Here is a 57,671-nt window from a genome sequence, read left to right as displayed (position 1 = left end):
ACCTCACCGCCGAACGCTTCCTCGACGACCCCTTCGGGGAGCCCGGCACGCGCATGTACCGCTCCGGCGACCTGGCGCGTCGCCGCGCCGACGGCACCCTCGAATACCTCGGGCGGGCCGACGCGCAGGTGCAGTTGCGCGGCTTCCGCATCGAGCTGGGCGAGATCGAGGCCGTTCTCGCCCGGCACCCGCAGGTCGCGCGGGCCGCCGTCGTCGTCCGCCGCGCCGACAACGGCGCGCGGCAACTCGTCGCCTACACCGTCCCGTCCGGGGACACGGCGCCCCACCCCGGCGACCTCCGCTCGCACGCCGCCGCCCACCTGCCCGAGTACATGGTTCCGGCCGCCTGCGTCCCCGTGCCGGCCCTGCCCCTGACGGCCAACGGAAAGCTCGACGTCAAGGCCCTGCCCGCTCCGGACTTCGCCGCGGCCGCGGCCGGTGCCCGTCCCGCCACACCCCACCAGTCCCTGCTCTGCCGGCTGTTCGAGGACGTCCTGCGGCTGCCCCGGGACACGGTCGGTGCCGACGCCGACTTCTTCGCCCTGGGCGGCGACTCCCTCTCCGCGACCCGGCTGCTGGCCCGGCTGCGCGCGGAGACGGGGATCGAGGTGCCCATCACCGCGGTGTTCGACGGGCCGACGCCGGTCCTGCTCGCCGAGCGGCTCACCGCGCGGGGCGACACCGTCCGTCCGCTGCCCGCGCTCGGCGGCGTCGTCCGGCCGGAGCGCCTGCCGCTCTCCTTCGCGCAGGAACGCATGTGGTTCCTGTCCCGGCTCGACGACGGCGCCGCCACGTACAACATCCCGCTCGTCGTGCCGCTGCGGGCGCCCGTCGACGCGGAGGCGCTGCGGGCGGCCCTCGGTGACGTCACCGACCGGCACGAGGTCCTGCGGACCCTGTTCGCCGAGCACGACGGGGTGCCCCACCAGCGCATCCTGCCGCCGGGGGAGCTGCGGCCCGCTCTGCGGCGGGTGGACTGCCCGGCCGAGGAGATCGGCACCCAGGTCGCCGCCGCCGCGCGGCACCGCTTCGACCTGACCCGCGAAGGCCCGCTCACGGCAGCCCTGTTCGGCGCGGGACCCGAGCGCACCCTGCTGCTCGTCCTGCACCACAGCGCCGCCGACGGCTGGTCCCTGCGGCCCTTCGCCGACGATCTGAGCCTCGCGTACGAGGCCCGCCGCGCGGGCCGGGCGCCCGCCTGGGACGCGTTGCCGGTGCAGTACGCGGACCACGCCGTGTGGCAGCGCGCCCTCCTCGCCCCCGAGCCGGAGGGCCCCGGGCGTCTGGAGCGGCTGACCGCGCACTGGCGCGAGTCGCTCGCGGGCCTGCCGCAGGAGTGCACCCTGCCCGGCGACCGGCCGCGCCCGGCGTCCGCGCGCGGCGGCGGCGCCCACGTCTCGGCGGTGGTGGACGCCGCACTGCACGAGGGTCTGCTGCGGCTCGCGGACCGGCAGAACGCCAGCCTGTTCATGGTCCTGCACGCCGCGGTCAGCGCCCTGCTCGACCGGTGCGGCGCGGGCGAGGACATCGTCGTCGGCACCCCGGTCGCCGGGCGCTCCGAACCCGCCCTCGACGAGGTCATCGGCCTGCTCACCAACACGCTGGTCCTGCGCGCCGACACCGCGGGGGACCCCGCGTTCCGCGACCTCGTCGCCCAGGTGCGCGCGCACGACCTGCGCGCCCTCGACCACCAGGACCTGCCCTTCGACCGGCTGGTGGAGGAGCTGAACCCGCCGCGCCACCCGGCCAGGCACCCGCTCTTCCAGGTCATGCTGGCCCTGCAGAACAACGAGCGGGCCGTCCTGCGCCTCGACGGGCAGGACCTTCCGCTGCGGCCCACCGCCACCGGCACCGCCAAGTTCGACCTCTTCGTCGACGTGCTCGAACGCCACGACGACGCAGGCGCGCCCGACGGCCTCGACCTGCACGTCGAGTACGCGACCGACCTGTACGACACGGCGACGGCCGAGGCGTTCGCGCACGCGCTGCACGAGGTGCTCGCGGCCGTGTGCGCCGACCCGGACGTCCGTGTCCACGCGCTGCCCGCGCCCCCGCCGCGCACCGCGCACCCCGCGACGGACGCAGGCGCTCCGGCCGACGCGCACGAGGCGCTGCGCACGGCCCTGTCCGTCCCCGGCATCCGCGACGCGGTCGCCCTGCCCGCACCGGGGAACGACGGCGGACCCCCGCGCCTGTTCGTCGTGCCGGGTCGGGCGGAAGCGGCCGAGCGCGTCGAACGGCTCCTGGGCGGCGACGGGAGGACCGCGGTCCGGGTCACGGCGGTCGCCGTCCTGCCCCGCACCCCCGACGGTGCCGTCGACGCCGACGCGCTGCACGCCCTGCCGCTCGTCGACCGCACCGCCGCCGACGCCTGGCGCGAGCGCCTCGCCTCCTTCCCCGGCGTCACCGCGGCCGACGTCACGGTCGAGGACGTCCCCGGGGAGCTGGGCCGCCGCCACGTCGGCACCCCGCGCCGCACCGGCCCCGAGGCGACGCACACGCCGGACGGGGACACGTCCCTCGCGTCCCCGGTCCCGGCGTTGAGCGAAGGCCCCGAACTCGCCGGGCCGTCGGTGTCCGGCTGGGCGCAGGCCCTGGTCCGCTCCGCGCAGCGCCCGCACGGCGAGGTCGTGCACGTCCACGCCGACGGCAGCGAGCACCGGCGCGACTACGCGTCGCTGATCACGGAGGCGTCCCGGGTCCTCGGCGGACTGCGCCGGTCCGGGCTGCGTCCCGGTGACCGGGTGATCCTCCAGTGCGACGCGAGCGAGGACTTCCTCGCCGCGCTCTGGGGCTGCATCCTCGGCGGCTTCGTCGCCGTCCCCCTGACCGTGCCCGCCTCGTACGGCGTCCCCTCGGCGGCGCTGGCCAAGCTGGAGGGCATCTGGACGATGCTCGGCCGGCCCTGGATCGTGTGCTCCCCGGACCGGGAGGCGGACCTGCGCGACCTCGCGGCCCGGCGCGACTGGCCCGGTCTGCGGCTGACGACGGCCGACGCCCTGCGCGAGGCGCCGGAGGACCGCGACTGGTACGAGGCCCGCCCCGACGACCTCCTGCTGATGCTGATGACCTCGGGCAGCACCGGCCTGCCCAAGGCCGTCCGCCAGAGCCACCACGCCGTCCTGACCAGGTCGGCCGCGACCGCGCAGCTCAACGGGCTCGACGAGCACGACACCACGCTCAACTGGATCCCGCTCGACCACGTCACCGGCGTGGTCATGTTCCACCTGCGCGACGTCTACCTCGGCTGCCGCCAGATCCACGCGCCGACCTCCTGGATCCTGGAGGACCCGACGCGCTGGATGGACCTCGCCGACCGGCACGCGACCACCGTCACCTGGGCGCCCAACTTCGCCTTCGGTCTCCTCGCCGACCAGGCCGCCCGCTTCCTCGACCGCGCCTGGGACCTGTCGCCGATGCGGCTGGTCATGAACGCCGGTGAGGTCGTCGTGGCGTCCGCCGCGCGCCGCTTCCTGCACGCGCTGAAGCCCTTCGGGCTGCCGCAGGACGTGATGCACCCCGGCTGGGGCATGTCCGAGACCTGCTCGGTCGTCACCGACGCCGTGCTGCCCGGCGAAGCGGACAGCCGCGACGCGTCGTTCGTCAGCTGCGGCCGCCCCTACCCGGGGTTCGCCATGCGCGTCGTCGGCGAGGACGGCACGCTGCTCGACGAGGGCGCCGTCGGCCGGTTCCAGGTCCGCGGCGCCTCCGTGACCAGCGGTTACCACGACAACGCGGAGGCCAACGCCGAAGCCTTCACCGACGACGGCTGGTTCGACACCGGCGACCTGGCGTTCCTGCGGGACGGCGAGCTGTACATCACCGGCCGCGCCAAGGACGTCATCATCGTCAACGGCGTCAACCACTACAGTCACGAGATCGAGGCGTGCGTCGAGGAACTGCCGTGCGTCGTACGCAGCTTCACCGCGGCCGTCGCCGTGCGCGTCGACCCCTCGGCCACCACCGACGAACTCGCGCTCTTCTTCCATCTCGCCCCCGGCCAGGACCCGGCCGCCGCGATGCGCGGCATCGCGGGCAAGGTGACCCGGGAGATCGGCGTCAGCCCCGCCTTCCTCGTCCCGGTCGCCGAGGACGTGATCCCGAAGACCGAGATCGGCAAGATCCAGCGCACCAAGCTGCGCAAGAGCTTCGAGGCGGGCGACCTCGACGAGGCGGTCCGCGCCGCCCAGTTGCTGATGGGCACCGCCGCCACGCTGCCCGACTGGTTCCTGCGCCCGGTGTGGCAGCGGGCCGAGCGGCACCCCTCCCACCCGGGTGCGGCCGGACGGCACACCCTCGTCCTGGCGGAGGACACCGACCCGCCCGCGCTCGACCTCGCGCGGCAGCTCGCCGAGGCCGTGCGGGCGGACGGCGGACTGTGCACCGTGGTCACCCGAGGCGCGGCGTACGAGCGGATCGACGCGGCGCGCTACCGGGTCAGGACCGCGGACGACACCGATCACACGGCGCTGCTGCGGCAGTTGCACGCCGACGGGCGGCCGGTCGACACCGTCGTCCACCTGAGCCGCACGGTGCAGGAGCCCCTGGACGACACCGGCCCCGACTCCCTCCTCGCGCTCGCCCGCGCCCTCGCCGCCCGGCCCGGACAGCAGCGCCCCGTCGGCCTGCTCCACGTGACGGCGGGAGCCCAGGCCGTCGCGCCCGGGGACGACGCCGCCCCGGCGCACGCCATGGCCGGCGCCCTCCTGAAGTCGCTGGGTGAGGAGTTCACCTGGCTGCGCGGAGTGCACCTCGACCTCGACCCGGCCGCCCCGTCGGACCCCGTGGCCGTCCTGCTCGCGGAGACGGCCGGGACGGCGCCCGACGCCGAGGTCGCGTACCGCGGCGGCCTGCGGTACGTACGCCGCCTCGCCCCGCTGCCCGACGAGCCGTCGCGCGCCGAACCGGTCGCGGGCCCCGAGGGGTTCCAGCTCGTCAGCGGGGGCCTCGGCGGCGTCGGCAGCGAGGTCGCCGCGCATCTGCTGAAGACGCCCGGCACCCGCCTGCTGCTGCTGGGCCGCACTCCGCTGCCCGCCGAGGACAGCCGGCCGCGGCATCCGGCCGAGGGCGGCCCCGTGGCCGACCGCGTCGAGGCGCTGCGCCGCCTGCGCGCCCTCGGCGAGGTCCGCTACGCGTGCGCCGACATCACCGACGACGCCCAGGTGCGGGCCGCCGTGGACGAGGCGGCCGCCGCCTGGGGCGCGCCCCTGACCTCGGTGCTGCACCTCGCCGGAGTGCGCGACGAGCGGCCCGTCCGGGACCTCGACCCCGCCTCCTGGCGGCGGGCGCTCGACGCGAAGGTGGCCGGTGCGTGGACCCTGCACCGCGTCGCCGCCGACCACCCGGTGACCTCGTTCCTCACCTTCTCCTCCGTCAACGGCTGGTTCGGCGGCGCCATGAACGCCTCGTACGCCGCCGCCAACGCCTTCCTCGACGCCCTCGCCCTGCACCGCCGCGCCCAAGGCCTGCCCGCGCAGAGCCTGGCGTGGAGCCTGTGGAACGAGCGCGGGATGAGCCGCGGCTACGGTCTCGCCGCGCTCGGCGAGGCCCGCGGCTACCGGGTCCTCGACACTCCCTCCGCGCTGCGCTCCCTCGACCTGGCCCGCACCCTGGACGAGCCGCACCTGCTGATCGGCGCGGACCGCAGCGCCCCCTGGGTGCGCAGCCATGTCGCGGGCGAGGCACGGCAGGTACGCCGCCCGGCCGCGCGGGTCGCCCTGGAGGAGGGCACCGATCTGGGAGCCCTGTACGGCGCGGCGGCCGACGCCGCACGGGCCGCGGGACTCGGCGACGCCTGGGTGCTGCGGTCGGCGGGCAGCGCCGCCCAGCAGGCCGGGCCGGACACGGGGGAGCGGCTGCGGCGCCTGGAGAGCGGGCTGGCCCGGCTCTGGTGCGGCGTCCTCGGCTGCGACCGGGTCGGCCGGGACGAGAACTTCTTCGACCTCGGCGGCAACTCCCTGCTCCTGGTCACGGCCCAGAGCGCGATCACCAAGGAGTTCGGCTGCGAGATCACGGTCGTCGACCTCTTCGCCCACCCCACCGTCCGCGACCTCGCCCGGCACCTGTCGACCCTGACGGAGACCGGGACGGACCCGGCCGACACCGGTGCGGCGGCGCAGGAGCCGGCGGACCGGCACGGGCCCGCGGAGGCCGAGCCGAACGGTCTGGACAAGGCCAAGGAAAAGGCACAGCGGCAGCGCGCGGCACGGGCCCGCCGCACCGCCCGGCACGGGAAGGACCGAGGGAATGCGTGAGACCCCCGTCCCGCAGGAGGGACAGGACGGCTACGACGAGGAGGCGCCCGCCATCGCCGTCATCGGCATGGCGGGACGCTTCCCCGGCGCCGACGACCTGGACGCCTTCTGGGACAACCTGGCGGCGGGCCGCGAGTCGGTACGGCCCGTCACGGACGAGGAGTTCCTCGCCGCGGGCGGCGACCCGGCCGACCTCGACGACCCCTCCCTGATCCGCATGGCGTCGGTCGTCGAGGGCATCGACCGGTTCGACTCCGGGTTCTTCGGCTACAGCCCCGCCGAGGCCGCCGTCGTCGATCCGCAGCAGCGGCTGCTCCTGGAGACGGCCTACCAGGCACTGGAGAACGCCGGATGCCTCGGCCCCGGCGCCGCGGAGGCGGTCGGCACGGTCGGCGTGTACGCGGGCAGCGGCGACAGCCGCTACTACCCGGGCCACGTCCACCCGCGCTTCGCCGGGCAGCCCGGATCGGTGGCGCTCGTGCACGCGGCCACCGCGAACTCCCTCGGCACCCTCGCCACCCGCCTCTCCTACGAGCTGGGGCTCACCGGGCCCAGCGTCTCCCTCCAGACGGCCTGCTCGACCGCGCTCGTCGCCGTGCACACCGCCTGCCAGGAACTCCTCGACTACCGGTGCGACACAGCGCTCGCCGCCGCCGTCTCCCTCAACCCTTCGGCGCGGCTCGGCTACCGGCACGTGCCCGACGGCCCCTTCTCGCCCGACGGCCACTGCCGCGCCTTCGCCGCCGACGCGGCCGGCACCTCCTCGGGCGACGGCGTGGGGGCGGTCGTCCTCAAGCGCCTGGAGGACGCCCTCGCCGACGGCGACCGCGTCCGGGCCGTCATCCGGGGCAGCGCCGTCAACAACGACGGACGCCGCAAGGTCGGCTTCAGCGCGCCCAGTTCGGCCGGGCAGACCGAGGTGATCCTCGCCGCCCAGGCGCAGGCGATGGTCGACGCGGGCAGCATCGGTCTCGTCGAGGCGCACGGCACCGCCACCAAACTCGGCGACCCCATCGAGGTGTCCGCGCTGACCGAGGCGTTCCGGCAGAGCACGGACGACACCGGGTTCTGCGCCCTGGGCTCGGTGAAGACCAACATCGGCCACCTCGGGGCCGCCGCCGGCATCGCCGGGCTGATCAAGGCCGTACTGGCCCTGGAACACCGGCAGATACCGCCGAACCTGCACTTCGACGAGGCCAACCCGCTGATCGACTTCGCCGCCGGGCCGTTCTGGGTGCCCACCGCCCTGGAGGACTGGGCGGCCGGGGACCAGCCGCGCAGGGCCGCCGTCAGCGCCTTCGGCATCGGCGGCACCAACGCGCACGTCGTCCTGGAGGAAGCACCGCCCGCCGCGCCCGCCGCGCCCCGGGCCCCCGAGGACGGCCACCGACTGGTCCTCCCGCTGTCGGCGCGGACCACGGGCGCGCTGCGGGGCCAGGCCGACGCCCTCGCCCGCCACCTCGACCGCCACCCCGGCCTGCGCCTGGACGACGTCGCCCACTCCCTGCGCACACAGCGGCCCGCGCTGCCCCACCGCCTCACCGTGACCGCGGCCTCCCGCGACGAGGCGCTGGCCGCGCTGCGCACCGCCGCGCCCGCCACCCCCGCCCTGACCGGTGAACCCGCCCGGGTGGCCTTCCTGCTGCCGGGCGGCGGCACCCAGTACCCCGGCATGGGCGCGGAGCTGTACCGCGGCCACGCCGTCTACCGCGACATCGTCGACGAGTGCGCGCGCATCCTGCGGCCCGTCCTCGACGCCGACCTGCGCACCACCCTGTTCGACGACCCGGAGCCCGACGGCACCGCCCTGTTCGCGGGCCTAGTGGCGACCGAGTACGCGCTCGCCCGCACCCTCATGGAGGCCGGGGTCCGCCCGGACGCGCTCATCGGGCACTCCCTCGGCGAGTACACCGCCGCCTGCCTCGCCGGGGTCATGGACCTCGACGCCATGCTGCCCCTGGTCACCGAGCGGGTCCGGCTCATCGCCTCGGCGGGCGGGGCGACGGTCGGCGTCGCGGCACCCGCCGAGGAACTGCTGCCGCTCCTCGACGACGACCTGTCCCTCGCCGCGGTCAACGGGCCCGCCGCCTGCACCGTCGCCGGGCACGCCGACGCGGTCGCCCGCTTCGAGGCCGAACTGGCGCGCAGGGACCTCCCGTTCCGGCGGCTGCGCATCCCCGCCGCGGCCCACTCCCACGTCCTGGACCCGGTCCTCGGCACGTTCGAGAGCCACCTGCGCACCCTCACCCTGCGCCCGCCGCGCATCCCGTACGTCACCAACGTCACCGGCACCTGGGTCACCGACGCACAGGCCACCTCGGTCGAGCACTGGCTCGACCACACGCGCCGCACCGTCCGCTTCACCGACGGCGTCACGTCCCTGTGGGAGCGCATGGCCCCGGTCCTCGTGGAGATCGGCCCCGGCGACACCATGACCAAGCTCGCCGCCGCCCAGCTCGCCGAGCACACCCCGGTCACGGTGACGACGATGCGCCACGCCAAGGCCGACGCCCCGGACGACTTCGTCCTCACGGAGGCGCTCGGCCGCCTGTGGAGCGCGGGCGTGGAGAGCGCGCTGCCCCCGGTCCCGGGCACCCCCGGGCGCGTCCCCCTGCCCCCGTACGCCTTCGAACGGCACCGCCACTGGATCGACGCCCCCGGCGCCCGGACGGATCCCGACGCCGCGGACAGCTCCGCCGCGGCGGCGCCGGGCACGGGTCTGGCACCGCGCCCCCGCCTGACGACCGGACACGTGCCGCCGCGCACCGACCGCGAGGAAGCCGTGACCCGGCTCTGGGAGGAGACCCTCGGCATCGGCGGGATCGGCGTCAACGACAACTTCTTCGACCTCGGCGGCGACTCGATGCGCGCCGTCCTCCTCGCCGGACGGCTCCGCAGTGCCGGGGTCCTCGACGTGCCCGCCGCGACCCTGCTCGCCGCGCCCACGGTGGCCGGTGTCCTCGCGACCGCAGAGGACACCGGCGCCGACTCCGCGCCCCCCGGGTCGGCCGCGCTGGGTCCGCTCCTGCCGCTGCGCCCGGAGGGAAGCGCCGCGCCGCTGTTCTGCGTCCACCCCGGCGCGGGCGTCTCCTGGCGCTACACGGGACTGCTGCCGCACCTGGGCGGCGAGCAGCCCGTGTACGGCATCCAGGCCGCCGGGCTCGACGGCACCCGCCCACCGGCGCCGGACGCCGCGGCCATGGTCGCCCACTACGTCGGCCTCGTCCGGGAGGTGCAGCCGGCGGGCCCGTACCGGCTGCTCGGCTGGTCCTACGGCGGTTTCGTCGCCCACGCGATGGCCTGCGCGCTGCAGGAGCAGGGGGAGCGGGTGGAGCTGCTCGCGATGCTCGACGCGCCCCAGCCGCACGGCACCGCCCACGACCCGGACGCCGCGGAACGGCAGGTGGCGGCCCTCCTGACGAGGGTGGCGGGGCTGCCCGCCGGGCAGGGCGCGGACCCGCGCGACGTCGACGCCGTACTCGACCGCATCGACGCGGCGGTCACGGCCGACCGGGCGACCTCCCCCGTGACCCGCGCCGAGGCCGCCGCCATCGCCGAGGTCATGCGCAACAACCTGCGCCTCGCTCCGCAGTTCGCCCCGGGCGTCTACCGGGGGGACGTGCTGTTCTTCAGCGCTGAGGAGGAGACGGACGGGGCCGGGGACCTCGCGGTCATGCCGGGCAAGGCCGACGCCTGGCGCCCCCACGTCGACGGCGCCCTCCACGACCACCGGGTGCCCTGCGGCCACTACGAGATGACCGAGCCCGACCCCATCGCCCGGATCGGCGCCGCCGTCGCCAAGGCGCTGCGGCCGGACGGCACCGCCTGACCCCCCCGCTTCCTCCCCCCCCCGCCACCCGCACCCGTCACGAAGGGCCTCCTGTGCACGCGACCCAGAACCTGTACGAACTCGGCGACGCCCCGCCGCTCGGCACCGCGCCCAAGCAGATGTACGCCTCCCTCATCCGCCAGGAGCGCTACGGGCAGCCCGTCGACGCCTTCCGCACCGAGGTCGTCGACGTCCCGCACGTCGGCCGCGGACAGGTGCTCGTCAAGGTGATGGCGGCCGGCGTCAACTACAACAACGTGTGGGCGGCGCTCGGCGAACCGCTCGACGTCATCGCCGCACGCCAGAAGGCGGGGGCCACCGAGGACTTCCACATCGGCGGCTCCGACCTGTCGGGCGTGGTGTGGGCCGTCGGCGAGGACGTCCGGAGCGTGCGCCTCGGCGACGAGGTCGTCGTCCTCGCCAGCCGCTGGGACGAGGCCGCCGAGGACATCCGCCTCGGCGCCGACCCCGCGTTCTCCACCTCGCAGCGTGTGTGGGGGTACGAGGAGAACTTCGGCTCCTTCGCGCAGTTCGCGGTCGTCGACGACTACATGCTGCACCCCAAGCCGAAGGCCCTGTCCTGGGCCGCGTCCGCCTGCTACATGGCCACCGCAGCGACCGCCTACCGGCAGCTCTTCGGCTGGGACCCGCACACGGTCAGGCCCGGCGACCCCGTGCTGATCTGGGGCGGCGCGGGCGGCCTCGGCTGCATCGCCATCCAGCTCGTGAAGCACGTCGGCGGCATCCCGGTCGCGGTCGTCTCCAGCGAGGAGCGCGGCGAGTACTGCGTGCGGCTCGGCGCCAAGGGCTGGATCGACCGACGCGAGTTCGACCACTGGGGCCGCCTCCCCGACACCTCCGACGAGGAGGCGATGGGCCGCTGGCTGAAGGGGGCGCGCGCGTTCGGGCGACGCTTCTGGGAGGTGCTCGGCGAGCGCCGGGCCCCGCGCATCGTCCTCGAACACTCGGGCGCCGACACCGTCCCCACGTCCATGTACATGTGCGACAACGGGGGCATGGTCGTCATCTGCGGCGGCACCACCGGCTACAACGGCGACGTGGACCTGCGCTTCCTGTGGATGCGGCAGAAGCGCCTGCAGGGCTCCCACGTCGCGAGCGCCCGCGAGGCCCGCGAGATCACCCGCCTCATCGACCAGGGCGTCGTCGACCCGTGCCTGTCCCGCACGTTCGCCTTCGACGAGATCGGCCTGGCCCACCAGCTCATCCACGAGAACCGGCATCCGGCGGGGAACATGGCGGTGCTGGTCGGGGCGCGGTGACCGGCACGGGTGCGCCGTCCGCACCCGCACGGTGACCGGCGGGAGGGGGCGTCAGCCGCGCCCCCTCCGGCCACCCCCGCGGCGCCGGGTGGCGGCCGCGATCACTCCAGCACGCAGCTGAAGACGCCCGGCCCGACCGGGATCACGCACACCCGCACGGCACGGTGCGGGGCCGTGCGCAGCGCGACGCGCAGGGCGTCGCCGCACGACTCGGCCCGCAGGTCACGCAGGCTCCTCGCCCCCGTCCCGCCGGAGCCGGACAGCGCCTTCCACGCGGCCTCCTTGGCCGAGAACAGCGCCGTCACCGGCCACCCGCCGCCCCGCAGCAGCTCCCCCTCGTCCGCGCGGAGCACCAGCCGCGCCGCGCCGTCGGGCAGCGGACGCAGCTCCAGGTCGCAGCCGAGCGGGGTGCCCCGGCCCGGCGCGCGGGCCACGGCGACCGCGACGCCCGCGCTGTGCGAGATCGACGCCGCCCTCCCGGGCGGGAACAGCGGCAGGCGGCCCGCCCGCGGAATCTCGCCGCAGTCGAGCCCCACCGCGCGCAGCGCACGCCGGGCGGCCAGCCGGCCCGCCAGGAACTCGCGGCGCCGGTGCGCCGGCATCTCCGCCGCGGCCGTCTCCTCGGCGGGTCCCGCGGGGACCGCCAGCGGGTCCGCGGTGAGGGCGACACCGAGACCGAGCCCGGCAGCGGCGCACAGGGGCCGCAGCCGGTCGAGCCGCGCGAGGAGCTGGGGCCGCGTACACGGGTCCGGGTGGGCCGTCGACGGCGACGGCCCACCCGGACCCGTGTACGCGGCCACGGCCTCAGGCCCGCAGCAGCTTCTTGATGATCTTCCCGGCGGGGTTGCGCGGCACCTGCTCGATGAACTCGATGCGCCGCGGCCGCTTGTAGGGCGCGAGCAACGTCGAGGTGTGGCGCAGCAGTTCGGGCGCCCCGGCCTCGGTCCCGCTCTCCAGCACGACGTACGCCAGCGGCACCTCGCCGTAGTCCGCGTCGGGCATACCGACGACCGCGGCGTCACGGACGGCCGGATGGGCCATCAGGGCGCGTTCGATCTCCGAGGGGTAGACGTTCTGCCCGGCCCGGATGATGAGGTCCTTGCTGCGGTCCACGAGGTGGATGCGGCCCTCCTCGTCCATGAAGCCGAGGTCACCGGTCCTGACCCAGCCGTCGAGGCGGATCTCCTCGGTGGCCGCCGGATCGTTCCAGTACCCCTGCATGAGGCCGGGCCCGCGCACGACCATCTCGCCGATCTCCCCGCGCGGCAGTTCCCGTCCGGCCCCGTCCACCGCGCGGGCGGACATGCCGGGCACCACGCGTCCGCAGGGGATGCGCGCGGTGACGTCGCCGGGCAGGGGGTGCTCGTCGGGGCCGAGGGTGACGAACGGACCACCGACCTCCGTCATGCCGTAGACCTGGCGGAAGCCGCAGCCGAGCCGCTCCACCGCCTCCGCGTACACGTCGAGGGGCATCGGGGCGGCACCGTAGAGGATCTCCCGCAGCGAGGACAGGTCCGTCCTGTGCGAGCTCTTCGCCTGGAGCATGAACCGCAGCATCTGCGGGACCAGCCACATGTGCGTGGCGCTGTGCTCCTCCACCGCGGCGAGGGCCCGCTGCGGGGTGAACCCCGGCGTCAGCACCACCGTGGCACCGGCGGCCAGGTAGGTCAGGGAGACGACCATGCTGCCGTGGTACAGCGGGCAGCAGTTGACCATGACGATGTCGTCGGTGGGGCGGGCCATGACCAGCCAGCCGAGCGCGATGGCCCGGAACGAGCCGGAGTCGACGGTGACGCCCTTGGCCTGCCCCGTGGTGGCCGAGGTGTGCAGCACGGCGATCGGGTCGGTGTCGGCCACGGCGGGCAGCTCCCGCTCGGCCGCGACCGTGCCGAGCGCCTCGAACCCGGGCTTGTCGAGGGCCAGTCGGATGCGCACCGACGCCGGGAGCGTCGTGTGCCGGTCGAGCAGCTCCGACTCGCCGATGACGGCGACCGCGCCGACCCGCTCGACGATCCCGGCCACCTCGGGAACCGTCAGGCTGTGGTTCAGGGGCACGAACAGCGCGCCGAGCCGGGCGAGCGCGAAGTAGCTCTCCAGGACCTCGATCCGGTCCTTGGACAGCACGGCGACCCGGTCACCGTGCTCGATCCCCGACTCCGCCAGACCGCGCGCGAGTTCGGCCGTACGGTCATGGAACTCGGCCCAGGTGACGCTGCGTTCCTCGTCGACCAGCGCGGTCCGCTCCGGGAAGCACTGGCGGTTGCGTTCGAGCAGCTGGGTCAGCCACATCACGCACCGCCGCCGGCGCCGGCGGTGGACCGCCCGGCGACGAACCGCTCGTAGTCGGCGATCGACCGCAGCTCCTCCATGTCCTCGGCGCCGATCTCGACCCCGAGCCGCTGCTCGACGAGCAGGACCAGACGCACCAGGTCACCGGAGTCGATACCGCTCGCGGCGAGGTCGACGTCGTCACCGATGGCGCCGGGGTCGGCGTACTCGGCGGTACCGGTGAGTTCGACCAGCAACTCCCTGATGGTGCTCATGAGATCCCCTTTCGCTGCGGCACGCCTGCCGCCCTGCGGGCCTGATGTGTCACCCGAAGCAGAGGAGCGCGGGGCGCGTCACACTCCCTCGGCAGGGCGTGACCTTTGTCACGCGGCCGTTGTGCGGGGGCGGGGATAGCGGGGCCCGCTCCCGTCCTCTTTCCGGATGGAGGTTCCGCCGCGCGGCCCGCTCGTGGTCCGTGGCGGCCTGTGGCCGCCCACGGGGCGGTGTCGACGCTGAAGGAGTGGTGCGAGTGCCCAAGCAGTGCGTACGGGGTCCGGCCGGCCGCCGGCCCGGGACGGCGGCGCGGGCCGGCAGCGGGAGTGCCGCGGGCGGTCCGGTATGAGCACGCCCGGGACCTCGGCGGTCGCCGCACCGCAGCACGCCGCCCGGCAGGACGGGCCGCCCGCCCCCCAGGACGCGTTGCCCGCCCACTTCGACGCCCTCATCGCCGCCGGTGAGACGATCGAGCCGCGCGACTGGATGCCCGACGGCTACCGCCGGATGCTGCTGCGCCAGATCGCCCAGCACGCCCACTCCGAGATCATCGGCATGCAGCCCGAGGGCGCCTGGCTGACCCGGGCGCCGTCCCTGCACCGCAAGTCGGTGCTGATCGCCAAGGTGCAGGACGAGGCGGGCCACGGCCTCTACCTGTACTCGTCCGCCGAGACCCTCGGCGTGGACCGCGCCGAACTCCTCGACGCCCTCCACCGCGGCCAGCAGCGTTTCGCGGCGACCTTCAACCACCCGGCCCTGACCTGGGCGGACACCGGCGCCATCGCCTGGCTGACGGACGGCGCCGCCGTCATCAACCAGGCCCCCCTGTGCCGGACCTCCTACGGCCCGTACGCCCGCGCGATGCGCCGCGTCTGCCAGGAGGAGGCCTTCCACGTACGGCAGGGGTACGACCTGATGCGCGCGCTGTGCGAGGGGACGCCCGAGCAGAAGCGGATGGCGCAGGACGCGGTGGACCGCTGGTGGCTGCCCGCCGTGGCGCTGATGTTCGGCCCGCCGGACACCGAGGCGGGCGGGGCCGACGCCCGCACCGCCGCGCTCGGCGCCGCCGTCTCCCGCCGCGCCATCGCCTGGGGCATCAAGCGCCACACCAACGACGAACTGCGCGCGCGCTTCGTCGACAGCGTCGTCCCGCAGGCCGAGCGGCTCGGGCTGACCCTGCCCGACCCGGCGATCCGCTGGAACGAGGAGCGCGGCCACTACGACTTCACCCCCGTCGACTGGGAGACCTACCGCGACGCGCTCGGCGACGACACGCACTGGGCCCGGCAGCGGATCGCGCACCGGCGCGCCGCGCACGAGGACGGCGCGTGGGTGCGGGAGGCGTCGGCCGCGTACGCCGCCCGGGAGGACGCCGACGGCCGCACGGAGGAGCCCGCATGAGCAGCACACCCACCGGCACGGAGCGGGAGGGCGCGCCCGCGTCCTGGGAGGTCTTCCTGCGGCCCCGCCGGGGCCTGTCGCACCAGCACATGGGATCGGTCCGGGCGGACGACGCCGACATGGCCCTCGGCCGCGCCCGCGACCTCTACGTCCGCCGGGGCGACCCGCTGTCCCTGTGGGTGGTCCGCTCGGACGCCGTGCACGCGGTCTCCCCGGCCGAGCGCGACCCCTACTTCGGCAACGCCCGGCACAAGCCGTACCGGTACCCGGAGCAGTACGCCCCGCTGACCGGACCGGACGAGAGGGGGTCCGACGGTGACCACGACCAGTGACACGGCCGCGGAGACCGCCCGCACCGGCCAGGACCCCGATCTCGCCGCGCACCTGCTGCGCCTCGGCGACGACGCGCTCGTCCTCGGCCAGCGGCTGTGCCAGTGGATCACCCGGGCGCCGACGATCGAGGAGGACCTGGCCCTCTCGAACATCGCCCTCGACCTGGTCGGCCACGCCCGGACCCTGTACACCCGGGCCGGCGGGCTCGACGGGACCGGCCGCACCGAGGACGACTACGCCTTCGCCCGCGCGGACCGCGAGTTCACCAACGCCCTCGTGACGGAACTGCCGAACGGGGACTTCGCGGTGACCGTCGCCCGTCAGCTCGTCTACACGCACTACGCGGTCCTGTACTACCGGGCGCTGGCCGACGGCCCGGACCCCGACCTCGCCGGGTTCGGGGCGCGGGCCGCGACCGAGGTCGCCTTCCACCGGCGGCACGCCGACGACTGGACGCGGCGCCTCGGCCTCGGCACCCCGGAGAGCGCCCGGCGCATGCAGGCGGGCCTGGACCGGGTGTGGCCCTACACCGCCGAACTCTTCGAGGAGGACGACCTGGTGTCCCGCCTCGCCGCCGCCGGAACCGTGCCGGGGCCCGCCTCGGTGCGCCCGTCGTGGGAGCGGGAGGTCGGCGAGGTCGTCGCGGGCGCCGGTCTCACCGTCCCGGCGCCCCGCTGGCAGGCCCGCGGCGGACGCGACGGTCTGCACCTGGAGGAGTTCGGCGTGCTCGTCGCCGAACTCCAGTCGGTGCGGCGCCAGTTCCCGGGAGGCACCTGGTGAGCGCGTACCGCCGCTCCACCGAGGAGGTCCGGGCCCGGGTCGAGAGCGTGCCCGACCCCGAGCTGCCGATGATCGGCCTCGGCGACCTCGGCGTCGTCCACTCCGTGGCGCCGGACGCGGACGGCGTGCTGGAGGTGCAGATCACCCCGACGTTCCTGGGCTGCCCCGCCCTGCCCGCCATCACCTCCGCCGTCGAGGAGGTCCTCGCCGCCTGCGGCCACCCCGACGGGCGCGTACGGCAGGTGCTCGCACCAGCGTGGACGACGGAGCGCATCACCCCGGCCGGGCGGCGGAAGCTGGCGGCGCACGGCATCGCGCCGCCCGTCCCCGCCGACGCCACCGGGCCGGGCGGACCCGTCACGGTCGCACTGGGCAGCGTCCCCTGCCCGCACTGCGGATCGCGGGCCACCCGGCCGCACAGCGCCTTCGGCGCCACCCGCTGCCAGTCGGTGCTGCGGTGCACGGCGTGCCGGGAGACGTTCCCGCACATGAGCACGGTATGAGGCTTCCCTTGGACGACTTCGCCCCTCCGGACACGGACGCCCCCGCTCCCGGCCCCCGGGCGCCGCGGCCCCGGCGCACGGGCTGGCACCGGCTGACCGTCACCGGCGTGCGCAGGCTGACCGAGGAGGCGGTCGCGGTCACCCTGCGCGTCCCCGACGACCTGCGGGACACCTTCGCCCACCGGCCCGGCGACCACGTCGTCGTCCGGCACCGCCGCCCCGGACACGAACTGCGCCGCAGCTACTCGGTGTGCCCGCCGCCCGGCGACCCGGACGCCTTCCGGCTGGTCATCAAGCGGGGCGCCCCCGACGGCTACGGCGCGTACGCCACGACCACCCTGGCCACCGGGGACACCCTCGAACTCGGCCCGCCCGGCGGCACCTTCGCCCTGCCGGAGCTGCCCGGCGCGCACCACGTGCTCATCGCGGGCGGCTCCGGCATCACCCCGCTGATCACGATGGCGGCGGCGGTGCTGCGCGAGGACCCCGCCTGCCGGGTCTCCCTGGTCCACGCGGTCCCCACCACCGCGACGGCCCTGCTGGCGGACGAACTCGCCGAGCTGAAGGACGCGTTCGTCGACCGGTTCACCGCGCTGCACGTCCTCACCCGCGAGGACCGCGGCAGCGAACTGGTCAGCGGACGCGTCGACACCGCGAAACTGCCACGGCTGCTCGCCGCGCTGGACGCCCGCCCCGGTCCCGGCACGGCGTTCGCGCTGTGCGGTCCGGACGGGCTGATCACGGAGACGCGACAGGCGCTGCTCGATCAGGGCGCCGACCCGGCGGCCGTCCGCTCGGAGACCTTCACCGCGCCGTCCGGGACGCCCCGGACTCCGGAGCGGGAGGGCACGCCCCCTCCGACGCCGGCGCCCGGCGCCCGGATCACCGCCCTCTTCGGCGGTCGCCGTGCCGCCGTCACCACGGAGCCGCGCGAGGACGTCCTCCTCGACGCGCTGCTGCGGGCGCACCCCGACGTGCCGTACGCCTGCCGCGAAGGGGTGTGCGGCACGTGCCGCGCCAAGGTCCTGACCGGCCAAGTGGACCTCGCGGGCGGGCAGTACGCCCTCGACACCGAGGAACTGGCGGCGGGCTACACGCTCGTCTGCCGCGCCCGGCCCCGCACCGCCGAGGTCACGCTCGACTTCGACGCGTGACCGCCCCCGGAACCGACACACCCGTACGTGACAGGAGACTGAGTTGACCACCGACATGCGGCACGAGGGCAGGACCGCCCTGGTCACCGGCGGCAGCCGCGGCATCGGGCGGGCCATCAGCCGCCGCCTGGCCCGCGAGGGCGCCCTGGTCGCGGTCCACTACGGACACGACGAGACGGCGGCCGAGCGGACGGTCGGGGAGATCACCGCCGAGGGCGGCCGCGCGTTCGCCGTCCGGGCCGAGCTGGGCGTGGCCGGCGACGCCGTCACCCTCTGGGAGGCCTTCGACCGCGCCCTGGCCGAGCAGGACGCCGGACCCGGCCAGGGGACGGGGCTCGACATCCTCGTCAACAACGCCGGGATCACCGTCCCGCGCCCCATCGCGCACGTGACCGAGGAGGACTACGACCGGGTCTTCGCGATCAACACGAAGGCGCCGTTCTTCATCATCCAGCACGGTCTCGACCGGCTGCGCGACGGCGGCCGGATCGTGAACATCTCCTCCGTGGCCACCCGGGTCGGCTTCCCCGCGATCGTCTCCTACACCATGACCAAGGCCGCCCTGGACTACCTCACCCTCAGCCTCGCCACGGAGCTGGGCCCGCGCGGCATCACGGTCAACAGCGTCGCGCCCGGCTTCACCGAGACGGAGATCAACCCCACCCTCAGCGTTCCGGAGATCCGGCAGCGCTACTCGGACGCCTCCGTCTTCGGCCGTCTCGGCCAGCCCGCGGACATCGCCGACGTCGTGTCGTTCGTGGCGAGCGACGACGCCCGCTGGGTGACCGGCCAGTGGATGGACGCCTCGGGCGGCGTCCACATCGGCGTCTGAGACCGCGGTCCGCACACCGCACCGCCGCTCAGCCGCACCGCCGCACAAGGAGAGCCATGACCGACAGCCTGTCCGCCGTCGCCGAGCCGGCCGCGGACCCGACCTCGACCGAGCCCCTCGAGGGCCCGAGCCCCTACGACACATACGTGCACGCGTCCGTGCTGAACGCGCTCCAGCAGCCGCTGACCGAAGCGGCGGACGAGATGGGCTTCCTCGTCACCACGCAGGTGATGGAGCTGTGGTTCACGCTCGTCGTGCACGAGTGGCAGGCGGCCGGGGAGGCGTTCGCCAAGGACGACCTCGACGCCGGGACGGACGCGCTCGTCCGCAGCGCCCGCGCCCTGACCGCGCTCAACGCCTCCTGGAAGCCCATCGCCGCGCTGACCCCCATGCAGTTCAACGCGTTCCGGGAGGCGTTCGGCAGGGCCTCGGGTTTCCAGTCGGCCATGTACCGGCGGCTGGAGTTCCTCCTCGGCCAGAAGAACGCGGGCCTGCTGAACAACCACCGCGGCGACCCCCTGGTCCACGAGGCGCTGGCCGAGACGTACCGCGCGGCCTCCCTCTACGACGAGGTGCTGCGCTTCCTGCACCGGCGCGGACTGCCCGTCCCGGAGCACGTCGTGGAACGGGACGTCACCGCCCCGTACGCGTCGGACCCGGGGGTGGTCGCGGCATGGCGCGAGATCTACGCCGCGCCCCGCCACGAACTGCTGGCCCTGGGCGAGCAGCTCACCGACATCGCCGAACTGGTGGCGCGCTGGCGCTTCGACCACATCATGGTCGTCCGCCGTGCCATGGGCGCCAAGCCCGGCAGCGCCGGCTCCTCGGGACTGGCCTGGCTGGAGCGGCGCGCGTCCCTCCCGGTCTTCCCCGAACTGTGGCAGGTGCGCGGTGAGCTCTGAGACGACGGGGACCGGCACGGGGACCGAGAGGACGATCTCCGCGTTCGCGGCCGAGGAGGAGCGGCGGGTCCTGAGCCTGAAACCGGTCCTGGCACCGTCGCACGGCCGCTACGGGGACCACCCCCACCAGGTCTACGACGCGTGGCCGTCCGACGACCCCGACGCCCCGCTGGTGATCCTCCTGCACGGCGGATACTGGCGCTACGACCGGATGCACCTCACCCCGTTCGCGGCCTACCTCTCCCAGCAGGGCTTCGACGTCCTGCTCCCCGGATTCCGCAGGTCGGGCGGCGCGGGTGGCTACCCGGAGACGTTCGACGACATCGCGCGGATCGTGGCGACCCTGCCGAAGGGACGCCCCTACGTCCTCGCCGGCCACTGCTCCGGCGGCCACCTCGCCCTGTGGAGCGCGGCCCGGGGGCTGCTGCCCGCCGACTCGCCCTGGCACACCACAGGCGACCTGCCCACGGGCGTCCTGGCGCTCGCCCCGCTGACCGACCTCGCCGCGACCAGGCGCGACGACCTGAGCAACGGCGCCGCCGTCCAACTCCTGGGCGGCGAGGCACTGTTCGCAGAGCGCCTGGAAGCGGTCGACCCGCTCACCCTGCTGCGCGGGGCGGGCACCACCGGGGTGCCCACCGTGCTCCTGCACGGCGCCGTCGACGAGGAGGTGCCGCTCACCCAGTTCAGCGACTACGCGGCGGTGCACCACGACCTGCGGACGATCACCCTGCCCGGCACCGGCCACTACACGCTCATCGAACCGGGAGCGCCGGGCGCCCGCGCGGTCGCCGACACCCTCCGGGAGATGGCGGCCGCCCACAGGAAAGAGGTCCGACCGTGACGACCGCTGCCGCCACGATCGGCGACGAGGCCGCGAAGCTCGACGCCGACGACCCGCTCGCCCCGCTCCGGGACCGCTTCCTGCTGCCCGGGGGAGTGGTCTACCTCGACGGCAACTCCCTGGGGCCGCTGCCCGCCGCGGTGGCACCGGTCCTCACCGACGTCGTGCACCGCCAGTGGGGAACCGGCCTGATCAGGTCGTGGAACGAGCACGGCTGGTGGGACGCGCCCCTGAGGGTGGGCGACGCCATCGGCCGCCTCATCGGCGCCGCCGCCGGGCAGACGGTCGCGGGCGACTCGACGAGCGTGCAGTTGTTCAGCGCGCTCGGCGCCGCCGCCGCGCTGCGCCCGGACCGCCCGCTCCTCGTCACCGACCCGGGACACTTCCCGACGGACCGCTACCTGGCCGAGGCGGTCGCCGGCCGCGAGAGCCTGGAGGTCAGGCACGTGGCACCGGCCGACCTCGACGGATTCCTCGCGTCCGAGGGGCACCGGGTCGCCGTCGTCAGCTACTCGCCCGTCGACTTCCGCACCGGCGAGCTGTACGACATGCGGGCCCTGACCGACGCCACGCACCGCGCGGGCGCGCTCGTCCTGTGGGACCTGTGCCATGCCGCCGGCGCGCTCCCGGTGGACGTCGACGAGCTGGGCGTCGACCTGGCCGTCGGCTGCGGCTACAAGTTCCTCTCCGGAGGACCGGGCGCCCCCGCCTTCCTGTACGCGGCCCGCCGCCACCACGCGGCACTCACGACGCCGCTGACCGGCTGGACCGGCCACGCCGAACCCTTCGCGATGTCCCCCGACTACGCCCCGGCGCCGGGCATCGCGCGGGCCCGCATCGGCACTCCGCCGATCCTGTCCCTGCTCGCGCTCGAAGCGGCGCTGACGGCGTTCGACGGTGTGGACCTCGCGCAGATCCGCGCGAAGAGCCTCTCCCTGACGGGCTACTTCCTGCGCTGCGCCGAAGAGTTGCTGACCCCTCTGGGCTTCGAGCCGGTGACCCCGTCCGACACGGCGCGCCGGGGCAGCCACGTCTCCCTCCGCCACCCGCACGCCTACGGCCTGGTGCAGGCCCTCGCGGCCCAGGGCGTGATCGCCGACATGCGCGCCCCCGACCTGCTCCGCTTCGGCGTCAACGCTCTGTACACCACCCACCAGGACATGCTCACCGCCGCGGTACGCCTGCGGGACGTCGTACGCGACGACGCCTACGACCCGGCGCCGCAGCCATCGGGCCGGGTGGTCTGAGGGCGTGAGCGCCCGGCACAGTTCGCCTGCGTCAATCGCGCGTCGCGGGGCACCCGGTGTGTTCCACGGCGCATGACGTCGAACGCGGTGTCTACAAGGGGAGTCGCAATGGCGGAGGAGACGTCACTGAAGGCGGTGGGCTGGGTGCGTTCCATTCCCATGGACTGCAGCCTCGCCGAGGCCCGCAAATGGACACGGGATCACCTGGACTCCCTGAAGTGGGCGCACGACGCGCACGATGTGGTGGACTCCGTCCTGCTGACCGTCTCCGAACTGGTCACCAACGCGCACGTCCACGCGCGCAGCGACGCCCAGCTGATCCTGCTGTGGGACGAGCACTGCCTGCACGTGACCGTCCATGACGGTTCGTCCGATCTCCCCGCGCCGCGACAGCCCTCCTCCGACGTTCCGGGGGGCCGCGGACTGCGGATCATCGACACGGTCGCCGACAAGTGGGAGACGTACCGCTGCTCCCGAGGAAAGGACGTCACGGCCTGCTTCCAGCCCCCCGTCCCCGCCAACGGCACCTGAGACGCCCCTGCACAAGGCCGGTCCGTGGCGGCACGGAGCGATGTCGCCGTCGTGTCTGCCCGGGAAGGGCGTCGTTGACCCGGTCATGAACAAGATGATCAAGCGTGGGCTGCTGACGGCCGCGGCCCTGTCGGCCACCGTGGCGGCAGGCACCGCCCCGGCCTTCGCCGACAACGACAGCAACTTCGGAAGCGGCGTGAACGCCGCGAACAACTGGAACTTCACCGCGGCGGCCGTGTGCCTGCAGGAGGTCGCGGTCGTCCCCGTTCTCGGCGACTACGTGAGCGACCACGCCACCGACTGCGCGAACGGCAACGTCATCGACCACAGCGCACGAGCCCTGGCCGGACCCGCGGTGGAGTCGCTGACCGGCCCCTGACACGGGAGCGGCCCGGAAGCCCGCCGTGCCACCCCGCGCGCAGGGTGGCACGGCGGACACGCACCCTCCGGGGAGCGGCGCCCGCACGGCGGTCCGAGGCCCCTCCGGACCTCGGCGACCGCATTCCGCGCCCCGCGCACAAGGGCGCGCGGAACCCTCCCCGCCCCCGCCCCCGGCCCTCCCGGCCACAGAGCCTCGCGGTATCGGTCATTCCGGCGGGCTCTTCCCGTGGGGTCTCCCGCGATGCCGGATTTCTGCCACGCTGGAATCGGTGCGACAGGCCGGTCGACGAGGCGGACGCGGCCCGGTCCCGGCAATCTCAGGCCATGAGCCAGCCATGAGTCAGCCAAGAGTCAGGGGAGCAGCACATGTTCGTGTCAGCGGTGAGGAAGCAGGTCGACGGTTCCCTCGACGAGGTCCGGAACCATCCGCTGGTGGCCTCCGCGGCGGCGGGCACGCTGCCCCGGGACGCCGCGCACCGGTGGGTCTTCTGCGCCGGGCGCGAGTCCCGCAGCTTCCCCTGGATCCTGCGGGAGTTACTGGCCTGGACGGACGACGACAAGGTGCGTCGCATCCTCCAGGAGAACCTCGACGACGAGCTGGGTTCGGGCGATCCCCGGCACGCGCACTTCCTGCACTACCTGCACCTCCTCGACGGGCTCGGGGTGGCGCGCGAGGAATTCGACACCTACGCGGAGCGCGCCGGGATCTCCCTGGCGCTGAGCCTCGCCTTCAACGTGGCGAAGTCCCGCAGCACCGGCCGCGCCATCGGCTACATGCTCGTCAACGAGGCGATGACCCCCGTCACGTACAACGCGGCGCGCCAGGCGCTCACCCGGCACCACCCGGAGCTGCGCACGGACTTCTTCGACCTGCACATCGAGGTCGACGACCAGCACGTCGCTGCCCTGTACGAAGCCGTCGAGGCGCTGCCCGACGACGAGGAGCGGGAGCTTCGGTTCGGCATCGCGCTCGGGCGGCGCGGCATGGAGATCCTGCTGGACGAGGCGTACGGCGTCTTCGACGCGCACGTCGAACCGCTGCGGATCACCGACGAGCGGTGGAATCCGCTGAACGGGCTCCCGAGCGGAGCCCCGGACGGGGAGCAGGCGGAGGAGTAGGCGCCGCCGCCCCTCGCCGTCACATGGTCGAGCAGCGCTCTTCGGCGACCGTTTCCGGACCTCTTCCGACGCTTCCCCGCGGCGGTGCGACCGTCTGGGCCGGAAGGTCCCGCGCGGCCACCGCCAGTGGATACCCTGTTGAACTCATCTGACGGACAAGACAGTTCGGCGAAGGAACCCCGCGTGACCTACGACTACCGCGCCAAGAAGACGGTGCTCGTGCTGGCCTCCCACCTGGAACCCGGTGTGGCGCTGAACGTCGCCGGGCACCTGTCCGTCGCCCTCGGCGCGCACGGCGACGACGGCGACCTCATGGGGCGGGACGTCCTCAAGGACGCCTCCGGCGTCCCGCACACCGGGATCTCCAAGTACCCGGTCATCGTGACCAGGGCCAAGCAGAACCGGTTGCGGCGGCTCGTCGCGGAGGCCAGGGAGCGCGACGACGTGTTCTGGACCGACTATCCCGAGCAGATGCTCACCACGGGCCACGACGACGAACTCGCGGACGCCGTCGCGGGCACCGCCGAGGAGGACATCGCGTATCTCGGAGTGATGGTCTACGGGCCCCTTGACGCCGTGACCGCCTTGACCGGACGCTTCAGTCTCTGGCAGTAGCCGCGAGCGCCGTGCCGGGAACGGCAGGCGGCGACCGCCCGTGGCGGTGGATCGGGGGAACGTGAGCAGGCAGCGTCTGACACTGTCCGACGGGTCCGTCGTGTGGGTGGACACCGTCCCGGGCGACGTCGAGGAAGAGGTGGCCTTCCGGCGCGGGACCACCCCTTTCTCCGCCGTCATGCCCTCGGTCGTCACCCTCTGCCAGGACCTCGGCAGCGCCCTGAAGGCGGCGGCCCCGCACCGCGCCCAGGTGCAGTTCGGGGTGGCGTTCAAGGCGGAGAGCACCGGCCTGTCGGCGCTGGTCGCCAAGGCCGGTGTCGAGGCCAACTTCCTGATCACCCTGGAGTGGTCGCGCGACGGCCGCCCGGAGTCGGACCTCCTGAGCGGCCCGGACGCCGCGCCGGACTCCGACGCCGGGTGACGGGCGCGCGGGACCAGGGGCGGCGACCGTGTTCCTCAACGGCCACGAACTCGTGAACATCCCCGCGGGCATGTCCTGCCTGGGCAGTTCGGAGCTCGACCCGTACGCGGGCGATCTGGAGTTCCCGATGCGGGAGGTGTACGTCTCGGAGTTCCGTATCGCCCGCCACCCCACCACCCGCCGTCAGATGACGGCGTTCCGGCGGGCGGTCGGCTGGGAACTGCCGTCCGACGGCTGGCAGTCGGAGAGCCGGGCCGTCCCCGGCGGCGACACCGCCCTCGACCTGCCCGCCGTCGGCGTCTCCTGGGAACTGGCCCTGGCCTACTGCGGCTGGCTGGGCGAACGCTCCGGGCTGCGCTTCGCGCTGCCCACCGAAGCCGAGTGGGAGAAGGCGGCCCGCGGCGGCGACGACCGGATCTGGCCGTGGGGCAATGAGTTCAGGCCCGACCGGTGCAACTCCGCCGAGGACGGCAGGAACGCGTTCCGCTCCGTGTACCAGGTCGAGGAGGGCGCCTCGCCCTACGGGTGCCTGCACATGGCGGGGGGCGTGTGGGAGTGGTGCGAGGACTACTACCACAGCCGCGCGCATCAAGAGGCCCAGTTCATCGACCCGTTCGCGGCCCGGCCCGCCTCGCGCCGCGTGGTCAAAGGCGGTTCCGCCTACTGCACCAAGGAGATCGTGCGCCCCGCCTGCCGGGACTGGACGAACTCGTACAACCAGGGAGGTGCCGATGACGGCTTCCGCGTGTGCGTGCGCCCCTGGCGCTGACCACGTCCCGCGGGCATCCGCCGCATCGCGGGCATCCGCCGCATCGCGGGCACGCGCCGCATCGCGGGCACGTGCGGGATCGCGGGCACGTGCGGGATCACGGGTCCCCGCCGGACCGCGCGACCCGTACGGGCAGCGCGTCCTGTACGGGCAGGGCGACCCGTACGGGCAGCGCGTCCCGTACGCGCCGCGCGGGTGCCACCGGCGCCGGTACCGTTCGCGCCGTCTTCGCGGTGCACCGTGAACACCGGCACCAGGAGACCCTCCGACGGCGCGGTCCCCGGGGCGACCGTCGCCGCCGTCGACGCGGCCGTCGTCCGGATCACCCAGGGCCCCGACGCCGTCGGAACCGGCTTCTTCGTCCTGCCCGGCTGGGTGCTGACCTGCGCCCACGTCCACGACCCCGCCGACCCCCGGCCGCTGCGCGTGCACTGGCGGGACCGCGAACTCCCCGTACGGGCCACGGTCGCCCCCGCTCCCGGGGAGCCTCCCGATCTGCTCCTGGTCAACGTCGACCACGACGACCACCCGGTGCTGCCCCTCGGACCCAGCGGATACGGCGTCTTCGGCTTCTACGCGTACGGCCACCAGTGGGAGGACCGGGGCTACCGCGGCTACCCGGCGTCCGGCCGGGTGACCGGTTCCACCACCTACCACGGTCGGCCGGGCCGCCCCGAACCACCGCAGCGGCTCCTGGTGCTGAACGACGCGGCCGTCAGACCCGGGATCAGCGGCGGACCCGTCCACTCGCTCGTCGACGACCGTGTCGTCGGGGTGGTGAAACGTTCGAACCCCGACGGCGGCGGCTACGCGGTCCCCGTCGAGGAGGCCGAGGCACTCCGCCCGGGGCTCCTGGAGGAGAACGCCGCCGCCGTCGACCGGGCGGGCGGCGGCCCTGGCGGCGGACGTCGGTCCGCGGCCGTCAGCGGCTACCTGATGAGCCTCCAGCGCGAGCACTCCTACGTGACATTCGCCAACCTGGAGCGGGACGTGCGCCTGGACGAGGTGTACGTGACGCTGACCCTCGCCGCGGACACCCTGGACGGCGCCGCCTTCTCCCGACGCCCCGGCGGTGGCTTCGAGTTCGCCCCCGAAGGCGCCAACGAGAAACGTGACTCCCGGCGCGACCGGGGCAGCCCGCAGCCGCGCACCCGGCAGCCGAACGCTCCCCTGGGGGAGCTGCTGGCCGCCCCCTGCGCGACGGTCCTCGGCGAACCCGGCGCGGGCAAGACCACACTGCTGCGCCATCTGCTCGTCAGGACCTGCCGGGGCGAGCTGTTCGGCGGCGACCTGCCGGTCTTCGTGCGCATCGCGTCGCTGACCGAGGAACCCGACTGCCTGCGCGCCTACCTGCGCGGCGCGTACCCCGCCGTCGCCGACGAACTGCTCACCGCCTGCGCCACCGGCCGCGCGGTCTTCTTCCTCGACGGTCTCGACGAGGCGCCCGCCCCGCTCCAGCGCAGGGTCGCGGAGGAGATCCGCCGCCTGCTCGCCGCGCAGAACCGCTTCTACGTCTCCTGCCGGACCGTGGCCTTCCCGCGCGGCCTGCTGCCCGGCGCCTTCCGCACCTTCGAGTGCGTCGGCTTCAGCCGCGGCCAGCGGGCGCGCTTCCTCGCCCGCTGGTTCGAGGACCGGCCCGCCGTCGCGCACGACATCGAACGGCAGATCGACGTCAACCCCGCGCTGACCAAGTTCGGGCAGAACCCGCTGATGCTGTCCCTGTTGTCGGCGGCGCAGCGCGACAACGACGAGGTGTACGTCCCCCGGCAGCGCACCGAGCTGTACGCGGTGCTCCTCGACGTCCTGCTGACCGGCAGGGAGTCAGCGGACGGCGACTGCTCGCCGCTCCTCAAGCGCTCCTTCCTCAGCTGGCTCGCCCTGGAACTCATGCACCTGCGGCGGGAGTCGTTCGGCGAGGAGGAGTTCTACGCGCTCTGGGGCCGCTTCGTCGCCGAGCGGCCCGCGGGAGCCGCCCCGGCGACCACCCCCTACCAACTCCTGAGCACGCTCACCGAGCGGGACGCGATCCTGCTGCGCGGTCCCGGTGGCCGCTACGGCTTCCTCCACCTGACCTTCCAGGAGTACTTCGCCGCGCGCGCCCTCGGCGGCCGTCCCGACGGACCCGACCAGGCCCTCGGGAGATGCCACGACCCGCGCTGGGAGGAGGTGGTCAGGCTGTACACCGGCATGCTCGGACCCGATGACGCCGAACGGTTCGTGACGCGGATCGCGTTCGCGCCCGGCGGCGCACCGCGTTCCGTCGAGGCGCTCACCCTCGCCGCCCGCTGCGCCTCGGACGGGCTGGACGAGGCCGCCCCGGTCTGCGACGACCTGGTCGACGCGCTCCTGCCGGTCGCGTTCGGACCCGGATCACCCCTCGCCGTCGAGGCCGCGCACGCGCTCGCCGCCCTCGCCGCCGCCTTCCCCGAGTACGTGGGGACGGTCGCCGACCGTCTCTTCGGCGCGCACCGGCCGCCCCGGCACCTCTTCGTGCGGTACGTGGACTTCCTCGGGCTCGTCGCCGGGGAGGTCGCGGGCGAGGTGCTCGCCGAGATGCTGCGCAGGCTGGCGGAGACGGACCCCACCACCTCCGACCGGCCCGTCGACGCCGCCTTCGACCTGGAGGGCTGGGTCCTGTGCGCCGTCGAGGTCGTCGAGGCGCTCGGCCGGTGCGGGCGCCCGGAGTCGGTGCCCCTGCTCGCCCCGCTGCTCGACCACCCGATGAGCGCGGTCTCCGGCGCCGTCGGCCAGGCCCTCGACGAGATCCCCCTCAGCCCGGAGAGCGGCCCCCTGCTCGCGGGACCCGACGGCACCCTGCTGGGCCGCCTGCGGGCACCGCTGGCCATGCGCGTCACCTCGCCCGCCTTCGTGCGGGAGACGATGCGCGCGCTGTTCGTCGACGCCCCCGACCCGGTCGGCCAGCTCGCGATCCGGCACGCCGTCGACCCCGAGTGGGTGGAAGGCGACAGAGGGTTCCACGCGCGCCTCCTGCACGACGCGACCGACGACCACGCCCGCGCCAACCTGCTCTCCCTGACCTCCCTCGGCGTGTACGCCGAGGACACCGGATCCGTGCTGGAGACGGCCCTGGACGGCGGGGCGCAGGAGCGGCTGCGCGTCGCGGCCCTCGCCTTCCTGCTGCGCTGCCGGCCCGCCCTCACCCGGCCGCTGGTCACCGGCCTGCTCGACGAGGGCGACCCCACCCTGGTCAGAGCGGCCTTCTCCGCGCTCGGCCGCACCGGCAACACCCAGGCGCACGCCCTCCTCCTGAAGCGCTCTCTGCGGCGCGACCACGACTGGCTGATCGACCTGTGCCTGCGCCTGTTCTGCCAGGTGCCCGCCCCCGTCTGCCGCGGCTGGCTGCGCACCGTCCGCACCTCGCACTGCGGCCCGGACGACGGCGAACGGCTCCGTCTCGCGCTGCTCTGCTCGTCGGCGCTGCGCGACCCGTCCGTGCTGCCCTCGCTCGCGGCCCTGCTGCGGACGCCGGGACCCGCCGGCCTCGTCGACCGGGTCACCGCCTACCGGGGCCTGGCCAGACTCGAACACCCGCGGGCGGAAGGGCTGCTGCTGCGGGCCCTGTCCGAGGAGGACGACCCCACCGCCACCGTCCAGGGCATCGAGGCGCTCGGCGCGCTGCGCACCCCGGGGGCCGAGGAGGCGCTGCTCAGCTACCTGGACCCGGCCACCTGGCCGCCGAACTGGCCCGCCCGCAGCCCCGACCCGGGCCAGGGCGAACAACGCCCGTCCGACCAACGGGTGCTGGCCGCCGCCGTCGCGCTGGCCCGCACCGGCACCCCGCGCGCGATCGGCCCGCTCGAAGGGCTCAGCGGGCGCCGGACGGAGAACGCCGGGCTGCGCCGGGTGGCCTACGAGGCGGTGCGCACCATCCGCTACTCCGCGCAGGAGGAGTAGGGACGGGGGCAGGCCTGGCCGGGGAGCGAGGGCGGCATCGCCCGCGACCAACCCGCGGACAGCGAGATGACGTGCACGGCCGAGGACGCCCGGCGCGGCAGCCCGGTGGTGCTCGGGATCGGCCTCCCGCCCGATGCCGAGGGCGGGCGCTGATCACAGAACGCCGTTTTGCGGCGATATCCGTACGTGTCCGCGGCGCCCGCCCTATGCTTGCTGGACGAGATGTCAACAGGGGTGACGGTCGTCGCTTCACGGGGGTAACTGTGCTCAGTTCGCTCAATCCCGCTGCCCGCTGCAGCTACCTCGTCTACGTGGAACACCTGAAGAACTGCCCCGCGTGCCATCGTCACGGCCGCCGCTGCGAGCAGGCCGAACAGCTGGTCCGCGTCTACCTGGCCGATGCCAACCCGGTGCGTTCCGCCGACGGCGCGCGTGCCCCGGAGCCTGCCGCGGGCGCCGCCCCGGACGCCCCCGAGAGCCAGGGCTGAGCGCACCGGCCGTGCGCGACCGGGGGTGACGGCGTCCGCCGAACGTGGCCGGTGCGGAGCGCTGATCAGGGTGCGCTCGGTGCGCCCGCCGGGTTCGGGGACGCGGCGGGCAGGGCGTGACCCCTGGCGGGCTCGCGGGGTGCCTTGATGGGGAACTTGACGGGGAAAGGGTGCTGGGGCTGCATCTCGCCGTGGGTGCTGTGCCGTCCCGGTCCCGTCATGGTGCTGTGCCGGGAGGGTCCAGCTCGGCCAGTGCGGCGGCGCTGGGGCTGCCGGGGTCCGCGGTGTAGAGGACCAGCCGCAGGCTGGTGCCGGGTACGAGCAGGGTGTGGCGGTCCAGGCGCAGTTCGCCGAGCGCGGGATGGCGCAGGCGTTTGCGCAGTGTCGGCCGGGGGCGCACGTCGTGGCTGAGCCAGCTCGCGGCGAAGTGCGGGCTGTGCGCGGCGTACGCGTCGACCAGCTCGCCCAGCGCGCGGTTCGCCGGGTGGCGGACGGCCGCCGCGCGCAGGTGGGCGGCGGTCTGCCGGGCGAAGGTGTCGTCCGTGCCGGTGGCGGGCGAGCAGAGGGTGCCCGCCAGCCGGACGGCGAGGCGCACGGTGTTGCGCTCGTGGACCGGCAGGTGCGCGAAGTCGGTGATCAGGGTGGCTGCCGCGGAGTTCCAGGCCACGATGTCCTCGATGTCGTTCACCAGATAGGCGGGTACCGGTCCGACCTGGTGCAGCAGCCGGCGTGCGTCGGCGGGCACCGGCGCGGGATCGGTGTCCGTGCTGGGCGGGATCTGCCCGGCGAGCCGGGCGAGATGCTCCCGTTCGCTGTCGGTGAGGCGCAGTGCCGTGCCCAGCGCGGACAGCACCTGCGGCGACGGGCGCGGGGCGCGGGCCTGCTCCAGCCGCTCGTAGTAGCTCGTGGACACCCCGGCCAGGGCGGCCACCTCCTCCCGCCGGAGCCCCGGGGTCCGCCGGGCACGCGGGCCGGGCGGGTGGAGGGCCGTGGACGGCATCTGGGCGGGACGCAGGGCTTCCCGTCGGCGGCGCAGGAAGTCGGCCAGTTCTGCTCTGCTCACCCGGTCAGGCTGGCACAGGGCCGCCCCGCTTATCCACGGACCAGTGGTCCGGGGCTTACCGGTGCGTTCCGCGGTGCCGCCCGCGCGGCCACTCTGGTGCGGTCACCCGTCGCGCAGACCGCTGGAGAACCACCGTGTCACCACGCACGTCCGAAGAGACCTCCCGCCTGCTGCTGGAGCTGCCGCCGGCCGGCACACTGCCCGAACTGCTCGGCTCGCTGAGCGCGCAGGCCACCCGATGACCGGCGTGCTCGTGACCGGCGGCACCGGGAAGACGGGCCGCGTCCTGGCCGCGCTGCTGCGCGAACGCGGCGTGCCGGTCCGGGTGGCCTCCCGCACCCCGCCGGCCGGAGCCCCGGCGGCGGTCCGGTTCGACTGGAACGACCCGGCCACCCATCCCGAAGCGCTGCGCGGGACGGACCGGGTCTACCTGGTGCCTCCCGTGCACACCACGGACCCGATGCCGCTGGTCCGGCCGTTCCTGGCCGAGGCCGAACGCCTCGGCGTGCGCCGGGTGGTGCTGCTCGGCTCCGCCCTCGTGCTGCCCGGTGCCCCCGGCGCTCTGGAACTGGCCGCGCACGTGCGGGCCCGGCCCGGATGGGTGGTGCTGCGTCCCTCCGGGTTCATGCAGAACTTCCTGGCCCCCCACCCGCTGGGTGAACGCATCCGGCGACACGGTGACATCCGCACCGCCGCGACGACCGGGCGGGTGGGCTGGATCGACGCCGGTGACATCGCGGCGGTGGCCGCCGCACTGCTGGCCACGCCCGACGGCCACACCCACGCCCCGCGCGACCACCTGCTCACGGGGCCGGAGGCGCTGAGCTACCAGGACGCGGCGCAGATCATCTCCCACCACACGGGCCGACCGATCCGCGTCGTGCCCGTCAGCGTCGCCGAACAGGCGGACGTCTACCGCGCGTCCGGCATGCCGCACGCCTTCGCGACCGCCCTCGCCTCCGTCGACGCCGGCATCCGGACGGGCCGGGACGACCACATCAGCACCGCGGTGCGGGACCTGACCGGCCGCCCGCCCCGCACTTTCGCCGGGTTCGTCCGGCAGCACGCGGCCCGGTGGTGAGCACCGGGACACCCGGAAATTGTCGCGCCCCGGGCCCGGGGGTGCCGGAGGCGTCATCACCACGGAACAGCCAACAGGACCGCGCCGCCCGAGACCCGTGACAGCACCGCTGCCCGGCCGCACCCGCTCCCGGTCCCGGGCGAGGGCTCGAGTGACGGTCGACGGCTCCGCGACCGGGTGGCTGCCATCCTCGACGGACCGACACGGCGACCGGCGGGAGCGGAAGATGGCCTCGGAACGGTACGGGACGCGGCGCACGGCGGAGACGTCCCGCGACGACGGTGAGCGAGCCGACCGGCCGCGCCACGAGCCCGGGGGTGCGCGCCCGTGAGGCTCCTCGTCACCGGCGGCGCCGGATTCATCGGTTCCCACTACGTCCGCAGCCTCCTCTCCGGCGCCTACCCCGGGCACGACGGGACCCGGCTGACCGTGCTGGACAGCCTCACCTACTCGGGCACCCTCACCAGCCTGCCGCCCGCGCACCCGCGTCTGACGTTCGTGCGCGGCGACATCCGCGACCGCGACCTGCTCCTCGACCTGCTGCCAGGACACGACGCGGTCGTGCACTTCGCCGCCGAGTCGCACGTGGACCGCTCCATCGCGGGCTCCACGCCCTTCGTCACCACCAACGTCGTCGGCACCCACACCCTCCTCGAATGCTGCCGGCGGACCGGCGTGGAGCGCTTCGTGCACATCTCGACCGACGAGGTCTACGGCTCGGTCGAGGACGGCTCGTGGACGGAGGCGTCCCCGCTGGAGGCCAACTCGCCCTACGGCGCCTCGAAAGCCGCCTCCGACCTGTTGGTGCGCGCCTTCCACCGCACCTACGGGATGTGGACCACCGTCACCCGGTGCAGCAACAACTACGGTCCCCACCAGTTCCCCGAGAAGATCATCCCGCTGTTCGTCACCCGCCTCCTCGACGGGCGCAAGGCACCCCTGTACGGAGACGGCCTGCATGTCCGGGAGTGGCTGCACGTCGACGACCACTGCCGGGCCGTCCAGCTCGTCCTGGAGTCGGGCCGGGCCGGGCGGACCTACAACGTCGGCGGCGGCACGGAGCTGACCAACCGCGCGCTGACCGAGCGGGTGCTCGCCGAACTCGGCGTCGGCTGGGACCGGGTGGAGCGGGTCGCGGACCGCCCGGGACACGACCGCCGCTACTCCCTGGACGGCACCCGCATCCGCGAGGAGCTGGGGTTCGCGCCCCGGGTGGACTTCGCCCGCGGGCTCGCCGACACCGTCCGCTGGTACCGGGACCACCGCGACTGGTGGGAGCCGCTCGCCCACCGCGCCGCCGCACTCGACGCCCCGGTCGGCTGATCCGGGGCAGCGCGGCGGGCCCGCGCCGGGGACGACGTCCGGCGCCGGCCCGCGCTCGCCCGCTCAACCCCCTTGTGGCTCAGCGGAGTTCGGCGGCAATGGAGATGACGTACTGGCCGTAGCCCGAGGCGGCCATCCGCGACCCCAGCCGGTGACAGGCGTCGGCGTCGATGAGGCCGAGCCGCAGCGCGATCTCCTCCAGACAGGCGATGCGCACGCCCTGGCGCTCCTCCAGCGTCCGCACGTACTGGCCGGCCTGGAGCAGCGACTCCGGTGTCCCGGTGTCCAGCCAGGCGAAGCCCCGGCCCAGGTCGACCAGCCTGGCCAGACCCCGCTCCAGGTAGACCCGGTTCACATCGGTGATCTCCAGCTCGCCGCGCGCCGAGGGCCGCAGGTTCTTCGCGATGTCGACCACGTCGTTGTCGTACAGGTAGAGGCCGGTGATCGCGCGGTTGGAGCGCGGACGCTCCGGTTTCTCCTGGAGGCCGACGAGGACGCCGTCCGCGTCGGTCTCCCCGACGCCGTAACGCTGCGGGTCGTTGACCGGGTAGCCGAACAGCACACAGCCGCTGACGTCCCTCGCGTTCGCCGCGAGGGTCTCCGAGAAGCTGGTGCCGTGGAAGATGTTGTCGCCGAGGATGAGCGCCACCGGGCCGTCCCCGATGTGCTCGGCGCCGATCAGGATCGCGTCGGCGATGCCCCGCGGGGTGTCCTGCTCCGCGTAGGTGAGCCGCAGCCCGAGGTGGGAGCCGTCACCGAGGAGCGTCGTGAAGCGCGCGGTGTCGGCGGGGTTGGTGATGATCAGGATGTCCCGGACGCCCGCGAGCATGAGCACCGAGAGCGGGTAGTAGATCATCGGCTTGTCGCCCACGGGAAGAAGCTGCTTCGACGTACCGATGGTGATCGGGTGCAGCCGGGTCCCGGTCCCGCCGGCGAGAATGATGCCCTTCATACGCGCGTGCCCCTTCGGACGTCGGGTGCGGGTCGGGACGAGCGGTCCGGCCGGCGGGTCTGCCGCGAGCGGCGGCCCCGCGCGAAGGTCACCGGTCCGTTCCGACGGCCGTGCCGGTCCGTCGAACACCTCGTCACCGGTCCGCACGGAGGAGTCCACCGCACCGCACCTGGCTCGGCTGCCTCTGGAACGGGGCTCGACTCCCGTTGCCCCAGGGGCGGTTCGGCACCGCGGCCGCCCCGGGTGTCGAGGCGGGCTTCACCAGTCCTCTAGGGCACGCTCCGACGATAGGGCTCCGAGGAGGGGCGCCGTCCGGCAGCTCGGCACCGTTCGCGGGCCCGGCGCCCCGGAACTGGCTGCGAGGAGGCCCGAATGACGTCCGGCCCTGCCCGGTTGCTCCGAGACATGGTGCGCATCCGTGTCGTCGAGGAGACACTCGCCGACCACTACCGCGACGAGCAGGAGATGCGCACCCCCACCCACTTCTCGATCGGCCAGGAGGCGACCGCGGTCGGCGTCTGCGCGGCCACCAGGCCGGGCGACTGGGTCTACACCGCCCACCGCTCCCACGCCCCCTACCTCGCCAAGGGAGGCGACCTCACGGCCATGGTCGCCGAGCTGTACGGCCGGCAGTCCGGCTGCGCGCACGGCCGGGGCGGCTCCATCCACCTCGTCGACCGGACGGCGGGCTTCGCGGGCTCCGCGGCCATCCTCGGCGAGATGATCCCCGTGGCGGTCGGCACCGCCTGGGCCTTCGCCCGCCGGGGCGGGACTCGGGTCGCGGTCACCTTCTTCGGCGACGGCGCGACCGAGGAGGGCGTCTTCGCCGAGTCCCTCAACCTCGCGGCGGTGCGGCGCGCCCCGGTCGTCTTCGTCTGCGAGAACAACCTCTACTCCATCTCCTCCCCGCTCGCCGCGAGGCAGCCCGCGGGCCCGACGATCCGCGACCGGGCCGAGGCCGCGGGGGTGACCGCCGTCCAGGTCGACGGCAACGACGTGTTCGCCGTCCACGACGCGGCCCTGACGGCGCTGCGGCACTGCCGCGACGGCGGCGGACCCTACCTGCTCGAACTGGCGACCTACCGCTGGCGCGAACACGTCGGTCCCGGCCACGACCACGGTCACGGCCAGGGATACCGGCCGGTCGAGGAGACCGAGGCGTGGATCGCCCGCTGCCCGATCGCACGGGCGGCCGACGCCCTGCGCGACCGGGACCCCGGCATCGACCGGACCGTCGCCGACTGGCGGGAGCAGTGCCGCGAGGAGATCCGCGACGCGGTCGCCCACGTCCGACAGCAGCCGTTCCCCGACGTCGAGGCCCTGCTCGACGGCGCCTACCAGCCCGTGCCCCGCTGACCGGGTGCACTCGACGAGGAGGACCAGGACCCGTGCGCACTCTCACCTATGGACAGGCGATCAGTGAGGCCACCGTGCAGTGCATGGCGGCGGACGACAGCATCTTCGTCGCGGGAGAGGGCGTCGACGACATCAAGGGCACCTTCGGCACCACGAAGGAGGCGTACGCGCGGTTCGGCGCCGGACGCGTCATCGACGTGCCCAACTCCGAGAACGCCATGGCGGGGTTCGCGATCGGAGCGGCGGCGGCCGGACTGCGCCCGCTGCTGGTGCACACCCGCGCCGACTTCATGTTCCTCGCGCTCGACCCGCTGGTGAACCTGGCCGCCAAGTGGCGCTACATGTACGGCGGCGACAAGGGCGGGGTGCCCGTGGTCACCCGCGGGGTCGTCGGGCGGGGCTGGGGGCAGGGCGCGACGCACTCGCAGAGCCCGCACGCCACCTTCGCCCACTACGCGGGCCTGCACGTGGCGGCGCCCGCGTCACCCGCGGACGCCAAGGGGCTGCTGGTGCGGGCGCTGACCGGGGAGACCCCCGTCGTGCTGGTGGAGAACCGCAACCTGTACCCGCTCACCGGGGAGGTGCCCGAGGAGGCCACCCCGATCGACTTCGGCGTCGGCAGGATCGCCCGCAGGGGCGACGACGTCACCGTGGTCGCGACCTCCCTGATGGTGCACGAGGCGGAACGCGCCGCCGAGCAACTGGCCGGGCGGGGCATCAGCGTGGAGGTCGTCGACGTGCGCACCCTGCGTCCCCTCGACGACCGGATCATCTGCGAGTCGGTGGCCAGGACCGGCCGGCTGGTCGTGGCCGACACCAGCTGGGCCCGCTACGGATTCAGCGCGGAGGTCGCGGCGGTGGTCGCGGAACACATACCGCAGGCCCTGACCGCCCCGGTACGGCGCCTCACCCTGCCGGACAGCCCGGCCCCGGTGTCCTGGCCCCTGGAGGAGGCGTTCCACCCGGGCGCCGCCGGGGTCGTCGAGGCATGCCTGCGCCTGTGCGGCCAGGCCCCGGGCGACCTGCCCGCGCTGGCGGACGTGGCGGCGGGCTTCCAGGGCCCGTACTGACGCGCGCGGCTGACCCGGCCCGCCGGACGCCGGCCGCGGGGGCGGAAGCCCGTGCGGCCGACGTCCGGCGGCGCTGGGGCGGTCGGTGGCGATGGGACGTCCGGGTGTCGAGGCCGCGGCGGTTTCACCGGCGGCTGCATCGGCGTCCGGTGGTCGGCGGTCCGCCGGGCCCGACCGGGCCTGGGCGTCCGTCAGCCGGGTCCGTCGCGCAGGGCGCGGTCCAGGGCGCGCTCCGTCTCGGTGAGCGGTGTGCCGTGCCCGAGCCGTTCCGGGTGGCCGGGTGCCGGGGCGTCGAGCGGGCGGACGGGCGGGACGTACACCCAGATGCCGCCCGCCGCGATCATCGCCCGGGACACGGCGCGCAGGACGCGCGTGATCATCGTCGTCGTCCCGCCGCCGGCAGCGGTCCGCGGGCCTGGGTCCCCGGGCCGCCGCTCCACAGGGTCTCCAGTGCCGCGGTGTCCAGGTCGTGGCCCTCGGTCCACAGCCGGGACACCGCGCCGAGCACGGTCCTGCGGTCCGCCGCCGGGTCGCTCGGGCGGGCCGGAAGCAGCGGGGCCACCGCGCTCGCCCCGCTGCGCACCGCCGGGTGGCGGCGCGCGAACGACGTCAGCGTCTGCCGCGGGCCCGCCTCGACCAGCAGCATGTCCTCCGCGGCGAGCAACTGGTCGAGGGCCGGTCCGAAGTACACCGTGTCGGTGATCTGCCGCGCCCAGAACCGCGGGCTCAGCGCCTCCCGTTCGCCCATCAGCCCGCCCGTGTAGCCGGAGTAGAGCGCGAGGCCGGGGGGCCGGAACCTCATGCCGGCGTACGCGCGCTCGACGGCCGCCGAGGCCGGTGCCATCGCGGGGGAGTGGAAGGGGCTGGTCGCCGGCACCGTCACCACCGTGTACCCGTCGTCCCGCAGCCGTTTCCCGACGGCGGACAGCGGGGCCGCCGGACCGGCCAGCATCGTCTGGAGCCGGGCGTTGACGGCGGCCACGGCCACCTCGCCGACCAGGTAGGGCCGCAACCGCTCTGCCGACGCGGCCACCGCGAGCATCCCCCCGGCGGGCACCGACAGCGCGTGCCGGACACGGGACCGCATCATCGCGACCGCGTCCCCGAGGGACACCACACCGGCGAAGACCGCCGCCACCAGTTCGCCCGCGCTGTGCCCGAGCAGGGCCGTCGGACGGACCCCCCAGCTCATGACCATCGAGCCGAGCGCGTAGTCCACGGCGAACAGCAGCGGCTGCGCCCGCCGGACGTCGTCGACCGGGACGACCGGATCGTGCGGGCTGAGCCAGTCGGCGCGGACCGCCGCGCCCTCGGCGCCCATCAGACCGAGGACCGTGTCGACGGCCTCGGTGAACACCTGGTCCCGCGCGTAGAGCCCGGCCGCCATCGCGGCGTGCTGCGAGCCCTGGCCGGGAAAGAGCAGGGCCACCGGGCGGGGCCGGCCGGCCGTGACCTGCTCGGCGGCGTCGAGGGCGGCGGCCGGGTCCGCGCGTGGGCACAGGGCCGCTCCCCTGACGGCCCCCGCCGCCGGACCGCAGGGCACCACCGCGGGCAGCGCCCGGAACACGTCGTCGGTCAACGCGCGGGCCACCGCACGCATGCGGGCCCGGCTCCCGGCCGCGTCCGCCGGGGTGCGGCCCGACCAGAGCAGCAGCCGCGAGGTGTCGTCGGCCGGTGTCCCGTCCGGCTCCCGATCGCGGGGAGCCCCGCGCCGGGTCACCCGGGTGACCCGGACCGTGCCGGGCGCGCCGGGCAGGCTCACCACCAGCACCAGGTCCTCGGCGCCGTCCGCGAGCGTCCTGTGCGCCAGTGCCAGGGCGCCGAGCAGGGAGTCCGCCGTCCGGACGGGGACCCCGTCGACGGCGGTGCCGCCCGGCGGCGGGGCGTCCCGGGTCACCACCACCACGGCCGCCGCGCGCGTCGGCGCGTCGACGAGGCCGTGGGCGGCCAGCGCGGTGCGGACACCCCGCAGGTCACCCTGCGGACGGTGCGCCCCGACCGTCTCGGGTACCGTCAACTCCTCTGTGGACAGCAACAGTTGAACATGAGCTGTGGAGCGCATCCGGGTCTCCTCCCGTCGCGTGGCGCGGTGCCGCTTCACCCGGCCCCGGGAAGGTCGCCGCCCGCGTTGATCAGCGCCAGCAGGGCGCGCGGGGTGTCCGCGTCGGCGACCGTCTCGTCCGGCAGCCGGACGCCGTACTCGCGCTGGACCTGGCCGATGACCTCGAGCATGGCCAGGGAGTCGTAGCCGAGGTCGTCGAAGGAGACGTCCAGGACGTCCCCGTCCAGGTCGACGCCCTCCTCCTCACCCGCGCTCTCCCGCAGCATCCGGGTGAGATCGGTCAGGGTCACCGTGGCGCCTGTGGACATGCCGTGGTCCTCTCGTCGGTGTCGTACGGTCGGTCGTCGGTTCGGCGCAGCACGAGGGCCGCGTTGAAGCCCCCGTAGCCGCGGGCCAGCACCAGGGCCGACCGGGGCGCGGTGTCCCGGGGTCTGTCGGTCACCAGGTCGAGGCCGTAGTCGGGCGCGGGGTCCGGCACGTTGACGGTCGGCGGGATCACCCCGTCGCGCAGGGCGAGCAGCGCGGTGGCGACGTCGAGAGCGGCGCCGCCCGCCAGGAGCCTGCCGGTCATCGTCTTGGGCACGGTCACCGGCACTCCGCGCGGCCCGAACAGCCCGCTGATCGCATCCGCTTCGGCGCGGTCCAGCGCGAGGACGCCCGCTCCGTCGGCGAAGACCACGTCGATGTCCCGCGGGGTGAGACGGGCGTCGGCGAGGGCGTTCTCGGCCGCCCGCCGCAGCCCGGGGGGCCGGCCACTGCCGGGCGCCGGGTCCATCGTCGCCGCGTATCCGGCGATCTCCCCGTAGACGCGCGGCGCGCCCCGTTCCCGCGCCGAGGCGGCGTCCTCGACGACGATGACGGCACCCCCCTCACCGACGACGTATCCGCGGGCGTCGGCGGAGAACGGCAGGTAGGCGCGGTCCGGGTCGCGGGCGGTGCTCATGAGCCCGGAGGCGATCTGCGGCACCCACCCCCAGGGGCACAGCGCGGCGTCCACCCCGCCCGACACCACGAGCGGGATGCCCTTGCGGATGTGGCGCCGCGCGTGGCCGAGGGCGTCGATGCCCCCGGCCTGTTCGGTGAGCAGGACCCCGCTGGGGCCGCGCATCTTGTGCCGGATGGAGATCTGGCCGGTGTTGACCGCGTAGAACCAGGCGAAGGACTGGTACGCGCTGACGTGTTCCCTGCCCTTGCTCCACAGGTTCTCCAGCTCCCGCTGGCCGAACTCGACGGCCCCGCCCGAGGCCGCGGTGACGACGCCCATCCCGTACTCGGGCAGCCGCCGCAGGTCGGCGCCCGCGTCGCCGATCGCCCAGTCGGCGGCGGCCAGGGCGATACGGGTCATGTGGTCGGTCTGCGGCATCAGACGGCTGGGCACGTGCTCCTCGGCGACGAACCCCTTGATCTCCCCGGCGAGCACGGACGGGTACTGGGTGGCGTCGAAGCGGGTCAGCGGGGCGAGGCCGGTGCGTCCGGCGAGGGTGGCCTTCCAGAACGCCTCCGTGCCGAGGCCGTTGGGCGCGGCGACGCCGAGGCCCGTGACGACGGCGCGGGTCATGACCGCACCTCGGGTCCGGTGAGGAGCATGGCGCTCTGGAACCCGCCGAAGCCGCTGCCGACGCTGAGCACCACGTCGGTCTGCTGCCTGCGCGCGGTCAACGGGATGTAGTCGAGGTCGAGTTCGGGGTCGGGTTCGTGCAGGTTGGCGGTCGGGGGCAGCACCCCGTGCTCGATCGCCAGGGCGCAGGCGACGACCTCCAGGGCGCCGATCGCGCCGAGCGAGTGCCCGATCATCGACTTGATGGAGCTGATCGGCACCGCGTAGGCGTGGTCGCCGAGGCTGCGTTTGAACGCGCCTGTCTCATGGCGGTCGTTCATCCTGGTGCCGGAGCCGTGGGCGTTGACGTAGCCGATGGACTCGGGCGGCAGCCCGGCCTCCTGGAGAGCGGCGTCGATGGCCTCGGCCATCTCGCGTCCGTCCGGCTTGAGGCCCGTCATGTGGTAGGCGTTGCAGCGGGCGGCGAACCCGGCGATCTCGGCGTAGACGTGCGCCCCGCGCCGCCTGGCGCTCTCCCACTCCTCCAGCACCATGACCGCGGCGCCCTCGCCGAGGACCAGTCCGCCGCGGCTGCGGTCGAAGGGCCGGCAGGCGCGCTCCGGTTCGTCGTTGTGCGGGGTGGTGGCGTGGATGGCGTCGAAGCAGGCGGAGGTGATGGGGGAGATGGGGGCCTCGGTGGCGCCCGCCATCATCACGTCGACGCTCCCCTCCCTGATCAGCTCCACGGCGTGCCCGACCGCGTCCAGCCCCGAGGTGCAGCCGGTGGAGATCACGGCGGCCGGACCCTCGGCGCCCGCGACCCAGGCGACCTCGGCGGCCATCGTGTTGGGCACGAAGTGCCGGTACAGCTCGGGCACCGCGTACCGGTGGTCGACGTTCCACGTCCGGCCGCCGTCGCTGACGACGACGTACTCGCGCTCCAGACTCGTGGTGCACCCCACGGCGCTGCCGATCGACGTGCCGATCCGGTCGGGTGCCAGGCGGGCGACGTCGAGACCGCTGTCCGCGAGCGCCTCGCGCGCGCTCACCACGGCGAACTGGGCGGCCCGGTCGAGGCGTCGGATCTCCTGCGGGGTCAGACCCGCGGCCACCGGGTCGAAGTCGCACTCGGCCGCGACCCGGGAGCGGAAGGGCGACGGGTCGAAGAAGCTGATGGTGCGGGTGGCGGACCGGCCGGAGGTGAGGAGTTCCCAGTACTCCTTCACCCCGATGCCTCCGGGGGCCACCGTGCCCAGGCCCGTGACGGCGACTCTGCGCATGGTCCTCACCTCGTTTCCGTGCGGACCGAGCTGCCGCGGGTCCGCGGGCCGGGCGGAGTTGTGCCAGTCACTGTGGAGGTCCCTCTCTCGTCGATCCGGTCCGGTGGGCCAGCGTGCGAGACGCCGCAGGGTCGCTGTCGACGCGTCCCGCCCGCTGAATCGGCCGGCGGCGCGCTCGTGACGGGCCGCCGGTGGCGATCCGGTTCATCGTTCGGCGACCGCCTCGACGGACGCTCGGGCCGGCATGGAGCCCGGCGCGCGGACGGCCGGTCGCGGCGGGGCGACGGCCCTGCTCAGAGGGCCGCGACCTCCAGCTCCAGGGCCGGATCGCCGACCAGGATCGACTGGTGCAGCCGCTGGAGCCTGGCGGACGGTTCGAGCCCCAGCTCCTCGACGAGGGTGGCGCGCAGCTGCTGGAACGCCTGAAGGGCCCGCCAGGCGTTGCCCGACCGGTAGGCGGCCAGCATGAGCAGCGCGCAGAAGTTCTCGTGCATCGGGTGGCGGGCCGTCAGCACGGTCAGCTCGGGCACGAGTTCGCAGTGCCTGGCCAGGCGCAGGTCGGCGCCGACGCGCCGTTCGAGCACCGCGAGGCGGCTCTGGTCGACGCGGAGCACCTCCAGCTCCAGCACCCTCCCGATCCGCACGTCGACCAGCGCGGGACCCCGCCACACGGCCAGGGCGCGGCCGAGCAGGTCGGAGGCCGCGCGGTCGTCGTGGGCGTCGAGGGCGGCCCGGCCGGCCGCGGCGAACCGCTCGTACTCGTGGGCGTCGACCTCGCCCGGGGGTATGTCGAGCAGGTAGCCGCCGTGCCGGGTGACCAGGACGTCCTTGGCGCCGCGCGCCGCGTCCCGCGGGAGCGCCGCGGCGATCCTGCGGCGCAACTGGAGAATGTAGGTCTGCAAGGTGGTCGCGGCACTGCGGGGCACCGCCTCTCCCCAGATCTCCTCCATCAGCGTGGACACCGTGACGACATGGCCCGCCTGGAGGGCGAGCACCGCGAGGATCTGCCGCGGTTTGGCGGCGGTCGGGACCACCGAGATCCCGTTCTCCTGCGCGCTCAGCGGACCCAGCACCTTGATTTCCATCTGCGCTCCCCTCGTACACCGGTACGACAGTGGTGGAGCCTCGCACTTCGGGCCGGGGCGGGCACAGTGAGCCAGACACGAGCGGCGTCGTGAATATGTCATAGCGAATGGGTGAGGTCGGCACTACCAGGAGTCACAGAATCCCATCGAGAATCTGTAGGTGCCGGGGCGCCGCCCGGAGCACCGTCCCACGCGGTCTGTCAAGACAAGGAGCAGCCGTCGGGGCGGTGGCCGAAGGGCGGTCCCGGGCGCCGTCCGGTAGTGGCGCACCGCCGCGAACCAGCCACGTTTCGGATCATGCCGGAGTGGGTGGGTCTGTCCCGCGGCCCGCGGCCGGGCACGCGCCCAGGGCCCCCGGGCATCCACGGGGCAGCGCCGGTGAATTGATCACCGTGTCCGGGGAGGCTGGTTTTGTGCAAGTGTAAATCACGGACGGTGATCACACCGTAGGCACCGGTTGTACCGGAACCACGTCCTGTTATTATCGCTCCGATATGCCGGTGGCTTTTGCAATGTGACCAACAGTGCATTGGATCTCAGGTATACGGGGGACAGGTGGATGCTCTTTGTCGTGGAGATTCTCGCAACGCGAAACGATCGGACCTCACACGAGTGGCTCTCCAGATAGCCCGCTCGCTGATCGTTGCCTTGGTGCTGAGCCATGGTGTGCTGGTTCTGGCCGATGTGGCCCAACGTTCTCGCGGTACGGGCGAGACAGTCGTCTATGGTTTGTGCGCGGTAATACTGTTCGGTTTCCAGGCCGTTCTTCCTTTTCTTTCCTATCAGCGATGGGAGTCGGCGAGCAGAGTTTCTGTCTTCTTTTTCGTCGCGGCCGCCACTTATTTAACGGTGGCGTTCGGCGGAATGAGTTGGAACGGTCTGACCGGCCCGCTGGCCGGTTCGGCACTGCTTCTGCTCACGGGAGTCCGGGCCTGGGGCGCCTTCGCGGTCGTCGTCGCGGTACCGCCCCTGCGCGCCCTGGCCCACGACTCGCCGCTGCTTCCCGCCGTCGGGCTCGCCCTGGTCTCGGGGCTCGGCGGGCTCGTCGTCCTCGGCCTCTGCCGGCTGACCCATCTGGTCTCCGAGGCGTGGGCCTCCCGCGCGGAGGCGGCCCGCAGCGCCGTCGTGAGCGAGCGGCTGCGCTTCTCCATGGACCTGCACGACCTGCTCGGCTTCAGCCTGTCCTCGATAGCGCTGAAGAGTGAGCTGATCTACCGGCTGGTGCCCAACAGACCCGACCAGGCCCGCAAGGAGATCGACGAGATCCTCGGCATCTCCCGGCAGGCCCTGTCCGACGTACGACTGGTCGCCCGCGGCTACCGCGACATGTCCCTGGAGAGCGAGGCGTCCTCGGCGCGGTCCGTCCTGGACTCGCTCGGGGTCGCCGTGCGGGTGGACATCCGGTGCGGCAGCCTGCCCCCGGCCGTGGACGCCGTCCTGGCCACCGCGGTCCGCGAGGGCGTGACCAACGCGCTGCGCCACGCCTGCGTCCGGCACATCACGATCCGGGTGGCCGACGAGCGGGAGAAGGTGCGGCTCGTGGTGGCCAACGACGGAGTGGCCCGCGGACCGGCCGAGCCGTGCCGCTCCGACGGCACCGGTCTGCACAACCTGGCCAGCCGGTTCGACGTCGTCGGAGGCAGCGTCGACGCCGCGTTGGTCGACGACGGCTGGTTCCACCTGGTGTGCGAGGTCCCGCTCGCCGTGTCGCTCGGCTCAGGCCGGCCGCCCTCCTGAGAGGGAGAGAGGAGGTTCACGTTGTCCGTCAGAGTCCTCATCGCCGAAGACGTCTCCATGCTCCGTGAGGCCCTCGTCGCCCTCCTTGAACTGGAGAGCGACCTGGAGGTCGTGGCGGCCGTCGGACGCGGCGACGCCATCGTGCCGACCGCCCTGCGGGCCAGGCCCGACGTCGCCGTCATCGACATCTCGCTGCCCGGCATCGACGGGCTGAGCGCCGCCAAGGAACTCCACAGACAGCTCCCGCACTGCCGGACCATCATGATGACCGGCATGGGCCGCTCGGGGACCCTGCGCCGAGCACTGGACGCCAAGGTCGCCGGATTCCTGCTGAAGGACTCCGACCCGCACCGGCTCGCCCAGGCCATCCGCGCCGTGGCGGCGGGTCAGCGCGCCATCGACCCCGAACTCGCCCTGTCCGCGTGGGACGTCCAGGACACCCCCCTGACCAGACGGGAGCTGGAGGTGCTCAGGCTGGCGGCCCAGGGAGCCGAGGCCGGTGAGATCGCCGGCCGGCTCTACCTCACGAAGGGGACCGTCCGGAACTACCTGACCTCCATCGTCACCAAGCTCAACGCCCGCAACCGGGTCGACGCGGTACGGATCGCGGAGCAGGCGGGCTGGATCCCCTGACCGTGCGGGGAACGGCAGCGGGACGACCGCGCGGGGGCCGGCAGCCGGAAGCGGCCCGGGAACACTCCCCGGGCCGCGCCGGGGGACCGCCCCCCGCCCCGATCCGACTCCCTGTCCCGATCCGCCCCGCCGTCCCGGTCCGACTCCCCGCGTCGATCCGACCCGCCGTCACGATCCGACCCCTCCGATCCCAACGACCCGCCCCGGAGGCCCGCGCCCTCCGACGTCCCGACGTCCCGACGTCCCGGCGTCCCGGCGTCCCGACATCGCGGAGACGCCCCGGTCGCCCGGGGCGTCCGCGGGGTCTCACGCGGGGATCACGCCCGCGTGGTCACGGCGCCGCGGCCTCCACGTGCCGCTTCGCCCTGAGCAGGGTCGCCGCGCTGTTCGCGGTGAGGGACCGCTCGATCATCGCGCGCGCCTCGGCCGGCTCGGTGCCGGGCCCCAGGACCCGGCGCACGCCCTGCGGGTCGACCACCACCGTGTGCCAGGAGGTGACCCGCACCACCCGCGCGCCGGACGCGTCCTTGACGTCCTCCACGACCCACCGCCCGGTGTGTCCGCTCATCACCGGCGGCGGGGTCGTCTGCTTGTAGACGATCAGCCCCCGCTCCGGGAAGCACAGCCGGACCGAGGACGTGGTGTGCGCCGAACCGTCCGGGCCGTAGGTGTCCATCGTCATGTGCTGCACGCCGGGCTCCTCCTCGCGCAGGTCGAGCCGGGCCACGTGCGGAATCCGGCTCGGCCACAGCTCGGCCCTGGCGAGGAAGTCGAAGGCCGCCCGCGGGCCGCCGTGGATGTCCTGCCGGGTGCTGAAGGTGAACCTCGACTGCGCGAACTCCGCGAACCGCTCGGCCGTCGTCCGCAACGCGTGCAGTTCGGCCGTGCTGTTGGCCTCCACCGCGTTCTCGATCAGCCGCACGCCCTCCGGGTCGTCGTCGACGGCTCGGTAGTCGTGCAGCAGCGTCACCCGGCAGCCGCCCGCCGTCTCCTCGATCCGCCAGGTGCCGCCCATCGACGCCACCGGCGGCGCCGACACGACCTGGCGGAACGTCACCGTCCGCGTCTCGGGGTCGAGGACCCGCCGGGACGCCCAGTTGCGCACCCGGCCGTTCGCGAACGCCCAGATCCGCAGCTCCTGTCGGCCCTCCGTCCCGTTCTCCACCTCGCAGTGCACCGTCGGACCGAAGACGTCGGGCCAGCCGGCCGCGTCGGCGACGAGACGGTAGACGTCCGCGGCCGGCGCCGCGATGGCGACCCCGTGCTCCGTGACATGCGTGGGTTCCGCGCTGCTCCGCACCACAGGACACTTCCTCTCGGTAGGGCCGCCGTGGCGGCCTCGGTCTTGTCGGGGCCGGGTCCTGGCGTCAGCCGTCCGCCCAGGCCGGGCGGTCGAGGATGTCGACGACGGCGCAGCCCCAGCTGTACCCCGCGCCCACCGACATCAGGACGCAGCGGTCACCGGGCACCGCCCGGCCGGACACCACGAGCCGGTCGAGGCTCGCGAACTGGTCGCCCGCGCCCAGGTGCCCCACCGTCCTGGTCCACTCCCACGGAGTGCGGTCCGGATCGATGCCGAACGGCCGGTAGTAGATGGACTGGAGCCGGCGGCGGCCGAAGTGCGGGAGGATCACCCACGCGGCGTCGGCCAGCTCCATCCCGGCGTCCGACAGTGCCTCCTTGACGACGCCGTACTGCCCGGCGCCGCTGCGCGCGACGGCGTACGAGATGCCCATCCGCTCGACGAAGGACCGTTTCGCCGCGTCGAAGTCGACGGGCATGCCGTGGGTGAAGGGCGCCGGGGAGAACGGGGTGTCGCCGCGGTGCAGGGGCTCCAGCTCGGAGTCGGCGAACAGGGCGAGCGAGGTGAGCGCCGCGAATCCGCTGTGCCGGGAGAGCACCAGCGCGGTGCCCCCGTCGGCGTACGGCGTGCCGGGGTCGGTGCGCCAGCGGTCGATGCCGGGCTCGCAGAACCGGTCGGCGGTGGTCAGCAGGGCCTGACGGCGGCCCGGCGCCGCCTTCAGATACGCGGCGGCCAGGTCGACGGCGGCCAGGCCGCCGTTGGACATCTGCCGGATCTCCAGCGCGGGGCAGGAGTTGCGCAGCGTCTCGCGCTGGATGTACGACGCCACCGGCCAGAGGTCCTGGCCCTGGTGGTAGGTGTCCGCGTGGAGGATCAGATCGATGTCCTCCGGCCGGGCACCGGCCCGGTCCAGGGCGCGGGCGGCGGCCGCGACCGCCATCTCCGCCGCCGACTCCTCGGGCGAGTACGCCACCGACACGACGCCGGTGGCCTGCGCGGTCCTCGGCGGGCACGCGCCCGCCGCGACCGCGTCGTCCACGCGCAGTCTGGCGGGCAGCCGTACACCGGTCGCCTGTACGAAGATGCCGTCCACACGCATGGTCAGTCCGTCCCTGTGAGGGTGGGCTCTGTGAGGGTGGGTCCGTGCGCGGCGGACGGTCCGCGGTCCGCCGTCCGTCCGTCGCCGTGCCGCTCCCGCGCCGTCAGCCGCCGCACGGCCTCCAGCAGCGCCCGCAGGAAGGCCGCGCCGGTGTCGGCGGCCACCCCCACGGTGTCCAGCCGCCCGTCGCCGTCCGCGAACGACGCGACGACCCTGGCCGTCCCTGCCGTCCCTGCCGTCCCTGCCGTCCCTGCGGTGCCCGCGTGGCCGGCCGGGACCCGCGCCAGGTGACCGGTGAGCCGCAGCCGCCGCACCCCGGGCAGCACCGGGTCGAGCGCCCGGTGCACCGCACGGTCGAGCGCCTCCACCGCCCCGCCGCCGGACGCGGTCGCCGCCGTCGCCACCCCGTCCACCCGCAGCAGGACCGAGGCGCTCGACCGGGAACGGTCACCGCCCGCCGACTCCGCGCCGACCTGCCAGGACACCACCTCTACGGCCCGTCCGGCGCTCTCCGCGACGGCCGCGCCCAGGGCGGCGGACCCGCCGGACAGCGCCGCCGCCCCGCGCGTGACGATCAGGTGCGCGGCCACGCTCAGCAGGTCCGCGTCGCGCCGCCACCCGTACCCGGACACCGTGCCCCGCACCTGCCGGGCCCCGGCGGCCACCGCCGCCACCGAGCCCGCGACCGCGCGCCCCGCGCCGCCACGGCAGTGGACGCCCAGCTCCACCCCGGTGCCGTACAGCGTGTCGGACACCACCGCGCCCACCTCGTCGGCCGGTCGGCCGCCGTCGCCGTCGCACAGGACGACGGTCTCCGCGCCGGCCTCCGCGGCGGTGCGCACGACCTCCAGGGCGTACTCCCGGTTGGCCCGATGGCCGTCGAAGAAGTGCTCCGCGTCCAGGAGAACCCGCCGCCCCGCCCGCACCAGGTGCCGCACCGTGCCGCCGACGGCAGCGAGGTTCTCCGCCAGGTTCGTCCCCGGCGCCCGCTCCACCCGCCGGGAGTCGCTCACGGCGGCCAGGGTCACCACCGGGGTCCCGGCGGCGAGCAGCTCCCGCGTCCGCGGATCGGTCGCGGCCGAGGCGCCGGGTGCCCGGACCACCCCGCACGCCACCAACACCGCACAGGCCAGGCGCAGTTCACCGGCCGCCCGACGGAAGAACTCGGTGTCCTCCGCCGCGCCCGGCCGGCCGCCCTCGATGAAACCCACCCCGAGGCCGTCGAGACAGCGGGCCACTGCCAGCCTGTCGTCCACCGGCAGCGCCCGGCCCGCGGGGCGTGCGCCGTCCCTCAGGGTCGTGTCGTGGAGCTGGATGTCCTGTCCCGCCATCTGCCCGTCCTCCACCGCTGGTCGGATCCGGATCGTGCCCGCCGCGACCCGAAAGCCTGCGGCCGGGGACTCGCGTCCCGCTCAAGACCGGCTGGTCACGTCACCCGCCACGGCGTCGTCAGGCGCGGAGCCCGTGCGGGCCGCGCCGGACGCCAACAGCCGCCTGATCTCGGGCCCCGAACAGCCCAGTTCGGTCAGCACCTCACGGGTGTGCTGGCCGGGCGCCGGGGGCGGCGCGGGCCGGTTCTGCCCGACCCCCTCGTACCGGGGCGCGGCGCCGGGCTGGAGCAGCGGACCGTCCTGGACGTACGCGCCCCTGGCCCGCAGATGCGGGTGCCTGGCGGCCTCCTCGACGGTCAGCACCGGCGTCACACAGGCGTCCGTGCCCGCGAAGGCCGCCGCCCAGCCGTCCCGGGTCCGCCGCGCGAACCGCTCCGCGAACACCGACCGCAGCGCCTCCCACTCCGCGCGCCGCCACCGGTCGGGCAACCGGGCCGGGTCCAGCCCGAGGCCCTTGAGCAGCGCCGCGTAGAACCGGTCCTCCAGGGCCCCGACCGCGACGTACCTCCCGTCCTGGCACCGGTACACGCCGTAGAAGGGGGCGCCGCCGTCGAGCAGGTTGCCGCCCCTCGCCGGATGCCACTGCCCGGCGCCCGACATGCCGAGGACCATGCTCATCAGCAGGGCGGTCCCGTCCACGACGGCCGTGTCCACCACCCGGCCCCGCCCGGTCCGCCGCTGGTCGAGGACGGCCGCGAGGATGCCGCCGAACAGCAGCATCCCGCCGCCCGCGAAGTCGCCGAGCAGGTTCACCGGCGGCACCGGCGGGCCTCCGGCCGAGCCGATCGCGTCCAAGGCGCCGGTCAGCGCGATGTAGTTGATGTCGTGACCGGGCGCCTGGGCCAGCGGACCCCGCTGGCCCCAGCCGGTCATCCGCGCGTACACCAGGGCCGGATTGCGGGCGTGGCACTGGCGGGGCCCGATGCCCAGACGCTCGGCCACCCCGGGCCTGAACCCCTCGACGAGCACATCGCACCGCTGCGCCAGCCGCAGCGCGGTCCGCACCCCCTGACGGTTCTTCAGGTCGAGCGCGATCGAACGGCGGCCCCGGTCGAGGACGCTGTGCCACTGCGCGTAGGGCCGGACCCCGTCGGCCCGGTCGACGCGGATCACCTCGGCCCCCAGATCGGCCAGCAGCATGCAGGCGAAGGGCACCGGGCCGATGCCGTTCAGCTCCAGGACGCGCAGCCCGGCCAGCGGCGGTCTGGCCGCCTGCGCCCCGGCTGCCGGAGGCGAGTGATCACGGATTGCCGACATGACACGCTCCGTCGCTCGGCGACACGGTCGGCTCCCAGGCTGCGCGAGAGCGGTCAACAGCGGCTCGAACGGGGGCAGTGCCGGGGCACGGACAGCCCCGGAGGAACTTGCGAGGACCGAGGGACCGGCCCCGGCGGGTCCACGCGAGGCCCCCGGGGCCCGAAACGCCCGCCCCGGCAGGTCCACCCGAGATCCAGGGCAGCACAACCGCGGGCGCCCACGCTGGCCGTCCGACCGACCGCGGCCGGTGGCGGCACGGCGAGCCGCCGGTCCACCCAGGACGACCGCCGTGAAGGGGACAACCATGCCCGATCCAACGTTCGCGGGCCGTACCGTCGTCGTCACCGGCGCGGGCACCGGCATCGGCAGGGCCACCGCGCTGGCCTTCGCCGGACAGGGCGCCACCACCGTCGTCGTCTGCGGCCGGCGCAAGGAACGCCTGGAGGAGGTCGCGGCCGAGCACCCCGCGATCGTCCCGGTGGTCGCGGACGTGGCCACCGCGACCGGCGCGCGGGCCCTCGCCGACGAGGTGCGGGCCCGCGGTGAGGGCCTCGACGTCCTGGTGCACAACGCGGGTGTCTTCCGCTTCAGCCCGCTCGCGGCCCTCGCCCCCGACACCGTGCGGGAGGTCCTCGACACCAATCTGCTCGGCCCGTTGCTGGTCACGGGGGAACTGCTGCCGGCGCTGCTCGCGCGGCGCGGGAACATCGTCCTGGTCTCCAGCCGGGCCGGTCACAACCCGGGGCCCGGCAGCTCGGTGTACGCGGCGAGCAAGGCGGGCGTGCACAGCCTGACCCGCAGTTGGGCGGCGGAGCTGGCCGTCCACGGGGTCCGGGTCAACGCCGTCGCCCCCGGCTACGTGCGCACCGAGGCGTACCGCGCCAACGGCATGACGGACCGACAGGTGGAGGGGCTGTTCGACGCGGTGGCCGGTTCCGTCCCGCTGGGCCGGGTCGCGGACACCGACGACATCACGCCCTGGATCACCCGGCTGGCCGATCCGGCGGCGTCGCTGGTCACCGGGCAGGTCATCACCGTCGACGGCGGCATGGACACGGGTGCGGGGCAGACCGACCAGGACGCCTGACTCCTGACGCCCGGCTCTCCCGACCGGCTCCCGACCGGTCCCCGGCCACGGGCGGGCCGCACGCCGGGCGCGCCCGCGGCCGGTCCCGCGGCGGCCAACGCGGACACGTCCGGGCCTACATGGCGCCTAGCGTCGCTCACTCGGTTCCCACACCACTGTGAGCAGGGAGAAATCCATGACGTTCACGTTCCGCCCAGGACCGGCCACCAGACCCCGGCCGACGCGGGCGACCGCGCGGACCCGCCGGACGGCCCTGGCCGTGGTGATGACGGCCACCCTGCTCGACCTGGTCGACCTCACCGTGGTCACCGTCGCTCTCCCGACCATCAGGACCGGCCTCGGCGTGCCCGACGGCACGCTCCCCTGGATCGCGGGCGGTTACGCCCTCGCGTTCGCCGTCGTGCTCGTCCCCGGCGCCCGGCTGGGCGGTGTCCACGGCCGCCGCCGGGTCTTCCTCCTGGGCGTCGGTGCCTTCACCGTCGCCTCGGCGGCCGGCGGGCTCGCGCCCGACGCCGGGACCCTGGTGGCCGCGCGGGTGGCGCAGGGCGCCGCGGCGGCGCTGATGGTGCCGCAGGTGCCGCACCTCGTCGACATGCTGTCCCCGGTCGCCGGACGGCGCCGGGCGACCGCCGTCTTCGGCACGGTGATCGGCCTCGGCGCGCTGGCGGGCCCGGTCGTGGGCGCGCTCCTGCTGGAGAGCGACCTGTTCGGCCTCGGCTGGCGCGCGCTGTTCCTCGTCGATGTCCCGGTCGGCGTCGCGTGCCTGCTGCCGGTCCGGTGGTGCGTCGTCGAGCGGCGGGACCCGCTGGCGGACGCCCCCGACTGGCCGGGGACCGCCGTCGTCGCCGCCGGGGTGCTGCTGATCCTCTACCCGCTGGGCCGCGGGCCCGGCGCGGGCTGGCCGGTGTGGGTCCCGCTGTCGATCGCGGCGGGCACCGGCCTGGTCGCCCTGTTCCTGCGCCGCGAACGGTCCAGGAGCCGCAGCGGCTCAGGACCGCTGGTGGTGCCGCCCCTCTTCGCCGTCCGCGGCTACGCCGTCGGCATCGGGATCGAACTCGTCCACGGCGTCCTGGGCGGCCTGTACCTCCTCGCCTGGTGCTTCCACCTCCAGGTCGGGCTCGGCTGGTCGCCGCTGCGGGCCGCGCTGTGCATGCTCCTGTTCGGCGCGGCGGTCGCGGTGGCCGCCGGGCTCTCCTGCGACGTCCTGTTTCCCCGGTACGGGCGCGCCGTCCTCCAGGCGGGAGCGCTCACGCAGCTCACCGGGGCGCTGCTGTACGGCTGGCAGACGCGGGCCCTCGGAACCGATATCCAGATCTGGCAGATCCTGCCCGCGCTGCTCCTGCTCGGCACCGGCATGGGGCTGACCGTGGCCCCGCTCCCGACGCTGCTGCTGACGGAGGTGCCGCCCGAGCACCGGCACGCCGCGGCCGGGCTCGGCACCACGATGTACCAACTGGGCACCGCGCTCGGCATCTGCCTGGTCCCGTCGGCCTTCCTGCGGCTGCTGGACACCGGCCACCCGGTCCCGGCGGCCTTCTCCCACACCCTGCGCTGGCTGGCCTGCCTCCTGCTGGGGGTCCTCGCCCTGACCTGCGCGCTGCCGCGCGGCCCCGGGCAGCGACGGGCCGGCGGCCCGCTGACCGGCGCCGCCGCGGGCGACACCGCACCGGCCCGCTGAACCACCGTCCACGCCACCACCGTCCATCCCTGCCCGCGCGACACCACGGAAGGAGAACCATGAGCACCCAGAACAGCCGGCGGACACCGACGAGGGCCCGGGAGGTCCGGCTCACGAAACCACTGGAGGGAGCGCTGACCCTGGACCACTTCGAGGTCGTCGAGACGCCCGTCCCCGACCCGGCGGACGGAGAGGTGCTGGTCCGCACGGACCATCTGTCCCTCGCGGCGGCCTACGCCGACCTCATGCGGCCCGGCTGCCCGCTGCCGGTGCCGCCGTTCCTGCCCGGCGAACGCCTCGGCGGCGCCGCCCTCGGCACCGTGGTGCGCTCCGCCTCCGCCGAACTGGCCGCGGGTGACCTCGTCCAGGCGATGAGCGGCTGGTCGGAGTACTCGTCGGGACCCGCGGAGCGGTATGTCAAGCTGGCGCCCGACCTCTTCCCGAGCCCGGTGTACTTCCTGAGCCAGGGCCCCACCGCCTACTACGGGATGACCGACATCGCCCGGGTGGGCGCGGGCGACGTCGTCTACGTCTCCGGGGCGGCCGGCGGCGTCGGGTCGCTCGCCGGGCAGATCGCCAGGTGCCGGGGGGCCGCCCGGGTCATCGGCAGCGCGGGCAGCAAGGAGAAGGCCGCCTACCTCGTCGACGAACTCGGCTACGACGCCGCGTTCGACTACCACGACGGGCCCGTCGTCGACCGGCTGCGCGACCTCGCCCCCGACGGGATCGACGTGTTCTTCGACAACGTCGGCGGCGAGCAGTTCGAGGCCGCCGTCCAGGTCGCCTCCCCGCACGCCCGCTTCGCCCTGTGCGGGGCGCTGGCAGGGCAGATCGGCGACGCCTCGGCCGGGCACCCCAGGCTCGACCTGATGCGTGCCATCACCCGGCACCTGGAGATCAGGCCGTTCGCCTGCTACCACCTGCCCGAGCAGATCAGCGCCTGGTACGAGCACTTCGCGCGCTGGTACCACGAGGGCCGGTTCGTCTTCCCGCACACCGTCGTCGAGGGCGGCCTCGCGCGCGCCCCCGAGGCGATGCTCGCGCTCCTGGACGGCCGCTACCGGGGCAACGTCAGCGTCCGCATCGGCGACTGACGGCACGACGACGGTGGCGGGCGCCCCCTCGGGCACCCGCCACCGTCTCGTCGTCACCGCCGTGCCCGGTCCTTCCTCCGCCGTGTTCAGTCCTCGACCCGGGCCGCCTCCACCGCGACCGGCACCGCCCGGGTCAGCCGGCCGTCGGCGTCGTAGACCCGGGAGGTGCCCCGGCTGGTGAAGAACCCCCCGTGCTGACGCGCGTGCTGCTCGATGTCCACCCATCCGGCGCACCGCCCGTCGGCGTCCAGGACCGGCTCCGTGATCCGGAACAGGAAGCCGCCCGGCCCGAGCGACGACCAGCGTCCCGCCCCCACCCCGCCCACCGTGAGCAGTGCGTGCCCCCAGGCGGTGAAGCGGAACGAGCCGACCGAGTCGCCCCCCGGCCTGCGCACCCGGGCCGTCCAGGTGCCGACCGGGGTCAGCGGAACGCGGGACGGCGGCCGCCCCGCGGAGCTGTCCGCCACCGGCCGCTACACCCGGCCGGCCCGCGTGAAGCGCACCGGCAGGTGCGCGAGCCCGCGCAACTGGAACGTCGGCGGCTTCCAGGCGAGGTCCCCGTACGGCACCGCGAGCGCCAGATCCGGGCACCGCTCCAGGAGGGCCCGCAGCGCGACGGCGCTCTCCATCCGGGCCAGCGGGGCACCGACGCAGTGGTGGACGCCGTGCCCGAAGGCGAGATGGGCGCGCACCTCACGTACCTCGCGCTCCAGACTGAACCGCTCCGCGTCGGGGAACCGCCTGGCGTCCCGCCCGACCGCCGCCATGCCGATCAGCACCACCTCGCCCGCCGGGATCTCGGTGTCGCCCACCCGCACCGGCTCGGTCGTGTACCGGTACGCGGACACCTCCACGGGACCGTCGAACCGCAGGACCTCCTCCACGGCCGTGTCGAGGAGCGACCAGTCGGACCGCAGCAGGGCGAGCTGGTCCGGGTTGCGCAGCAGGGCGAGCGCCCCGCTGGAGATGACGTTGGCGGTGGACTCGTGCCCGCCGACCAGCAGCAGGAACGCCATCCCGAGGAGTTCCTCGGGGGAGAGCCGGTCACCGTCGTCCTGCACGGCCCGCGCCATCGCGCCGAGGAGGTCCTCGCCGCCCTCCTTGCGCTTGGTCTCCACCAGCGCGTACAGGTAGGCGCCCATCGCCTCCTGCGCCGCGTCGCCCCGCTCGGGCGTCGGCGGCGCCGACAGGTCGCTCGACCACTGGTGGAAGTCGGCGCGGTCCCCCTCGGGGACCCCCAGCAGCTCGCAGATGACGGACATCGGCAGCGGCAGCGCGTACGACTCCACCAGGTCCACCTCGCCCGTGGCGGGCAGCGCGTCGAGCAGGTCGTGCGCGATCCGCTCCACCCGAGGGCGCATCGACCGCACCCGGCGCAGCGTGAACTCCCGCGCGATGAACTTCCGCAGCCGGGTGTGGTCCGGCGGGTCCACCTGCATCAGGGTCTTGCCCACCACGTTGCGGCCGAGGTTCTCCCAGGCCTTGAGATGGCGGATGTCGTTGCTCAGCCGGGGATCGGCGAAGGCGGCCCGCGCCGCCTCGTAGTCGGTGATCAGCCAGCAGTCACGCCCGTCAAGGACGCGGGCCCGGTGCACCGGACCCCGCTCGCGCAGCTCGGCGAAGAGCGGATAGGGATCGGCGGTGTAACTCGGGTCCGCTCCGGTGAGATCGGCTACCAGGCCCTCGGTCATGACAGCTCCAGGGGGGTCCGAACGGCGATGGGCACACAGGCGCGGCAGGCGCCCAGTCCGAGACCGTAGGCGGCGCCGCTCGACCCCCGCTCGCGCCCTGCTCACCCGCCGTCCGCCCACCGGCCCGCCCGCGCGCAGACGGCCCGGCGGGGATAATGAACCGCATGCCGCCGCTCTCCACGCGCACCCTCAACCGGACCCTGCTGCAACGCCAGTTGCTCCTCGACCGGGTGGCCTGGCCGGTCGACGACGTGGTCGGACGGCTGGTCGCGATGCAGGGGCAGGAACCCGACGCGCCGTACGTGGGCCTGTGGACGCGGGTGACCGGCTTCCGGCACGACGCGCTGTCGTCGTCGCTGCGCGAGCGCCGGATCGTGCGCGGCGCCCATCTGCGCACCACCCAGCACCTCGCGCTCGCCGAGGACTTCCGCTGGCTGCGCCCGCTCCTCCAACCCCGCCTCGACCGCGCCCCGATGGCCGGCCTGCGGCGCGAGATCGACGGTGTCGACCTGGCCGAACTCGCGGCCGTCGCCCGCCGGACGCTGGCCGGAAAGACCCTGACCAGGCGGGAGTTGGGCGTGCTGCTCGCGGAGCGCTTCCCCGACCGGCGGCCGGGCCCCCTCGCCGTCTCGGCGCACTTTCTGGTGGCGATGGTGCACCCGCCGCCCAGCGGACTGTGGGGGCGGCGCGGCCCCGTGCCGTGCGCGCTCGCGGAGGACTGGATCGGGCGGGACCTCGAACAGGCGCCGTCGGTGGGCACGTTGGTGACGCGGTACCTGGCCGCGTTCGGGCCCGCCGACGTGAAGGACGTCCAGGCGTGGTCGGGGCTGACCCGGCTGCGGGAGGTCGTCGAGGAGCTGCGGCCCCGGCTGCGGGTCCATCGCGACGAGCACGGCAGGGAGCTGTTCGACCTGCCGGAGGCCGAGCCGGCCGACCCCGAACTCCCGGCGCCCGTACGGTTTCTGCCCGCCTTCGACAACCTGCTCCTCGGCCACGCCGACCGCGGCCGGGTGATCGCCGACGCGCACCGCAAGCTGGTCTGCCCCGGACAGGCGACGGTAAAGCCGACGTTCCTCGTCGACGGCTTCGTCAGCGGTGTCTGGGCGCACCGGGACGGGCAGTTGCTGGTCTCCCCGTTCCGCGAACTGCCCGGCTGCGACCTCGACGAGGTGGGCCGGGAGGCGGGGCGGCTGGCCGCGTTCCTGGCCGGGGACGGCACCCCGCCGACGGTCGGGTTCGACAACGCCCTTGTCCCGGAAGGACGGTGACAGGCGCCCCCTCAGATCTGGGTCGGCGGGAGGTGTACGACCAGCCCGTCGATGGCCTCCGAGACGGGCAGTTGGCAGCTGAGCCGGCTGGTGGGCCGGCGCTCGGACGCCGTCCCGTACAGCACGTCGTCCTCGGCCTCGTGCATCTCGGGCAGCGGCAGCGTGTTGCCCTCGTCGACGTAGACGTGGCAGGTGCCGCACTGGGCCGACCCGCCGCACTGGGCCAGGATGCCCTCGACGCCGTTGAGTTTCGCGCCGCGCATCACCGTGTTGGGGGCCGTCACCTCGACGACCGTCTCGGTGCCGTCGGGATGCTTGTACGTGATCTTGGCCATGGTGCCCTCCTCGTGGCAGCCCGGGTGACCGGTTGCGCGGGTCACTGTGACGGCCGCCGCTGGGAGCGGGGTGGAGAAGCCCTCGAAGCGCCCGCTCCCCGCTCGCCCCGGCCGCGCCCGCTCGCCCCGGCCGCGCCCGGCGGGGACCCC

At 74.5% G+C, this 57,671-nt stretch carries 48 protein-coding genes (1 of these 48 running past the window's edge); 30 read left to right on the top strand and 18 right to left on the bottom strand.

The annotated features are described in order from the left end of the window. The 3 genes in view from GA0115242_RS17615 to ccrA are tightly spaced (at most 53 nt apart) and all read left to right on the top strand, a layout consistent with a single transcriptional unit that may run on beyond the window. Window positions 1-6,254 carry the 3' portion of a non-ribosomal peptide synthetase gene (locus GA0115242_RS17615; protein ID WP_093829501.1) on the top strand. It extends 2,557 nt beyond the left edge of the window, so the window shows 6,254 of its 8,811 coding nt (coding positions 2,558-8,811); the start codon falls outside the window, past its left edge; its stop codon occupies window positions 6,252-6,254. Then, window positions 6,247-10,083: a type I polyketide synthase gene (locus GA0115242_RS17610; RefSeq protein ID WP_093829499.1), complete on the top strand. Its 3,837-nt coding sequence runs from the start codon at window positions 6,247-6,249 to the stop codon at window positions 10,081-10,083. Before GA0115242_RS17615 ends, GA0115242_RS17610 begins: the two co-directional genes overlap by 8 nt. A 53-nt stretch (window positions 10,084-10,136) precedes the next feature. After that, window positions 10,137-11,363 (top strand): crotonyl-CoA carboxylase/reductase, encoded by a 1,227-nt coding sequence (gene ccrA, locus GA0115242_RS17605; RefSeq protein WP_093829497.1) that lies wholly within the window; start codon window positions 10,137-10,139, stop codon window positions 11,361-11,363. A gap of 101 nt (window positions 11,364-11,464) precedes the next feature. Here ccrA and GA0115242_RS17600 read toward each other — a convergent pair whose 3' ends face one another. The 3 genes from GA0115242_RS17600 to GA0115242_RS17590 are packed head-to-tail and all read right to left on the bottom strand — an operon-like array spanning window position 11,465 to window position 13,906. Further along, the gene (locus GA0115242_RS17600) at window positions 11,465-12,163 is read right to left on the bottom strand and encodes an enterobactin synthetase (protein ID WP_161353183.1); all 699 of its coding nucleotides are present in this window, start codon (window positions 12,161-12,163) and stop codon (window positions 11,465-11,467) included. Window positions 12,164-12,167: 4 nt separating this feature from the next. Beyond that, window positions 12,168-13,652, bottom strand: coding sequence for a class I adenylate-forming enzyme family protein (locus tag GA0115242_RS17595; protein WP_093829495.1), 1,485 nt, complete (start codon window positions 13,650-13,652; stop codon window positions 12,168-12,170). After that, entirely contained in the window at window positions 13,652-13,906 is a 255-nt protein-coding gene (locus tag GA0115242_RS17590; protein WP_093829493.1) for an acyl carrier protein, read from the bottom strand. The genes GA0115242_RS17595 and GA0115242_RS17590 overlap by 1 nt, the downstream gene beginning before the upstream one ends. 343 nt (window positions 13,907-14,249) lie before the next feature. On the opposite strand from GA0115242_RS17590, the gene paaA reads away from it, so the two are divergent. The 17 genes from paaA (at window position 14,250) to GA0115242_RS40785 (ending at window position 30,139) form a co-directional block, all read left to right on the top strand. Then, a complete protein-coding gene (gene paaA, locus GA0115242_RS17585; protein ID WP_237549123.1) occupies window positions 14,250-15,305 on the top strand; it encodes a 1,2-phenylacetyl-CoA epoxidase subunit PaaA in 1,056 nt (351 codons plus the stop codon). After that, on the top strand, window positions 15,302-15,637 hold the full coding sequence (gene paaB, locus GA0115242_RS17580; RefSeq protein WP_093829491.1) for a 1,2-phenylacetyl-CoA epoxidase subunit PaaB: 336 nt from the start codon (window positions 15,302-15,304) through the stop codon (window positions 15,635-15,637). Before paaA ends, paaB begins: the two co-directional genes overlap by 4 nt. Further along, window positions 15,621-16,418 carry a 1,2-phenylacetyl-CoA epoxidase subunit PaaC gene (gene paaC, locus GA0115242_RS17575; RefSeq protein ID WP_093829489.1) on the top strand — a complete coding sequence of 266 codons (798 nt, stop codon included), beginning with the start codon at window positions 15,621-15,623 and terminating at the stop codon, window positions 16,416-16,418. The genes paaB and paaC overlap by 17 nt, the downstream gene beginning before the upstream one ends. After that, on the top strand, window positions 16,415-16,921 hold the full coding sequence (gene paaD / locus GA0115242_RS17570) for a 1,2-phenylacetyl-CoA epoxidase subunit PaaD (RefSeq protein WP_093829487.1): 507 nt from the start codon (window positions 16,415-16,417) through the stop codon (window positions 16,919-16,921). The genes paaC and paaD overlap by 4 nt, the downstream gene beginning before the upstream one ends. Next, window positions 16,918-18,075 (top strand): 2Fe-2S iron-sulfur cluster-binding protein, encoded by a 1,158-nt coding sequence (locus GA0115242_RS17565; RefSeq protein WP_093829485.1) that lies wholly within the window; start codon window positions 16,918-16,920, stop codon window positions 18,073-18,075. Before paaD ends, GA0115242_RS17565 begins: the two co-directional genes overlap by 4 nt. A gap of 43 nt (window positions 18,076-18,118) precedes the next feature. After that, window positions 18,119-18,907, top strand: a complete 789-nt coding sequence (locus GA0115242_RS17560; RefSeq protein WP_093829483.1) for an SDR family oxidoreductase — start codon at window positions 18,119-18,121, stop codon at window positions 18,905-18,907. A 56-nt stretch (window positions 18,908-18,963) separates the two neighbouring features. Further along, entirely contained in the window at window positions 18,964-19,809 is an 846-nt protein-coding gene (locus GA0115242_RS17555) for a tryptophan 2,3-dioxygenase (RefSeq protein WP_093829481.1), read from the top strand. Further along, complete coding sequence (locus GA0115242_RS17550; RefSeq protein WP_256089463.1) at window positions 19,799-20,653, top strand: alpha/beta hydrolase family protein; 855 nt, start codon at window positions 19,799-19,801, stop codon at window positions 20,651-20,653. Before GA0115242_RS17555 ends, GA0115242_RS17550 begins: the two co-directional genes overlap by 11 nt. Continuing rightward, complete coding sequence (gene kynU, locus GA0115242_RS17545) at window positions 20,650-21,900, top strand: kynureninase (protein WP_093829479.1); 1,251 nt, start codon at window positions 20,650-20,652, stop codon at window positions 21,898-21,900. Before GA0115242_RS17550 ends, kynU begins: the two co-directional genes overlap by 4 nt. Window positions 21,901-22,008: 108 nt before the next feature. Next, window positions 22,009-22,431, top strand: coding sequence for an ATP-binding protein (locus GA0115242_RS17540; protein WP_093829477.1), 423 nt, complete (start codon window positions 22,009-22,011; stop codon window positions 22,429-22,431). An 85-nt stretch (window positions 22,432-22,516) separates the two neighbouring features. Then, window positions 22,517-22,810: a hypothetical protein gene (locus tag GA0115242_RS17535; protein WP_093829553.1), complete on the top strand. Its 294-nt coding sequence runs from the start codon at window positions 22,517-22,519 to the stop codon at window positions 22,808-22,810. A gap of 368 nt (window positions 22,811-23,178) precedes the next feature. Continuing rightward, entirely contained in the window at window positions 23,179-23,931 is a 753-nt protein-coding gene (locus tag GA0115242_RS17530; RefSeq protein ID WP_093829475.1) for an iron-containing redox enzyme family protein, read from the top strand. 183 nt (window positions 23,932-24,114) lie between these two features. Beyond that, entirely contained in the window at window positions 24,115-24,546 is a 432-nt protein-coding gene (locus GA0115242_RS17525; RefSeq protein ID WP_161353181.1) for a DUF2000 domain-containing protein, read from the top strand. 61 nt (window positions 24,547-24,607) lie between these two features. Next, the gene (locus GA0115242_RS17520; protein ID WP_093829471.1) at window positions 24,608-24,967 is read left to right on the top strand and encodes a CU044_2847 family protein; all 360 of its coding nucleotides are present in this window, start codon (window positions 24,608-24,610) and stop codon (window positions 24,965-24,967) included. Between the two features lie 28 nt (window positions 24,968-24,995). Then, window positions 24,996-25,736, top strand: coding sequence for a formylglycine-generating enzyme family protein (locus GA0115242_RS17515; RefSeq protein ID WP_202555449.1), 741 nt, complete (start codon window positions 24,996-24,998; stop codon window positions 25,734-25,736). Window positions 25,737-25,976: 240 nt separating this feature from the next. Beyond that, entirely contained in the window at window positions 25,977-29,651 is a 3,675-nt protein-coding gene (locus GA0115242_RS17510) for a serine protease (protein WP_141721622.1), read from the top strand. Window positions 29,652-29,962: 311 nt separating this feature from the next. Beyond that, a complete protein-coding gene (locus GA0115242_RS40785) occupies window positions 29,963-30,139 on the top strand; it encodes a hypothetical protein (protein ID WP_161353179.1) in 177 nt (58 codons plus the stop codon). 217 nt (window positions 30,140-30,356) lie between these two features. Here the strand turns inward: GA0115242_RS40785 and GA0115242_RS17500 are convergent, their stop codons facing one another. Further along, window positions 30,357-31,202, bottom strand: coding sequence for a helix-turn-helix transcriptional regulator (locus GA0115242_RS17500; protein ID WP_093829464.1), 846 nt, complete (start codon window positions 31,200-31,202; stop codon window positions 30,357-30,359). A gap of 238 nt (window positions 31,203-31,440) precedes the next feature. On the opposite strand from GA0115242_RS17500, the gene GA0115242_RS17495 reads away from it, so the two are divergent. Further along, window positions 31,441-32,283: an NAD(P)H-binding protein gene (locus GA0115242_RS17495; RefSeq protein ID WP_093829462.1), complete on the top strand. Its 843-nt coding sequence runs from the start codon at window positions 31,441-31,443 to the stop codon at window positions 32,281-32,283. A 327-nt stretch (window positions 32,284-32,610) separates the two neighbouring features. Next, window positions 32,611-33,606 (top strand): dTDP-glucose 4,6-dehydratase, encoded by a 996-nt coding sequence (gene rfbB / locus GA0115242_RS17485; protein WP_093829458.1) that lies wholly within the window; start codon window positions 32,611-32,613, stop codon window positions 33,604-33,606. Between the two features lie 79 nt (window positions 33,607-33,685). On the opposite strand, the gene rfbA is transcribed toward rfbB, so the two are convergent. Next, entirely contained in the window at window positions 33,686-34,558 is an 873-nt protein-coding gene (gene rfbA / locus GA0115242_RS17480; RefSeq protein WP_093829549.1) for a glucose-1-phosphate thymidylyltransferase RfbA, read from the bottom strand. A gap of 405 nt (window positions 34,559-34,963) precedes the next feature. Between rfbA and GA0115242_RS17475 the strand changes: the two genes are divergently transcribed. Both GA0115242_RS17475 and GA0115242_RS17470 read left to right on the top strand, forming a co-directional pair. Then, window positions 34,964-35,914 carry a thiamine pyrophosphate-dependent dehydrogenase E1 component subunit alpha gene (locus GA0115242_RS17475; RefSeq protein WP_176729839.1) on the top strand — a complete coding sequence of 317 codons (951 nt, stop codon included), beginning with the start codon at window positions 34,964-34,966 and terminating at the stop codon, window positions 35,912-35,914. 32 nt (window positions 35,915-35,946) lie between these two features. Then, complete coding sequence (locus GA0115242_RS17470; RefSeq protein WP_093829454.1) at window positions 35,947-36,984, top strand: alpha-ketoacid dehydrogenase subunit beta; 1,038 nt, start codon at window positions 35,947-35,949, stop codon at window positions 36,982-36,984. Between the two features lie 191 nt (window positions 36,985-37,175). On the opposite strand, the gene GA0115242_RS17465 is transcribed toward GA0115242_RS17470, so the two are convergent. From GA0115242_RS17465 to GA0115242_RS17440, 6 genes are all read right to left on the bottom strand, one after another. Next, the gene (locus GA0115242_RS17465; RefSeq protein ID WP_093829452.1) at window positions 37,176-37,364 is read right to left on the bottom strand and encodes a DUF6059 family protein; all 189 of its coding nucleotides are present in this window, start codon (window positions 37,362-37,364) and stop codon (window positions 37,176-37,178) included. Next, a complete protein-coding gene (locus tag GA0115242_RS17460) occupies window positions 37,361-39,046 on the bottom strand; it encodes an acyltransferase domain-containing protein (RefSeq protein WP_237549121.1) in 1,686 nt (561 codons plus the stop codon). The genes GA0115242_RS17465 and GA0115242_RS17460 overlap by 4 nt, the downstream gene beginning before the upstream one ends. Window positions 39,047-39,081: 35 nt before the next feature. After that, window positions 39,082-39,354 (bottom strand): acyl carrier protein, encoded by a 273-nt coding sequence (locus GA0115242_RS17455; protein WP_093829450.1) that lies wholly within the window; start codon window positions 39,352-39,354, stop codon window positions 39,082-39,084. Then, entirely contained in the window at window positions 39,333-40,604 is a 1,272-nt protein-coding gene (locus tag GA0115242_RS17450; RefSeq protein WP_093829448.1) for a ketosynthase chain-length factor, read from the bottom strand. The genes GA0115242_RS17455 and GA0115242_RS17450 overlap by 22 nt, the downstream gene beginning before the upstream one ends. Next, window positions 40,601-41,863 (bottom strand): beta-ketoacyl-[acyl-carrier-protein] synthase family protein, encoded by a 1,263-nt coding sequence (locus tag GA0115242_RS17445; RefSeq protein WP_093829545.1) that lies wholly within the window; start codon window positions 41,861-41,863, stop codon window positions 40,601-40,603. The genes GA0115242_RS17450 and GA0115242_RS17445 overlap by 4 nt, the downstream gene beginning before the upstream one ends. Window positions 41,864-42,156: 293 nt before the next feature. Further along, window positions 42,157-42,948 (bottom strand): AfsR/SARP family transcriptional regulator, encoded by a 792-nt coding sequence (locus GA0115242_RS17440; RefSeq protein WP_093829446.1) that lies wholly within the window; start codon window positions 42,946-42,948, stop codon window positions 42,157-42,159. Between the two features lie 864 nt (window positions 42,949-43,812). Between GA0115242_RS17440 and GA0115242_RS17435 the strand changes: the two genes are divergently transcribed. Both GA0115242_RS17435 and GA0115242_RS17430 read left to right on the top strand, forming a co-directional pair. Further along, window positions 43,813-44,685 carry a sensor histidine kinase gene (locus GA0115242_RS17435; protein ID WP_093829444.1) on the top strand — a complete coding sequence of 291 codons (873 nt, stop codon included), beginning with the start codon at window positions 43,813-43,815 and terminating at the stop codon, window positions 44,683-44,685. A gap of 21 nt (window positions 44,686-44,706) precedes the next feature. Continuing rightward, window positions 44,707-45,318 (top strand): response regulator transcription factor, encoded by a 612-nt coding sequence (locus GA0115242_RS17430; RefSeq protein WP_093829442.1) that lies wholly within the window; start codon window positions 44,707-44,709, stop codon window positions 45,316-45,318. A gap of 331 nt (window positions 45,319-45,649) precedes the next feature. On the opposite strand, the gene GA0115242_RS17425 is transcribed toward GA0115242_RS17430, so the two are convergent. The 4 genes from GA0115242_RS17425 to GA0115242_RS17410 form a co-directional block, all read right to left on the bottom strand. Continuing rightward, complete coding sequence (locus GA0115242_RS17425; RefSeq protein WP_256089462.1) at window positions 45,650-46,621, bottom strand: aromatase/cyclase; 972 nt, start codon at window positions 46,619-46,621, stop codon at window positions 45,650-45,652. A 64-nt stretch (window positions 46,622-46,685) separates the two neighbouring features. Then, window positions 46,686-47,720 (bottom strand): ketoacyl-ACP synthase III family protein, encoded by a 1,035-nt coding sequence (locus tag GA0115242_RS17420; protein ID WP_093829440.1) that lies wholly within the window; start codon window positions 47,718-47,720, stop codon window positions 46,686-46,688. Window positions 47,721-47,722: 2 nt separating this feature from the next. Further along, on the bottom strand, window positions 47,723-49,051 hold the full coding sequence (locus GA0115242_RS17415; RefSeq protein WP_093829438.1) for an alpha-isopropylmalate synthase regulatory domain-containing protein: 1,329 nt from the start codon (window positions 49,049-49,051) through the stop codon (window positions 47,723-47,725). Window positions 49,052-49,132: 81 nt separating this feature from the next. Next, window positions 49,133-50,368, bottom strand: coding sequence for a CaiB/BaiF CoA transferase family protein (locus GA0115242_RS17410; protein WP_093829436.1), 1,236 nt, complete (start codon window positions 50,366-50,368; stop codon window positions 49,133-49,135). A 304-nt stretch (window positions 50,369-50,672) separates the two neighbouring features. Between GA0115242_RS17410 and GA0115242_RS17405 the strand changes: the two genes are divergently transcribed. From GA0115242_RS17405 to GA0115242_RS17395, 3 genes are all read left to right on the top strand, one after another. After that, window positions 50,673-51,455: an SDR family NAD(P)-dependent oxidoreductase gene (locus GA0115242_RS17405; protein ID WP_093829434.1), complete on the top strand. Its 783-nt coding sequence runs from the start codon at window positions 50,673-50,675 to the stop codon at window positions 51,453-51,455. A 175-nt stretch (window positions 51,456-51,630) separates the two neighbouring features. Beyond that, window positions 51,631-53,133 (top strand): MFS transporter, encoded by a 1,503-nt coding sequence (locus tag GA0115242_RS17400; protein ID WP_093829432.1) that lies wholly within the window; start codon window positions 51,631-51,633, stop codon window positions 53,131-53,133. 59 nt (window positions 53,134-53,192) lie between these two features. Beyond that, window positions 53,193-54,227, top strand: a complete 1,035-nt coding sequence (locus GA0115242_RS17395; protein WP_093829430.1) for an MDR family NADP-dependent oxidoreductase — start codon at window positions 53,193-53,195, stop codon at window positions 54,225-54,227. 86 nt (window positions 54,228-54,313) lie between these two features. Here the strand turns inward: GA0115242_RS17395 and GA0115242_RS40340 are convergent, their stop codons facing one another. Together GA0115242_RS40340 and GA0115242_RS17385 are read right to left on the bottom strand one after the other, a co-directional pair. Then, window positions 54,314-54,694, bottom strand: coding sequence for a hypothetical protein (locus GA0115242_RS40340; RefSeq protein WP_093829428.1), 381 nt, complete (start codon window positions 54,692-54,694; stop codon window positions 54,314-54,316). 6 nt (window positions 54,695-54,700) lie between these two features. After that, entirely contained in the window at window positions 54,701-55,918 is a 1,218-nt protein-coding gene (locus GA0115242_RS17385; RefSeq protein WP_093829426.1) for a cytochrome P450 family protein, read from the bottom strand. Window positions 55,919-56,082: 164 nt separating this feature from the next. On the opposite strand from GA0115242_RS17385, the gene GA0115242_RS17380 reads away from it, so the two are divergent. Further along, a complete protein-coding gene (locus GA0115242_RS17380; protein ID WP_237549120.1) occupies window positions 56,083-57,186 on the top strand; it encodes a winged helix DNA-binding domain-containing protein in 1,104 nt (367 codons plus the stop codon). A gap of 11 nt (window positions 57,187-57,197) precedes the next feature. Here GA0115242_RS17380 and GA0115242_RS17375 read toward each other — a convergent pair whose 3' ends face one another. Further along, window positions 57,198-57,521: a 2Fe-2S iron-sulfur cluster-binding protein gene (locus GA0115242_RS17375; protein WP_093829422.1), complete on the bottom strand. Its 324-nt coding sequence runs from the start codon at window positions 57,519-57,521 to the stop codon at window positions 57,198-57,200. Between the last annotated feature and the right edge of the window lie 150 nt (window positions 57,522-57,671).

The sequence above is a fragment of the Streptomyces sp. SolWspMP-5a-2 genome, assembly GCF_900091845.1.
GTDB classification, from domain to species: domain Bacteria; phylum Actinomycetota; class Actinomycetes; order Streptomycetales; family Streptomycetaceae; genus Streptomyces; species Streptomyces doudnae.
Note: the sequence above shows the minus strand (reverse complement) of the source record. Positions and strands in the feature narration are given on the sequence as shown.

Excerpts from the sequence above, each read along its gene's own strand:
- GA0115242_RS17610 (WP_093829499.1), top strand. The coding sequence starts at position 6,247 with ATGCGTGAGACCCCCGTCCCGCAGGAGGGACAGGACGGCTACGACGAG.
- GA0115242_RS17595 (WP_093829495.1), bottom strand. The coding sequence starts at position 13,652 with ATGTGGCTGACCCAGCTGCTCGAACGCAACCGCCAGTGCTTCCCGGAG.
- GA0115242_RS17590 (WP_093829493.1), bottom strand. The coding sequence starts at position 13,906 with ATGAGCACCATCAGGGAGTTGCTGGTCGAACTCACCGGTACCGCCGAG.
- paaA (WP_237549123.1), top strand. The coding sequence starts at position 14,250 with ATGAGCACGCCCGGGACCTCGGCGGTCGCCGCACCGCAGCACGCCGCC.
- paaB (WP_093829491.1), top strand. The coding sequence starts at position 15,302 with ATGAGCAGCACACCCACCGGCACGGAGCGGGAGGGCGCGCCCGCGTCC.
- GA0115242_RS17565 (WP_093829485.1), top strand. The coding sequence starts at position 16,918 with ATGAGGCTTCCCTTGGACGACTTCGCCCCTCCGGACACGGACGCCCCC.
- GA0115242_RS17555 (WP_093829481.1), top strand. The coding sequence starts at position 18,964 with ATGACCGACAGCCTGTCCGCCGTCGCCGAGCCGGCCGCGGACCCGACC.
- GA0115242_RS17540 (WP_093829477.1), top strand. The coding sequence starts at position 22,009 with ATGGCGGAGGAGACGTCACTGAAGGCGGTGGGCTGGGTGCGTTCCATT.
- GA0115242_RS17535 (WP_093829553.1), top strand. The coding sequence starts at position 22,517 with ATGAACAAGATGATCAAGCGTGGGCTGCTGACGGCCGCGGCCCTGTCG.
- GA0115242_RS17530 (WP_093829475.1), top strand. The coding sequence starts at position 23,179 with ATGTTCGTGTCAGCGGTGAGGAAGCAGGTCGACGGTTCCCTCGACGAG.
- GA0115242_RS17495 (WP_093829462.1), top strand. The coding sequence starts at position 31,441 with ATGACCGGCGTGCTCGTGACCGGCGGCACCGGGAAGACGGGCCGCGTC.
- rfbA (WP_093829549.1), bottom strand. The coding sequence starts at position 34,558 with ATGAAGGGCATCATTCTCGCCGGCGGGACCGGGACCCGGCTGCACCCG.
- GA0115242_RS17475 (WP_176729839.1), top strand. The coding sequence starts at position 34,964 with ATGGTGCGCATCCGTGTCGTCGAGGAGACACTCGCCGACCACTACCGC.
- GA0115242_RS17465 (WP_093829452.1), bottom strand. The coding sequence starts at position 37,364 with ATGATCACGCGCGTCCTGCGCGCCGTGTCCCGGGCGATGATCGCGGCG.
- GA0115242_RS17460 (WP_237549121.1), bottom strand. The coding sequence starts at position 39,046 with ATGCGCTCCACAGCTCATGTTCAACTGTTGCTGTCCACAGAGGAGTTG.
- GA0115242_RS17455 (WP_093829450.1), bottom strand. The coding sequence starts at position 39,354 with ATGTCCACAGGCGCCACGGTGACCCTGACCGATCTCACCCGGATGCTG.
- GA0115242_RS17450 (WP_093829448.1), bottom strand. The coding sequence starts at position 40,604 with ATGACCCGCGCCGTCGTCACGGGCCTCGGCGTCGCCGCGCCCAACGGC.
- GA0115242_RS17445 (WP_093829545.1), bottom strand. The coding sequence starts at position 41,863 with ATGCGCAGAGTCGCCGTCACGGGCCTGGGCACGGTGGCCCCCGGAGGC.
- GA0115242_RS17440 (WP_093829446.1), bottom strand. The coding sequence starts at position 42,948 with ATGGAAATCAAGGTGCTGGGTCCGCTGAGCGCGCAGGAGAACGGGATC.
- GA0115242_RS17435 (WP_093829444.1), top strand. The coding sequence starts at position 43,813 with ATGAGTTGGAACGGTCTGACCGGCCCGCTGGCCGGTTCGGCACTGCTT.
- GA0115242_RS17420 (WP_093829440.1), bottom strand. The coding sequence starts at position 47,720 with ATGCGTGTGGACGGCATCTTCGTACAGGCGACCGGTGTACGGCTGCCC.
- GA0115242_RS17415 (WP_093829438.1), bottom strand. The coding sequence starts at position 49,051 with ATGGCGGGACAGGACATCCAGCTCCACGACACGACCCTGAGGGACGGC.
- GA0115242_RS17410 (WP_093829436.1), bottom strand. The coding sequence starts at position 50,368 with ATGTCGGCAATCCGTGATCACTCGCCTCCGGCAGCCGGGGCGCAGGCG.
- GA0115242_RS17405 (WP_093829434.1), top strand. The coding sequence starts at position 50,673 with ATGCCCGATCCAACGTTCGCGGGCCGTACCGTCGTCGTCACCGGCGCG.
- GA0115242_RS17400 (WP_093829432.1), top strand. The coding sequence starts at position 51,631 with ATGACGTTCACGTTCCGCCCAGGACCGGCCACCAGACCCCGGCCGACG.
- GA0115242_RS17395 (WP_093829430.1), top strand. The coding sequence starts at position 53,193 with ATGAGCACCCAGAACAGCCGGCGGACACCGACGAGGGCCCGGGAGGTC.
- GA0115242_RS17385 (WP_093829426.1), bottom strand. The coding sequence starts at position 55,918 with ATGACCGAGGGCCTGGTAGCCGATCTCACCGGAGCGGACCCGAGTTAC.
- GA0115242_RS17380 (WP_237549120.1), top strand. The coding sequence starts at position 56,083 with ATGCCGCCGCTCTCCACGCGCACCCTCAACCGGACCCTGCTGCAACGC.
- GA0115242_RS17375 (WP_093829422.1), bottom strand. The coding sequence starts at position 57,521 with ATGGCCAAGATCACGTACAAGCATCCCGACGGCACCGAGACGGTCGTC.